Source organism: Aquirufa beregesia (assembly GCF_011090385.1).
GTDB classification, from domain to species: domain Bacteria; phylum Bacteroidota; class Bacteroidia; order Cytophagales; family Spirosomataceae; genus Aquirufa; species Aquirufa beregesia.
In genome coordinates, this window is the sequence record NZ_SEWW01000005.1 from 88,275 (window position 1) to 145,945 (window position 57,671).

Here is a 57,671-nt window from a genome sequence, read left to right on the forward strand (position 1 = left end):
ATACTATAGCTAGTGACTGTTCCTGTAACCGTTGGGGTTAAACTTGTTATGCCCGTACCAACAGAATAAACGTTGGGAGTCGTATAGCTTAAAGCACTAGGAGCCGCTGCATTAACTGTAATTCTCACCACGGCTGTTGTACTACCTGTGACATTGGTAGCAGTAACGGTATAATCTGTAGCTGGGCTAGTTACGGTAGGTGTACCACTGATCACCCCTGTAGTCGTATTGAAGGACAAACCAGTTGGTAATGGAGTCGAAATACTATAGCTAGTGACTGTTCCTGTAACCGTTGGGGTTAAACTTGTTATGCCCGTACCAACAGAATAAACGTTGGGAGTCGTATAGCTTAAAGCACTAGGAGCCGCTGCATTAACTGTAATTCTCAACACTGCGGTGGTATTTCCAAAACCATTGGTAGCTGTAACAGTATAATCCGTAGCAGCACTGGTTGCAGTAGGAGTGCCACTGATTACCCCAGTAGTGGTATTGATGCTTAAACCTGTTGGAAGTGCAGGCAATATGGAATATGAATCCACACTTCCTGTCACTGTAGGATTTAAAGCTGTAATTGTTGTTCCAACAGTATATACATTAGGAGTATTATAACTTAATCCACTTGGTGCAACGGCGTTCACGGTGATATTAATCACCGCCGTTGTACTTCCTGTACCGTTAGTAGCCGTAATGGTATAATTGGTAGCTGCGCTAACTACAGTCGGTGTACCACTAATCACCCCGGTAGTTGTATTGAATGATAAACCTGTTGGTAGTGGAGTAGATATACTATAGCTAGTAACAGTTCCTGTTACGGTAGGTGATACGTTTGTTATTACCGAGTTAACACTATATACTTTGGGAGTAGGGTAACTCAAGCCAGAAGGAGCGGCGTCATTGTCGACAATAGAAACAACTGTCGTATTCGTTACGATAGCAGCATTAACAGCATCTGCTAATACGATATTGAATGTTTCGGTACTTTCACCTGTTAAGTCATCTAAAACAGGGACAGTAATGGTTTTTGATGATTCGCCAATAGCATATGTCAAAGTTCCTGTCGTATTGGTATAATCAGTTCCATTGGTTGCCGTACCTCCAGAAGTGGTGTAATTAACTGTGGTAACTACAGTTGCGGCAGCACTTAAGGTAACAGTAGCTACTGCATTGACACCCCCAATAGCTTCAGTAACACTAAGTGTTGATGTAATATTAAGTTTAGGTTGTGCATTCAAATAGTCATTTAAACTCGTCAACATTTGAGATACCGTGGCAGCATTACCTGTTATGATGCCTCCAGACATGTTAAGTATTTGGCCGTTCAACGTTAAACCAATGGTTTTCGTAGCAGTAATAGTGTAACTTCCAGAATTGGTAACGATGGATTCACTAGTACCAGTGGCTGGATAAAATACCATGGTTCTAATGGTACTACCATTTGTTTCACGCCAGTTCATAAAACCTGCAATAGAGTGATACACGTTGTTTTTGTCATAAAAGGTGACAAAACCAGGTAAGTCGTTTCCTTGAGTTCCTTGTAGTTCAAAAACCGAAGTTGACGAGTTTTGACCAAAAGATAAACGTGTGATTCCGCTGGTGGAGACGGCAAAAGCATTGTTCGCTTTATTATTTCCATTTTGATCACCAATGAATCCTTCATTGAAGGAAACCGACACATAGCCAGCTAAGGCTGGTGTAGCAGCTGAAAGGGTGAAAATTAACGTAGCTAAAAAGAGAAGCTTCCCGAGGAAGGAGCGCTTTTTAGTTGCCTTATAGGTTAGGTAACATTTTTGCATACAATATAATTTTAATGACTATTTGCTTAAAGAAATAGTGAGGTTAGAGAATTAACCTAAAGCCATGTGGAATATCATGGACTGTAAAACATTCAAGAAGTCTAATGAAAAAATGGCCCAAAATGAGCTAACAGACAGAAAAGTCCAGCACAGAGTTCTCTTCAAAAGTTTAGAACAATGGAGTAATTATCGTTTATTAGAACAAGGAGTAACCTAATTTAATCAAAAGAATTCCTGCTTTAGGTTTTCTTCGATGTGAAATAAGGATTATTTGTTGCCAAATTAAAATTGTAACACGTGAATGATGTTCTTGATTTCTAATGGAGGACAAAAAAAGTGCGAATGCGTTATTTAGGGGCAAGGTCTGAAATTAGCATGAATTGAGGTCTTTTTCGAATAGCTTTTAAAAATGCACTTGATACTATTAGTCCATTGAAAACAAGCAAAGTTAAGTGTGTGTAAACATTAGTTTAATTTAAATAATTCTTTACACACATCTTGATTGTTTGTTAAATTGCTGATTATCAGCTATTTGAATATATTTTTATTTTAAATATCATACTATCTTGTTAAGATAAGTTTACAAATCGGGATTAATCATGTTTCGACTTTCGGCCATTCTTGTAAACAACCGTTCATCCTATTTTATCTCAAAATAATGGAAATTTAACTTGGAAAATTAGAATATTACCTATATTGCTAGCTGTTCAAATATTATAAACCTATTTTATCACAACCATGAAAGTAAACTTCACTCAACAAAAATTGAGGGGGTGGTTATTTTCTTTGTGGCTATTTGCGGCTTGCAGTCCAGTTTTGTTGGCTCAAAATCAAGTAGTTACAGGAAAAATCAGCTCCAAGCAAGATGGTTCAGGAATCCCTGGAGCCAGTGTCAGCCTTAAAGGTACTTCCCGAGGAAGTAGTTCAAATGAAGCTGGAAATTATTCCATAGAGGTTTCTGGTCCCAATGCCGTATTGGTCTTTTCTTCAGTAGGTTACGAGCCATTGGAGATTCGCGTAGGAAATCAGAAGAAAATCGATGTTAATTTATCGCCTAGTACTTCCATGTTAAATGAAGTGGTGGTCACGGCCCTAGGTATACGTCGAGAAGAAAAATCCCTAGGTTATTCTGTTGCCAAAGTAGATGGTAAAGAAATGAATCGGGTGGCACAGGAAAATGTATTAAATGCTATGGCTGGAAAAATGGCTGGTGTTACCATCAGTTCTACTGGTGGAACAGGTTCTTCTGTGAGCATGGTTATTCGGGGAGCGAATTCATTAAGTACCGATAATCAGCCCTTGTTTGTTATTGATGGTGTTCCTCTAGCGAATACCTTAAATAATATTAGTCAGGTGGGAAATGATAACCGGGCTGACTTTGGAAACTCCATATCAGGATTGAATCCAGAGGATATAGAGAATGTTTCGGTTTTGAAAGGCCCCAGTGCTGCTGCATTGTATGGTTCTAGAGCGGGTAATGGTGTGGTTTTAATTACGACCAAATCTGGTTCTAAGTCAAAGAAAATGACGGTGAACATTACTTCCAATACTGTTTTTGATAATCCGTATAAGTTTTTGAAATGGCAAACCAAATTTGGACCAGGTCAGTTTTCGGCCATTCCTGTTTCCATAACTGGTAATCCGCTGTCCAATGCCTTTGGTAAATTAATTCAAGAAGAAGTGGGTGCCACTTACGGTGCTGAATTAGATAAAGGTTATTCCGAAGTACAATGGAACAGTCCATTAGATGCCAATGGAAAGAAAATAGCCATGCCACTGATTTCACATAAAGACAATGTGGCCAAATTTGTTCAAACGGGTATTACGACTACCAATGGTATTTCTATTGCCAATAGTAATGACCAATTTAATTATCGCTTGTCATATTCTAACATGCAGAATCGAGGTATTATTCCTAATTCTGATTTGTTTAGAAATACCTTGAACTTAAATACCTCCATCAAAGTCAATAAGAAATTGACCTTAAGTAATAATTTGGATGTGAGTCGATCGTCTTCTAATAACCGTCCTGCGGGTAACCGAGGAACGAATCCACTGGAATGGGCTTATAACGTTTCTCCTCATATAGATATTCTGGAGTTGAAAAATTATTGGATGCCGGGTCAAGAGGGCTTACAACAAAGAACCCAGTATAATACGGTCTACAATAATCCATATTTCTTAGCCTATGAGGTGAATAACGGTTTTGTGCGTGATCGTTTGTTTGGAAACATTCGTTTGGATTATCAAATCACCCCAGAAATCAGTTTGATGGGACGCTATGCTTTAGATACCTATACTGAGCAACGTGAAATGAAAATTGCCAATAGTTATACCAATGACCCTAGAGGAGCCTATGGAAATATCAATTTGGCGAACTTTGAAAGCAACGCTGATTTCTTAGCTACTTACAAAAAAGATATCAAAGACTTTAGCTTATCTTTTTCTCTAGGTGGAAATGCTCGTTATCAGCGTGGTTCTAATATCACCAATGCCAGTAAAAGTGGAACGGGCTTAATTGTACCTGGTGCCTTCAATGTTCAAAACATCGCACCAGCCAATTTGGATTATTATAGCACTTGGTTCCAACGCGCCATTTATAGTGGATATGGTTTAGCCAATATCGGTTATAAAGATATGATCTTCTTGGATGTAACGGCACGTAACGACTGGTCTAGTACTTTGCCAGCAGCTAACCGTTCTTATTTCTACCCATCGGCATCAGTCAGTGTATTATTTAATGAAATATTCAATATGCCCAATCAAGTGGATTTATTTAAATTGCGTGGTGGGGTAGCACAGGTTGGTAATGATGCCAATCCGTATCAATTATTAGGAACTTTAGGAAATGCAGGTACTTGGGATGGTATTCCTCGTTTAAGTACTCCGGGAACTTTATTAATTTCTGATTTGAAACCCGAGATTGTTACTTCGTATGAAACAGGTTTTGATTTGAGTTTATACCGAAATCGATTACGTTTATCAGGAACATATTACCAAGTTGAGAATAGAAATCAAATTTTAAGTACCAAATTACCTCCCTCATCAGGTTATTCCTTGAAAAATGTAAACGCAGGTTTATTGGTTAGTAAAGGAGTAGAGTTAACCATGGGTTTCACCCCAGTTAAATCTTCTAATTGGAATTGGGATGTTAATTTAAACTGGACTCGTAATAGAACTCGGATTGTGGAATTGTCCGATGACCTTCCTTACTATACCTTATGGCAAGATGCCAAAGGTGGAGCATGGACGTATGTAGGAGAGGAAATTGGAGATATTTATGATGCGCAAATCGTTACGGTAAAAGATAAAGCCTCCCCTTATTTTGGCTATCCAATTTTGGATAACACAGGGAAATGGCAGTCGGTTGATGCCATCAATACCCGAAATAAGGTAGGAAACTTCAACCCTGACTTCATTTTGGGCATGCAGACTTCCATTTCTTACAAGCGTTTAAGTTTAAATATGTCATTTGATTGGCGTAGCGGAGGGCAATTCGTTTCTCAAACTTACCGTTATGGCGAAGAGAATGGACGTTCTCAGTTGTTTTTAGATAAATTAATTAATCCCAATGGATTGACTGGAGATGCTCTGAAGAGTTATCTAGTAGCTAACCAAGAGAACTTAATTAAAATTACAGGTAATTATTTCCCATTGGTGGGTGGACCTACGCCAGAATATGGTCCTTATGGATTTAAATATGGTCCTTATAACTTCCCTCATGGAGGTGTATTTATTCCTGGAGTGATTGCTACAGGATATGATACCTCGGGTAATCCAACGGGATACAAGGAAAACTTAGGTAATGCAGGAACGACAACCTTGCCATTTGCCGGTTCTACGGCTTGGTCATTTACTCGGGCTTTCTTATATGATGCGGACTATGTGAAATTGCGTGAAATTTCCATAGGAATCGATTTGCCACAACAATGGCTAAAGAAAATTGGCGTTCAAAATGCTAATTTCTCCGTGTACAGTCGCAATATCATCCTGTGGACAAAAGCGAAAATTAACATTGACCCTGAGACAGCCTTCCAGCAAGAAGCGGGTGTTCAGGGTGGAGGTACTCAATTCAAACAAGGGATTGAGCGCTACAACGTAACCCCTTGGGTTATTCCTGTTGGTTTCAAATTAGGTTTAACTTTTTAATGAAATTTAGACAGCAAAAGATCATGAAAAATACTTCATATAAAATAATGGCATTGGTGCTAGTCCTTTCAGGGAGTTTTTACTCTTGCAAGGATTTAACCGTGTTGAATCAAAATCCCAATGGGATTAATCCGGAGACAGCTAATCCTAATTTAGTGATGTCTACGGTGTTAACAGAAACGGGTAAGGCATTCGTTAACTTAGGCTATCAAGACATAGCTGGCGTGATGCAACATACGCAAAAGGATGGTTGGTCTGGTGGCCACAATACCTATGAGTGGGGAGGAAGCCAATCTTGGGCTTCTTATTACGATATATTACGTAATAATCAATACGTGTATAACCGCGCTGTTACCTTGAATTTGGAATTACATCAAGGTATTGCATTGGTAACCAAATCCATGATGTTTGGTTTAATCACCGACTTATGGGGGGATGCACCTTACACAGCTGCACTCAAAGGGGCAGCAGGTGGTGCCACCAATACTTTCCCAGCCTATGATACCCAAGAAACTATTTACACGGGTATTTTAGCGGATTTAGAAACTGCCAATAATTTATTGTCGAAAGCTTCTTATCCAAGTACACCTGGTGCGGCCGACGTGTTTTATCAAGGTAATGCGACTAAGTGGAGAAAGTTAGCGAATTCATTGGCTTTGCGTTATTACATGCGCATTTCATCCAAGAAGCCAGATGTAGCTAAAGCTGGGATTGAGAAAATATTAGCTAATGCTGCTCAATATCCCATCATTACAGCTATAGCTGATGATGCCGCGATGCCATTTGCGGGTAATAGTGATAGCGATTCATGGCCTTCTAATGCGGTGTATGATGCCAGTGCTTCCAATTATCGTAGGATTAAGTTGGCTGCCACTTTTGTTAATAAGTTATTGGATTTGAAGGATCCTCGGATTGGTATTTGGGCCAATAAGGTTCAGATTCCATTAGTCGTGGATGCTAGTTTACCCAAAGGAACGGATAAAATAGAAGGAGGAAAACGCTATTTATCCCCTGATAAAGTAGTGGGAAGAGATGTGAATACGCATCCTGAATACGTAGGTTTACCGACGGGTATCATTGGTGGAGCCTCCTATAATTTGAGCCCTACAGCCGAGCAAGGTGCCAATAATCCGCACGTTTCTTGGGTCAATGATATTTACCGTCAAGCCAAAGGACCCTTATTGAAGTCAAGAATGATGTCGGCGGCTGAAATACGTTTTATCTTAGCGGAAGCTGCTTTGAAAGGCTGGGCAGTCGGTGGTACAGCCAAAGCTCATTATGAAGCAGGTGTGAAAGCCTCCTTAGATACGTGGGGAGTAGGTGGAACTTATGCGACATATATCGCTAATCCAGGTGTGGTTTTTGATGGAACATTGAGTCAGATCATCGAACAAAAATGGATTTCTAGTTGGACTGCTGCTCAAGAAGCTTGGTTTGATTACCGTAGAACAGGTTTCCCTGTTTTAACGGCCGGTCCTGCTGCCATCCGTAAAGTATTACCTGTGCGTTTTTACTACATGTTGGATGAAAGAAATCTGAATAAAGTAAATACAGAAGCGGCTATGAGTAAGTTGGAAACAACGACCTATTCAGAAGCGGATGGCAAAAATAGTCCTTGGTCTAAGCCATGGGTATCCCAAGGCACGGGAAAACCTTGGTAAACGAAATATTCACCTTTAACCAGATTAAAAACATGCATCAAAATATCAAAAAAGTATTTTTAAGTATAAGTGCTATTTGCCTATTGGCTTTTACGGGACTTGCCCAAAAAGTAAGCCCTGAAACGGCCTTGAAAAGTTATATGGCGAATGGGGATAAATCCTACCAATGGGAATTAAAGGACTCCGTTTCTTTAGGAACTTCCAAAGCCTACCATGTGCTTTTAACTTCTCAAAAGTGGCAAAACATCACCTGGAAACACCAGTTGACCATCATTATTCCAGCCAAAGTAAATTATGAAGGAGCTATGCTTTTCATCACGGGTGGTAGTAATAAAGATGAGCAGCCCAACTGGAGTAAAGATGATAAAATGTGGACATTTTTATCCATGGTAGCGGCTAAAAATCATGCCATTGTGGCCCTCATTAAGCAAGTACCCAATCAACCTTTGTATGGGGGTAAAACAGAAGATGAGTTGATTTCTTATACCTTACATCAATTTAGAGAAACAGGAGATCATTCTTGGCCACTGTTATTTCCTATGGTGAAATCTGCAGTAAGAGGGATGGATGCTATTCAGGAGTTTGCTAGCAAGAAGGCGAATATTCAAATTAAGGATTTTGTGATTTCAGGTGCCTCTAAGCGTGGTTGGACTACATGGTTGTCTAGTGCCATTGGAGATTCACGTGTGAAGGCTATTGGGCCCATGGTGATCGATATGCTGAATATGCCGGCGACATTGAATTACCAGAAGGACACTTATGGTGAGTATAGTGATCAAATAGAAGATTATGTCAAATTGGGTATTCCGCAAGGGACAGGTACTCCGGTTGGGAAGGCCATCAATGCGATGATAGATCCCTATTCGTATCGGGCCAATATGACAATCCCTAAAATCATATTTATGGGAACCAATGATCCGTATTGGACAGCTGATGCTATCAAGCATTATTTTGATCAAATTCCGGGTAAGAACTTAATTCACTATGTACCTAATGCAGGTCATGATTTGGCTGGAGGAAAACAGGCGATTGAGGCTTTAAGTGCTTTCTTTGGTTTAACTCTTCAGAACAAAGATTATCCTGTACCTACTTGGAATGTCGTGAAAGGAAAAGAGGGATTTGAATTAACGGTTACTGCTAATCCTACTGATTTAGAAGATGCGGCCATTTGGGGGACAACTTCCGCTGACCGTGATTTTAGAAATAATTTATGGTTGACTAGGCGTGTGAAACCTGTAGGAAATACGGCTAAATACGTGATTCCTTACGTGAAAAAGGGATATCAAGCTTTTTATATGGATTTGAAATATAAGGATCCTAATGGGGGTAGCTATACCATCAGTACCCGAATTTTTACGACTGATACAGATAAAGTATTGTAATTTGATTTCTTGCAAAAACACCCGATAGGCTCTGTCGGGTGTTTTTTTACGCCTATTTTTTTAATTCATATACATAGTCAAGCGGGAGTTCATTCCCCATTCTAGATTCAGACATTTTGCCATAAACTTCTATAGAATAGGGGTCCACCAAAGTTCCATTGCTTTCTAACAGTATGGTCTTAGCCATGGGTTTTAGTTTGGAGAATTGACGCGGCGAATCAAATTCAACGTTGATGATACCTTTTAAATCAATGGCATAAATTCCTGGCTTATTGGTGGTAAAGAGTACTTCTTCCATCTTAAATGGAGGAGGATTGCTCATTCGATTTTCTTTATAATAGGTCACATAAAACCCTTCATTCGCCAAAGATTGATGGATTAATGCCAATAGAAAATGCCGGATGGAGCCTTGGAAGGCATATTTTCTATTCTTCTCCCATTGGGTCTTTTCTTTGTTAGAAATGGGGTTTAATGCTTCAAAATACCCACTGGATTTAAAATTTAATTGCTTAGGAGCTTTTTCAAAACCTACCAAGAATCCGTGGTAGAGATAGCCTAGTTCTTTGTTCTCTATCAAAAGAGGTTCTTTAGCGCTTGCTTTTAATGTTTTCGTGCTTGGGTCATACTCAAAATCAATCGCCTCTCGATTCAGGATTTTTACTAAATCTCGATCGATGGCCCTACCTAAAAACTCATTTTCAAATTGTCGGATTTGCCTTTCCCAAACACGGTCTCTTTGGCCTTGTACTTTAATTTCTACTAAATCAGTGATGTTTTCCAACATCTCAAAGTGCAGATTCTTGACATCCTGTTGAATGGAAATGGGCACAGAAAGCGGCTGATACCCCACCATGGAAATGAGAAATTGATAATTTCCTGATGGAACGTTTTTCAACATGAAATTTCCCTTGTCGTCAGCTTGCGTACCAAAGGAAGTGCCATTTAAATACACGTGAGCAAAGGAAACTCCTTCCTTTTTTTGCTTATCCGAAATGATGCCTGATAGGGTAAATGTGTGCTGGGCTAAGCTATTCAAAAAGCTGAGAATCAAAAGTAGGGATAGACAATACAGCTTGGTTAATGATTTCATATATTTGGTTAGGCCATGACAGCATGTTCGTCAAATTTACTAAATATTTGACATGACAAAACCTATGAAAACAAGATGAAAAAAGGATTCCTTATTTATTGGCTATTTGTAGCCCAAATTGCTTTGGCACAAGATTTTAGTCGATTGCTTCCAGCCGCTCAAGGGCATCCGCGTTTATTGTTTTTAAAAGCAGATGAGGCAATCATTCATCGAAATATTCAACAAGATACGCTGTGGGCTAATTTGCATCAGCAAATAGTGAAAGAAGCCGATGTATTACTGTTGAAAGAGCCTTTGGTCCGTAAACAAATTGGTCGGAGACTCTTAGGTGTTTCCCGAGAAATGCTGCGCAGAACTTTGTTTTGGTCCTATGCTTACCGTATGACCCAACAACCAAAATACGCTCAAAGGGCAGAAAAAGAGCTCTTGCAAATTTGTCAATTTACGGATTGGAATCCCTCTCATTTTTTGGATGTGGCTGAAATGACTACTGCCGTGGCCATTGGCTATGATTGGTTATTTGAGGCATTATCTCCTGAGTCTAAGAAAATGATCCAAGCGGCCATACTTTCCAAAGGGATAGAGCCTTCTTATGACGAGCGCTACACCAGTTGGCTAAAAGCCAGCCATAACTGGAATCAGGTTTGTAATGTGGGAATGAGTTTAGGGATATTGGCCATTCAGGAAGATTACCCTGAAAAAGCCAAGGAATTGATGCAGCGGGCACAAAAATCCATTGTTTTAGCCATGAAGGATTATGGTCCAGATGGTGCTTATCCGGAAGGATATGCCTATTGGGGTTATGGGACCTCATTTCAAGTTTTATACAATGATGCCATCGAAAAGGCTTATGGTTCCAGTTTTGGATTAAATGAATTACCGGGTTTTTATGCCAGTGCCAATTATATGTTGCACATGGCCGGACCATCGAGAAAGAATTTTAATTATTCAGATTCTGGAGATGGGATGGGGTTTCATCCTGCTATGTTTTGGTTTGCCAACAAGACTCAAAACGCTAGTTTATTGTATACGGAGATAAATACCTTGAAAAGTGCTAAAAATTTGGTTTCAGACCGTCTTTTGCCACTGGTGATGGTTTGGGGGAAAGGGGAGTCTTTGGTCAAGCAATCCATGCCTGAAAACTTAACCTATTTGGGTGGCGGTCCCAATCCTGTTGCCATGATGCGCTCCTCATGGACAGATCCGAATGCCTTGTATGTGGGAGTTAAGGGAGGTTCTCCATCGGTGAATCATGGCCACATGGACATTGGTTCATTTGTTTTTGATGCCTTAGGAGAGCGCTGGGCAATGGATTTTGGCATGCAAGATTATAATTCCTTAGAATCTAAAGGAGTGGCTATTTGGGGGAAGGAACAAAACTCCCAGCGATGGGATGTTTTCCGTTACCATAATAAATCCCATAATACGCTGACATTGAATAATCAATTGCAAGCAGTGAAAGGGAAGGCGGAGATTCAATGGAAGCAAGAGTCCAACAAAAGAACTGAGGTTAATCTAGATTTAAGCTCTCTCTATCCCGATCAAGCCAAAGGAGTTTCTCGACAAGTAGCTCTGGTAAACAAGCGTGTGGTAGAAATTAGTGATCAAATTCAACTAGGGAAACAGGGAGGAGAATTAGTCTGGACTATGTTAACGGCCGCCGAATTTCATGCAGACGGACCAGGGAAAGCCTATTTAACACAAAAGGGCAAGCGCTTAAACCTGCAATTGAAAGGTATGAAAGGGGAATGGATTTCTTGGTCTTCGGAACCCAATCACGATTATGATGCTCCCAATCTGGGAACCCGATTTGTAGGCTTTAAAGTAGCTACAAAGGAGAACCAAAAGCTCAAATATCAAGTGATATTAGTACCAGTTCATTAGTTTTTCGTACCACTAGGATACACTTGATCTAACCAGATACCCATTTTTAAGAAAACACTGAATAGGCTTTTGCGCATTTCATGTGTTTCATTCGGGTAGAGTTCTAGCTGGGTTTTAACGCCCAATTGGCTAAGTTTTGCGTAGAGGTTTTTGGCTTGTTGCACGTGTACTACTTCATCGTTTTCTCCATGAAAAATGATGGTGGGAACCGCACTGGCGGCATTCACCCTAAGTAAGGGACTTGATTCTTTGGCTAGAGTAGCATTAGGGTCGGCCACACCCAAGAAATTGGTGATGGTTTTATCCGCCTCTAGGTTTTTCCCTCGTACCATGGGGTCAGTGAAGTCGGTCGGTCCAACGATATCAATAACCGTTTTAATTTCCTTGTTAGTATCAGCCGTATAGGCATACATTAAGGCCAAATATGCCCCAGCACTGGCACCTAACAGACCGAATTCCCCTTTCTTGTAACCAAGACTATCTGCTTTTGAATTCAGGAATTGTAAGGCGTGCTGAATGTCATCTATTTGAACAGGATATCGGTTTTGGTCATTCTTGACTAGTCGATAATTGATGGATGCCACCGCATAGCCCTTTTTGCCAGCCAATAACTGAATCAATGGTTTGGGTAATTGATTTTTACTCCCTTTGGTCCAATAGCCTCCATGAATGAATACCAGCATTTGGGTATTTGGATTCGGTGTATTGGGTAAAAATATATCCAATAAATTCCTTTCCTCTGGTGCATTTCCATAGGCTACATTCAATACCGACCTATAAGTAGTAGAATCCGCCCCAGTTCTCCCCAATGAAGGAAAAGATAGAAATAAGAATACTGGTAAAAGGTAAACACCACAGGCAAAAACAACGCTTTTTTTCATACAGAGAGACCATTTACAATTTACCATTCACAACTTACCATTACTGACCTTCCCCTCATCCATAATTTATAAATTATAATTTACAATTCTCTTACAGGTTTTTCTTCTTCAATTCTGCCACTGCATAATTCGCTGCTCGAGCGGTTAGGGCCATGTAAGTTAAAGAAGGATTCTGGGTAGAATTGGATGTCATGCTGGCTCCATCCGTTACAAATACATTTTTACAATGATGTAATTGATTCCACTTGTTCAACTGGGAGGTTTTAGGATCATTTCCCATGATAACACCGCCCATTTCATGAATATCTAAGCCAGGATTCCAGGTCTTTTTCGGATTGGCTTTGATGTTTTTAAAGCCTGCCAAGGTCAGCATTTCCGCCATTTGATCTTGATAATCTTGTTCCATTTTACGGTCATTATCATCGAAATCTACGTTCAATCGAGCCAAAGGCACACCCCAGTCGTCCTTTTTGCTAGCATCTAATTTGACATAGTTGGAATGTTTCGGGATGGTTTCACCCATGAAATGGGAGCCTACCTGCCAATTGCCATATTTCTTTTGGAATAAATGATCTTTCAATTCCTGACCGATACCTTCTTGGTTGCTGATGATGGGTCTACGAGCGCTGAAGCCCGCGGCATAGCCCCTCAAGAAGTCGGTTTCTTGTTTGAAAACATTACGGAAACGGGGTATATAACTGCCATTCGGACGAATACCTTCTGTTTTGCTTTCAAGCATTCCTTCATATTCGGCCGACACACCGGTATGGAAGTTATGGAAGTGAATATAATGACCCATCAAACCATTGTCATTACCTAATCCATTCGGGAAACGGTGCGACTTAGAGTTTAACAGAATCAAGTTAGTATTGATGGTAGCGGCATTTAAGAAGATGATTTTGGCATAAAAATGTATTTCTTCTTTTGTTTTGCTGTCAATCACCTTCACTCCAGCCGCTTTGCCAGATTTTTCATCGTAAATAATGGAATGAACAACGGAGTTCGGTCTTAATGTTAAATTACCCGTATTTTGTGCCCAAGGTAGGGTAGAGGCATTACTTGAAAAATAACCTCCATAAGGACATCCCCTTTGGCATAAGTCACGTTGCTGACATTGGGCTCGACCTTGCTTGAAGTGGATAGGTTGAGGGTCTGTCAGGTGAGCGCATCGACCGATGATGACAGGTCGACTGCCTTTGTAGTGTTTTTTCATTTCGGAAGAAAAATGCTTTTCTACACACGATTGCTCATGCGGGCGCAAGAATTCACCGTCAGGTAATTGCTCTAAACCATCTTTATTTCCACTGACTCCTGCAAATATTTCCACATGGCTATACCAGGGAGCTAAATCTTGGTACGTGATTGGCCAGTGATTATCAAATCCATCACGAGCTGGGCCTTCAAAGTCATATTTAGACCAGCGCTGTGTACCTCGTGCCCAAAGAAGGGACTTTCCTCCTACTTGATAGCCACGTATCCAGTCAAAGGGTTTCTCTTGAATGTAAGGGTGTTCTTTGTCTTTGACAAAAAATTGGGATGAATCTTCGTTGAATGCATAGCATTTGGTAGCGATGGGATTAGCATCTTTCATTTCTTTACTCAAAGCACCCAAGTGGTCAAATTCCCAGGGTTCTTTCAGGGTAGTGGGATAATCCACAATGTGTTTCACATCCCGACCACGCTCTAGCACCAATGTTTTTAAACCATTGTCGCACAGTTCTTTGGCAGCCCAGCCACCACTAATACCAGAACCTACCACGATGGCATCAAAGGTTCTTTGTTTTTTTGAATCTATATTAAAATTAGACATGTCTTGAGAGTATAAAGCTTATTGAACAGGAACGCAGCCATGGTAAAAACCAGGGGCCATGGTATAATTTCTATGTTGGGTTAGGAAATATTCCGAGCTCAGGTACGAGGCAATAGTTAAGCCTTTCAGGCGTTTGAAAAATTGATTTTCCTCAGGCTGAGTAGAATTTTGTAAGCTCGTTAATAGGCTGATTTGTTCTTGACTGCTTAATAGAGGGAAAGCTTTTTGGTAGTTTTTATTTGCCCAGGAAGCTAGCTTTTGTAATCCATTTTGAAAGGCTTGTTGATCCTCTTGGCTCATACAATCTTTCACCATCCGTTCGATGTACAGGTGAGCTCCGATGGTCTTAGCGCCAGGACTGTCTGTTTCTGGAATGATGGCATTCACGATGGCACCTAGTAATTCCGAGTTAGGCCCTTGGAAAGCAGGAAGGGATTGTTTGTTCCACTGGTATGCCCAGTTGGGTAAAGCGGTGGTACCTAAGACCAAACTTAGGTTTTTTAATGCGCTTCTTCTGTTCATGTTATAATAGGTAGAGTAAAGAAAATAGCTGTTTCTTTTTTGTCGAAAAGAGTAAACAAAAATATTGAAATATTATGCAATTGTCAACCTGACTTATCGGCTTATAGGGCTGCGTGTTTCCCTGCTATAAAACCTGTAGTCCAGGCTGCTTGGAAATTAAATCCTCCCGTAATGCCGTCGATATCCATGATTTCCCCTGCAAAAAACAATCCAGGTACTTGTTTGCTCTCCATGCTTTGAACCTGAATTTCTGTTAAGTCAATACCTCCAGCTGTTACAAATTCTTCTTTAAAAGTGGTTTTACCCTGCACTTGGTAGCGGTCATTTAATAGGGTGTTGACTAGTTTATTGATTTGTTTAGGGTTGACTTCATTCCAGCGCGAGGTGGCTAGAATCTCGTTTTTTGAGAGTAGGAAGATCCACAGTCGAGCTGGAATAGGAAAAGGACACTGATTGGAAATCATCTTTCCACCGTGGACTTTTCGTGTATTTTCTAATTTGTCTCGTAGTTCGGATTCTTTGGTTTCATCTAACCAATTGATTAAAATGGAGAATTGATAATTTACTTCAGCCAATATTCGTGCGCCCCAAGCGGATAATTGTAAAATGGCGGGTCCACTCATTCCCCAGTGCGTTATGAGTAGAGGTCCTTTACCTAATAATTTTTGGCCTTCAATTCTTACTGTGGCTTTTTCCACGACCAATCCCATAAATTCCTTGATGGGTTCTTCGGGCATGTTAAACGTAAAGAGAGAGGGTACGGGAGGGATGACAGGGTGACCTAGCGTTTCAAGCCAATGCATACCACTTAATTTGGGTTGGCCACCTGTGGTAACAATTACTCGATTAGTGGAAATCGTTTTATCCTTAGTTTTTAAAATAAAATCACCCGTTTCTTGAATTTCTATGGATTCAATTCCATGATGTAACAATAATTCTATGTCGAGCTTTTTGGCTTCTCTCAAGAAACAATCAATGATGCTTTGGGAAGTATTGGATAGAGGAAAGACACAACCATCAGGATAGGTTTTAAGCGCTACATTTCGCTGCTCAAACCATTCCATGGTAGATGAAGCATCAAACTGTTCAAAGGCTTTTTTGAGGAATTTCTCACCCCTAGGATAATGTTCGGCTAATTTTCTATTGTTGAATTCGGCATGGCATACATTGCACCGGCCACCTCCCGATATTTTTACTTTAGCTAAAACATGGGATGTTTTTTCAAGGATTTGAACTTGGGCAAGAGGATTATGATTTTTAGCGGCTATTGCGGCAAAAAAACCCGCTGCCCCACCTCCAATAACACTGATACGTAAATCCTTTGACATTATTTTTTACCTAAAAATCCCCTAACCTCTAATAACCAACTAACTAACCAACTAACTAACCACTTATCACTACCCCCTAATCCCTAAAATTCCAAGTGCTTAATCTTGTCATTTTTTAGTAATTGACTTGCAATCAGGTGATGGGCTTTCTCAGAACCTTGAACTGTTAAGTTGAAGGTAAAATCCTTGCCAGATTTTATTTTCTGAGAATAAAGAATTTTCATTTTGAGCTTTTTAAATAAAGCTTCCACATGCTTGTAGTCAAAGGAATCGGTATACTCGAATTTCAACGTATATACACGTACGTGATTTAGTTTGCTAATGAGATTTTGTACCAAAATAAAGGCACTTAGTATCAATATCACAATGGCAGAGGTAACGCAAGCCAATAATTCAAAACCCGCACCAATGGTCATGCCTATGGCAGAAACGACCCATATAGTGGTAGCCGTGGTGATACCCGTTACTCGATCTTTTTCTCTAAATATGACTCCAGCGCCCAGAAAGCCAATTCCTGTTAGGACATTGGCGGCGATTCTATCCTGACTTCCTAATCCAATTTTATAGGATAGTAATGTGAAGATACAAGAACCTACACAAACCAAAATCATAGTTCTTAATCCAGCAGATTTGGAACGATACTCTCTTTCTATGCCAATGACCGCTCCAATGAGGATGGATAAGAGAATGCGTTCTAAGTCAATATACATCAGAAAATAGATTTTGATTTATCAACGGAATTTAACTCAATTTGTTGGATTATTAGCCATTTAAGATAAGCCAAAGGATTATTCGAACTTGGGAATATTGACAAGGGATATTTGATCTGGATCTTCTTGTGCAATATGTTTAAACATAAAATATCTTCCTTCTTTGAGCGTATTCGTTGTTTTTCCTAAGTAATAGCATGAGTACTCATTTTCAAATAATTTATTAAACGGTTTGATTTTTATAGTATCAAATTGATAAAATTTCAGCAATATTGCATCTATATTCTACTCTCATAAAATTAATTGATTAAATTTTCAGCTTATGAAGCAAGATTACGATACCCACACCCGATATTACCATTTACATCATTTTATTATATTGCCTCTTGCCTTTTTTTTACTTATTTGGACGGTTGTAATAACCTTGGAAGATATTGTAAATGATTGGCTGTATTTATTGGTAGGAGTCTTATTTGTTTTGATTTCATTTATTGCTCGGATATATGCCAATAAGAATCAAGACAGAATTATTCGTTTGGAGATGCGTCTACGTTATTATCAATTAACCCAATTACCTTTTACCCCCAAGGAGAATTTATTAAGTATCAGACAAATTGTTGCCCTTCGTTTTGCGAGTGATGATGAATTGTTGGCTTTGATTGATAAAGCGATAATTAAAAACTTAAAGCCTAAGGAAATAAAGAAGTCTATCCATGATTGGCAAGGTGATTTTATGCGGGTTTAAATCTTTATTGAAAAATAGCTCAGGGTTTAAACCCTGAGCTGTTTTATTTTAATCGTAATTCACTCCATTTTATCATTTACTTTTTCTGTTCGGAGAGGAAGGTGATTAAAGACGCAAACTCTTCATAAGAAAGCTCATTGGTTAGGCCATCGGGCATCATGGATGTTTCCATTTCTTTTCTTGATCGGATATCAGCCGTTCTGATGCTGGTTATTTGACCTGTTATGTCTCTCATCACGATTCGATCTGGGGATTCTGCTGTGACGAAACCCATATGTTCTTTTTTATCTTTGGTCGTCACTAATACCGTTACGAAACCTTGTGAAATAGAGGCATTCGGCTTCAGGATGGATTCTGCTATTTGTTCACGACTCATGATAGCGCCAATCTGCCCCATGAAAGGTCCTTTCAACGTCTCTCCACTTTTTAAACTATGGCAAACCACGCAACCTTGCTTGGTAAAGAGCGCTCTACCCGTAGCAGGATTACCTTTGATTTGAGCCATAGCCAACATCACATCTTCAATGGAGGCATTCCCAATTTGACCTTTTTTATTTCGGATCGTGGCCAAGTCGATTTTCGGTTCATCTTTTGCCAGATTATTGGAAGCCGTTCCTAGTTCGGCTATTTCCATTTGATTTTTTTCATTCAAATCAACGAAATAGGTTTTGTCAGCCTCCTTGGCTTGTTGGAACTCGGCTAATATAAATTCCTTGATGATAGAACTAGACTCCCAATCCACTGTTTTATAATAGGGACCATGACCATTGGGCTTTGTGCTCCACCAGTATTCTCCTTCGTAATTTGCTTCCTTTTTGTACAGTCGGGCTAGATTAGCTAACAATTGCTTTTTGAAAGTTGGATTGTTGGATTTCTTATAAGCAGCCATTAAACCTTGGACAGCCGCTGGTTGATGCATATAACGCAATGCCCACAGGGCTATGGTCGAATTTGGACCTGAGATAGCCTTCACACAAGCGTTCACCGCATTCAATTTTACCAATGCTTGAACGGCTACGTGTGCAGGAATGATGGCAGAATTGGGTGTCGCATGTGGACCTTCTTGATCTTTAGGTGGAGCAACAAATGAATTTGGAACCTTTACTTGTAATAATGCTGGAATAGCTTCTGTTTTTCCTAATCTTCCTAAAGCGATAGCCGCACTAACTCGAACTCGTGGAGAGGCATCTTTCAATGCCAATAGGAACGGTTGAACGGGAATCAATTTGTTTTTCGTTTTTCTATCTGCCAAAGCTCTAATGGCCAATTCTTTGACCTCTTTATCCGCTAAAAGTGTAAGTAATTGTAAAATCCCGTGCTCATTAGTAGCTTGAGCATACGTAAATATACCTGCTGAGCGAGCATATAAAGGAGCTTTTTTATCGGCGGCCAATTTCCAAGCGATGGAAGCTGTAGCTTTCAAATCCCTGGTTAATAATTCTTGCTGAGCGTTTAAACGAGCCACGGCACTATTGGATTGTAATAGTTTGGCTAATTCATCGATCGATAATTGACCAACTTGTGGAAAAGCCTGATAGGTCCAGCCTTTTGGAACAGCCCTAACCACAAATCCTTTATTGGGGTTTCCCGAATAGCCAGCTCCATCCCAAGCGGCCAGATACAAACGACCAGAGCCATCCACGTCGAGGTCCGTGATTTGTTTTAATTTAATGAATGTTTCATCCTTTTGCGTATAACTAGCACCGTCAGGTGTCACCCGATGAATATACAAAATGCTATTTCCCCAATCCGCCATCATGGGCACTTGGTTGTATTTAGCTGGCCAAGTAGGTTCATCCATAAACAAAGAACCTGTACCAGAACCGCCACCTACATCGACTAGAGCAGGAAGAATCTCTTCCGTAAAATGCTTAAATAGTAAAGGGTAACCGTATTCGCCTGATTGTATGTGATGGCTAAAACGAATATTCCAACCCGCTCCATCATTGGTATTATCCCGAGTGAAAATATTCATGTAAGGGTCAATGGCCACATCGTAGATGTTTCTAGTACCATGTGTGTATACTTCCATTTCGGTACCATCAGGTCTTACACGAACAATACCTCCACCTAACATGGTGATCTTCTTTCCACTTCTGTCCGTGGCAAGATGAAAACCAAAGTCGCCCGCTGCAATGTAGATCCATCCATCAATACCCATTCTGATGCCGTTGGTGGCATGGTCAGTACCTCTGCTTTGTAAAAACTTGGGAGAGCTGATATGTTGGATTAAGGGACTTGAGGGACCATCAGCGATGCCGTCTTTATTTTTATCTTCAAAAACGACCAAATCCATACCCGTAGCTTTCTTGGTTTCTGGGGAAAAGACGGTATGAAGTACATACAATTTGTCCCCTAATGAAATAATACCCCGGGGATTATCGACCATGGCAAACTTACTTTGCTGATCAACACGGCCATCATTATTGGTGTCAGTTAATTTTAAAATGTATCCTTTTCCAGGCGTTTTACCGAGGGAGCCAATTTGGTCAATACCAACATATACTTCTCCTGTAGCTGCTACGGCTATACAAGCAGGACTTGGGGTAATGTCAGCTGAGGCAAAATTACTTACTTGGATATCTTGACTGGGCCAAGCCGATGCATTAGATAAGGTATCGACGAAGACCAAAGATTTTGTATTTTTTTCAGAGAAAAAGGGTTGAAGAAACTGATATCCCCCAAAAAGTAAAAATGAGTAAATCAAACTGAGAGATAATTTTAACATATTGGATAGGTTGAGTGTTTTTGTATTATGGTTGGCAAAAATAAGATTTTTCCTCATAAATCATTCGAGTCTTTATAGGGGCTTACAAGTATTTATTATTCGGTAATGGATGAGTCTTTTTCTGAATATTAGAAGGCTGTTTATTTTTTTGAGCCTTAATTTCTTTGGAACGCTAATTACTATATGACTGGAATGATAATTTTTTGTTCAATTATTTCCTAGAGAAACGTGAAATGTATAGACTATTTAAAATGAATGATTTAGCGGTGTAAATGCTATTTAAATCAGATTGAGCCCTCTTTTTTTGTTTTATGAGTATCGAAAATATTGTTAAAAATATTAGGCTGATTCAAAAATCAAATTACCTTTGTGTTTACCATTCTATAATAAAGTTTGAGCTGTTCTATAATTTGTATTTCTCCTGCAATTTCTAGTGAGAAGCGACAGAAAATAAACCTGATGTCCCTCTCGGCCTTGGAGCGTATTTTATCTCAGCCATTCTAACTGTCAAACCGAAATAATTGAATTAGAAAATGTTAATATACATAGTCGCTTTCAAACTCATTATTTCATTGGTATTGGCCGTGTTTAATTTTCGTGTCAACAAAAATACCATATATCTAACGGGTTTTTTAGTGGCCATCGCCTTGTCGGGCCTTTTGCATTATTTTGCTTTCATGGGTGATAATGAGTCTTTAATGGCGGTATTCAATTACCACATTACACCTACTTATTACTTGTTTGGTCCATTTTTGTTTTTTTATGTCAGAGGAACCTTAACTGACCGCAATAAACTGTCTCAAAAAGATTATTTACATTTCATACCTGCGGTTTTTTCATTTTTGTCCATATTTCCTTTTTATTTCAAGAACTGGGATTATAAGTTGGTAGTAGCCCGCAAGATCATTGATAATCCAGAAGTGCTCAAAGTGTGGAATGAAGGGGTGCTTTATCCAAGCTATTTCAATGTGATTGGCCGTCCATTGTTTTTTATGATTTACTTGATAGCGACGATTTCCTTATTTCTTCGTTATAACCGTAGTTTGGCAAAATATACCCCTGTATCTGCTCAAAAAACCTTGATTAAACGCTGGTTAGTTTGGTTGATTTCTTTGTCAACCTTAGCCTGTGCTAGTTATTTTACAGGAGCCATCATGTTCATTTTTTCCGATGTAGTAAATAAGGAATTAGTGAATTCTTCTCCTCTCGGTTATTTGACAGGCATTTTTTTCTTGACTATCCCTTTGTTAATTCTAGCATTTCCTCCTATTCTGTATGGTATTCCGATTCACAAAAAGGTTAGGAGAAAGAACTTTGAACACAAGGTAGATGCTAGTGATGTCTATTCTTTTGTGGGGAAGTCGGATGATCCATTCCAACAAGACGCTAAATATATTTTAGATCATATCCATGAAGATAAATGGTATCTGGATCCTGATTTTAATGTGGATTTTTTGGCCTTAAAATTAGATATCCCGAAACACCATATTTATTATTGCTTCAATTACATCATCAAATCCAAGTTTACCAAATTACGTGCTCAATTACGCATCTCACATGCTAAGGCACTTTTGGAAGAACAAAAATCACAGAATTTAAGTCAAGAAGACATGGAGGCTATCGCTTTGGCTTCAGGTTTTGGGACATTGTACCGTTTCATTAGCGCATTTCAAGAAGAAGAGGGAACAACTCCGATGGAATACGTGAAAAAATTGTAAATGATGAATGGTACATTATAAATGGGCAAAGAACTTCGGCCTTGTTGACTAAATAAGGTCGTAGATTTTCTGCATATTTCCCCAAGTTTTGAAAAATAATCATACTAATCTTATTGGAAAGGGATAGAATATTATGAATTTTCTATTAGCTTGATTCTTTCATTTACAATTTACCATTCACCACCAACCATTTATAATATATAACTTATAATTCATCATTTTTTATGCGCTATCGTCGTCTAGGCAAAACGAATTTAGAAGTATCTATTTTAGGCTTTGGGGCCTCCCCATTAGGAAATGTTTTCGAGGAATGTGATGAGAAAGAAGGAATTTCCGCTGTTCATTATGCCATTGATCATGGGGTGAATTTTGTGGATGTGGCTCCTTTTTATGGAATTACTTTAGCTGAGACTCGTTTAGGCAAGGCCTTAAAAGGTAAAAGAAAGGAGGTCTATTTGGCTACCAAGGCTGGTCGTTATGATCTGAAAGAATTTGATTTTTCCTATCAAAGAATTTTGTCCAGCATCGATGAATCCTTACGAAGACTTCAAACGGATTATGTGGATTTATATCAATTGCATGATATAGAATTTGGCTCCAAAGAACAAGTTTTAAACGAAGCGATTCCAGCCATACAAGCAGTGAAAAAATCTGGTAAAGCCAGGTTTGTGGGTATTACGGGACTGCCAGTCAATTATTTGGCTGCCATAGCCTGTGAAGTAGAAATAGATACGGTACTTTCTTGGGCTCACTTTAATTTATTGCAGGATGAAATTAATGCGGAATTAGTTCCTTTGTCCAAGGAATTGGATTTTGGATTAATGAATGCCGCTCCCTTGATGCAAAGAATACTATCTGATGCGGCATTGCCCGTTTGGCACAATGCACCAGAAGAAGTCAAAGCTTTGCAACCTCGCTTATTGGCTGTTTGTCAGGCATACAATGTACGCCTCAGTGATGTCGCTTTACGTTTTGCAATGGATCATCCCGACATAGCGACTACGATAGTGGGTATGTGTGACATGAAAACCATTCAAGAAAATGTGGCTGCGGTGGATTTTATCATCCCCGATGGTTTATTACAAGAGTTAGAAGAAATTATAGCTCCAGTTAAAAACCGCATGTGGTTTGAAGGAAGACCCGAAAATAATATAGCTAGAAAGCAAAAACCTATCAAAAAATGAAAGCATTATTTTTAACCGAAGTCGGAAAAACCGAAATCAGGGATATAGAAAAACCCATTCCTGCAACAGGAGAAGTTTTACTTCGAATCGGTATGGTGGGTTTTTGTGGGGGTGATTTAAATGGATTTAAAGGGCTATTTGAATTACAGGAGTATCCCAATGTATTAGGTCATGAGGTAGGTGCGACCATTGAAGAAATAGGAGAGGGTGTTCCTTCCGATTGGCAAATTGGCCAGCGAGTTACCATATATCCATATTTAAATTGTGGCAAATGTGTGTCTTGTCGGAAAGGCCGTAAAAATGCTTGCCAAGACAACAAAACCATGGGTGTAAGAAGACCGGGTGCTATGACCCGTTACATGACTATACCTTGGCAAGATGTATATCTTTCCAATTCCTTATCCTTGAAAGAATTAGCCTTGGTGGAACCATTGACAGTCGGTTTTCATGCGGCGGCCAGAGGGCGAGTTCGTGATTCGGATACTGTAGCCGTGATTGGATGTGGTATTGTGGGCATGGGAGCCATAGCTTCTGCAGTTCATCGCGGGGCACAAGTGATAGCGGTTGATTTAGATGATTCCAAACTATCCATCGCCCGGAAAATAGGCGTGCAACATACCATCAATACCAGTCAGGGAGATTTGCACGAGGCTTTACAGCGGATTACTCAAGGAGATGGTCCAGATGTCATCATAGAGGCCGTGGGTAGTCATATTACTTACCGTGCTGCTGTAGAAGAAGTTGCTTACACGGGTCGAGTGGTGTGTATTGGTTATGCCAAAAAGCCTGTGGAATTTAATACAGGTGTGTTTGTGAGGAAAGAAATAGAAATCTTAGGCTCCAGAAATTGCACCGATGAATTTCCAGAAGTAATAGCCTACTTGGAATCTGGTGATTTTCCCGTAGAAGAAGTGATTAGTCGAGTTGTACCTATCGAGGAGGCGGGTCAGGCCTTAGCTGATTGGGCTCAAAATGCGCAAGGTATTGTGAAAATTATGGTGAATTTTGGAGAATAAGCTATGATACAATCTTGTGTAACCATTGCCTTAGTGCCACAAATCAAGTCAGGCCCCTGGATTTTTTGGGAAGACTTAGAAAGCAGTATGGCCCAAGCCGCTAGCTTGGGATTTGATGCCATTGAACTTTTTACGGCAGAGGCTAGCAGTATTGATACGAGTCATTTGGAGAAATTATTGGCGCAATATTCCCTTAAATTAGCGGCAGTAGGAAGTGGTGCAGGAAAAGTCATCCAGGGTTTAACCTTAACAGATCCTAATCATGTCATTCGTTCTCAAGCCATATCATTCATTCAATCCATGATGGACTTTGGTGCGCATTTTGGGGCAGTGACCATCATTGGTTCCATGCAGGGAAATGCCATGCCAGATCGCAGAGAGGAATCACTGACTCATTTGCAAGAGGCCTTGGAATACCTAGGTGCACATGCAGAACAACTGGGTGTGCCTTTGATCTATGAACCCTTAAACCGATATGAAACGAATCTGTTTAATACCCTTGGGGCTGGTCGAACCTTTTTAGAGGGACTTTCCACCCGACATATCCAATTGCTGGCAGATTTGTTTCACATGAACATAGAAGAGGTGGATATTGCCCAAAGTATACGGGAAAATGGCTCTTGGATAGGACATGTGCATTTAGCAGATTCTAACCGTAGACCCATGGGGATGGGGCATACTTCAATGAAAGAAATAGCGGAAGCTTTGATTCAAGTGGATTACCAAGGCGCTATTTCGGCCGAAGCCTTTCCTTGGCCCAATCCTTTGGGAGCTGCCAAGCAGACCATGTTAGCTTTTAATCAGCATTTTGAAAAGTAAAATAGATACCCATGCAGCGATTTTGTTTAGCATTAGACCTAGTAGATGATCCTGAGTTAATTCAGGAATATGAACAATACCATGCGCCAGGGAGTGCTTGGCCAGAAGTCACGCAGCATGACATCGATGCGGGAGTTACCAATATTGAAATTTTTCGCACAGGTAATCGGATGTTCATGATTTTAGAAACGGATGATGCCTTTACTTTTGAGAAAAAAGGGGCCTTTGATGCTACCAATCCCAAAATTGCGGCTTGGGAGGAACTGATGTGGAAGTTTCAACAACCGCTACCATGGGCCAAGCCTGGACAGAAATGGATCTTGATGGATCGCATATTTAAATCATAAAAAAATCCCGAATTAATTTCGGGATTTTAGGACAGTTATTTATGCTGGTGGTGCTCTGCCATCATATAATGTTCTTTCAGTAAATCTGTACCAAAATCACCCCGGAAATCACGCCATACCGTATGAATGTGGTTGGCATTATCTTGGGTATTATCAAATTCAACCAAAAAGGACTTCCCTTGAATGCGGTAATAATGTGCTTTTTTACGTTCGGTATTTCCTGCCCAAGCAAATTTGACCGAATTGAAATCTTCATTCGCAATATGTTTTAAGCGCATCTCAGCAATTTTAGGTGGCATGGCTGATAGATAGTGCATGATCAATTGGTTCAAACCAGCCTTTTGTTGGCTATTCATTTCTTTGACCGAAATCCCTTCATCTGGTAATGGACCTACATGTACAGAATTGGTGGTTACCACTTCGTTGAAAGTCGTGAGGTTAAATATGGCTTTGGCTTTTTGTTTATCTGACATGGAGTTAATCAAATCCAATGCCATATCTTCTTCTTCCTTCATTAAGCGTGTTCCTTTTCTTTCTCCGCTTTCTGCCTCCGCTGGATATACGCCAAAGAAAAATGGGGCATAAGCAAGCTTATCGTCCACAACGGTGAAATTTAGTGCAATGTGGTGACCTCCAAATTTCCATCCCCAGACTTTATCTTTGCTAGGGTCCCCATAAAATGCTACAAATTGATTCTCTGGAATACGACTCGGATTTTTGGGCTGAATTTCTTTCAAATAATATTCGAAATCCATGATGTCACGCGTTTTCTTAAAGCCCTTCTCACTTAAATATACTTGCATGAAATCATAGAGCAATTGTTTTTGGTTGGCATCCATATCCTTCACCACGGTGCCATGTCTAGCGACCATAGTAGGGGGCAAAAAGTGCCAATTAAATCGAGTAACGGCATCAAAGGAATATGAGGCTCTGCTTTTTTGAGCGTCGCTGAGGGATTGGATGAAAGCCATGGCTTTCTGCACGCCCGGGCTGTCGGATTGCGCTTGACTCACCAAGGGCAAGGCCCCAAGGAATAAACAGCTAATGAATAAAATAAAGGTTCTTTGCATGTAAATGGTTGATATAGGTTGTATTCAATTTTATTTTAAAGCTACTTTTTTGCCTGATTTTACCGCTTCAAAAATCGCTTCTATGATTTTCATATCTTTCAATCCCTCTTCTCCATCTACCGGTATCTTGGGAGTTTTGCCATCATGTAAAATAGCTGCAAATTCATCCATTTGTATGGTTTGATGGGTTACATGAGGGTAGCTTAATTCCCCTTTATTGGTCTTGGCTTTGATGGGCCCATAACCCGTAGAGGGCATCATTTCAGCAAATCCTTTGGTACCATTGAGGTAAAATTTATCCAAATTGTTGAGGGCATACGTGGAAAGACATGAGGCTACGGCTCCACTCGGGAAGCCCATTTGGAATAGAATGGTTTCGTCTACCCCTTCTTTGAATTTCTCTGGATCAGTTTTGGTTTCTTGGGCAGTCACCCAAATAGGCTCTTCGCCCAGCATATAGCGAGCCCCGTTGATGGAATATATCCCGATGTCCATCATCGAGCCTCCTCCCGCCAATTGTTTATTCAAGCGCCACTGTTTGGGATCCCCAATGATAAAACCAGATAATCCTTGAAAGAATAAGATTTTACCAAATTCACCCGCTTCTCTTTTCTTGATAATTTCTAGGGTATTGGGTTCAAAGTGCATGCGGTAACCTACCAATAATTTCACCCCTGCTTTTTTACAGGCATCTATCATGCGTTGAGCATCCTTCACATTCGTGGCCATGGGTTTCTCGCTGATCACATGCTTACCTAAATTGGCTACTTTGATGGCAAATTCAGGATGGCGAAGATTGGGGGTCATAATATACACCGCATCAATGTCTGGGTTATTTTTAATCTTTTCTAACTCTTCATACGAAAAGCGATGACTCTTTGGAACGCTGTATTTTTCTCCCCATTGGTCTAATTTGCTGGGTGTACCACTGATTAAAGCGGTAATTTTGGCTCTTTTACAGTTTTGCATAGCTTTGGCCACAATATTGGCATATCCACCTAAACCTAATAAGGCCACTTTTAAGATGGGGCCATCTTCTATGGAATGGAGATTTTCTTGGACCGTTTCAGCTTGAGAAAAAAATGGCATGGCTATCAAAGGAGCGGAGACCATTTGAATGAAATTTCGACGAGAACTCATGGGTTGTTCAAAATTTAAATAGGTGATTATTAATGCCTTAAAACTAAAGAAATAAAAGATAAAAAGAATGCAATTTTAATTTATCCTTTGTTAATGGGCTTTCTAGGCAATTAGCGCTATTTTTGTTTTGATTATATAGCTAAACCTTATTTAAAAAAATGAAAGTTACCTATTTATTAGGCTTATTCTTGTGCCTATTCGTATCATCTATGCAAGCTCAAAAGAGCAGCGATTATTTCAAGAAAATTCAAAAGTCTTATGTGAATACCCAAGCGCCTTTGGTGATGATAGCAGCGCATCGAGGAGCACATTTGGAGGAACCTGAAAATTCATTGGCAGCTTTGAAAAAAACGATTGAACTCGGGGTAGACATCATGGAATTGGATGTGCGCTTTACCAAAGATCGACAAATGGTATTGATGCATGATAAAAAAGTGGATAGAACCAGTAATGCCAAAGGTTTGGTGTCGGATTTTACTTTTGAGGAAATAAGAAAATTGCGTTTGAAACATCATGATCAAGTGACCAATGAGCAAATCCCAACGCTGGAAGAGGCCTTTCAATTGGCGAAAGGTAAGGTATTGATTGATTTGGATATCAAGGATGATGCCACCTTGGACTCCATTATCGTCTTGGTGAATCGGATGAAAATGGAGAAGAATTGTTTCTTCTTTGTGTATGAACCAGAGGAGGTAGTGATGTTGCAAAAGAAGAATAAAAACTTCCAAATCATGATTCGGACGGAAAATGAGGAAGCAGTGAAAAAATTAGTGGCCTCGGGTGCCAAGCCCCAAGCCGTCCATATTGATCCAAGTCATTATAGCCCCGAAGTGGTGAAGGCCATTAAGCAAATTCCTGCTCGAGTTTGGATTAATGCCCTAGGAACAGTGGATTTTAAGGCAGCTCAACAGCCAGCAGCATTTGAGGAAGTTTTGAAATATGGAGCCAATATGATTCAAACGGATCAGCCAACTAAATTGAAGGAATATTTGAAAAGTCAAGGAAAGTATCGGTAGTTATTAGGGATTAGTTACATGGTTACTGAAAAAGAGGTAATATTCTCAATTTGAAAATATGGAGGGAAACCAAAATCTGTAGTTTAAAATTCATAACTTAATTTCAGGACAAGACACTAATACCTAATAACGATCATTTACTATTTTTCTATGGAAATGCGGCCAGGATTATCTGATTCAGAAGTAGCTCAGCGATTATCTCGGTATGGGTTTAATGAATTGCCTGGTGGGGATAAAAAAAACATTTGGGTGATTGTGGTGGAAGTTATCCGCGAACCGATGTTTATTTTGCTGATTTCTAGTAGTTTACTGTATATGTTATTGGGGGATTATCGGGAAGGCTTGATGTTATTGAGTTTTATTTTGGTCATCATTTTCATTACTTTTTACCAATATCAAAAGACAGAAAGGGCTTTAGAGAAACTCAAGAATCTTTCTTCTCCCAGAGCCAAAGTTATTCGGAATCAACAAGTTGTTCGAATTCCAGGTAGGGAAGTGGTGCCAGGGGATATACTTTCTTTGGCAGAGGGTGACCGTGTGCCTGCGGATGCTCGTTTGCTGGAAATCAATCATGTATTTGTTGATGAATCCATGCTCACGGGGGAATCCATTGCTGTGCAGAAAATGCTGAATGCTTCGGAAGAAATTGGCATGGTTTTTAGTGGTACGATGCTGGTTCAAGGGCGTGCTTTGGCGGAGGTCACGGAAACAGGTGTTTATACCCAATTAGGTAAAATTGGAACCAGTTTAAGCAACTTACATACAGAAGAGACCCGCTTACAGGTAGAAATGAAGAAATTAATTCGTTCCTTACTCTGGATAGGAGTGGGTATCAGTTTAGCCGTCTTTTTGGCTTTTTATCTCACACGAGGGGGATTAGTGAAGTCGATTCTCAATGCATTATCTACCTCCATTGCCATTTTACCCGAAGAATTCCCTGTCGTTTTTACCGTTTTTTTGGCGATAGGGGCTTGGCGATTATCTAAAATACACGTGTTAACCCGTAATCCTTCAGCCATAGAAACCCTGGGTTCTACCACGGTTTTATGTAGTGATAAAACAGGTACGATTACCCAAAACAGGATGCAGATCATGCAGCTTTATAGTCAAGGTCAGCTGGTGGATGAAGCAGATTTTAAACAAGAGAAAGCTAAGCTTGAGCCCTTGATTCATGCTGCCGAACTAGCCTCCCATGCCTCATCCCTGGATCCAATGGAGTTGGCTATTTTTCAAACTAGACATAGTTTAGGTGTGGAGGTTTCTCCCAGTTTGTCCCTGGTACATGAATATCCACTGAGTACTGATTTATTAGCCATGACTCAGGTATATCAAATGGACAACGGAATTCAAGTAGGATATTCCAAAGGAGCTCCTGAGGCGATATTGAACTTATGTCGGTTAAGTGCCGATGAGCGGGCCTTATTGGGAGAAGTTTTAGAAAAAATGGCTTCCATGGCGCTTCGAGTTATTGCGGTAGGCAAAACGGATGATTTAGTGGGTGATTTTCCTGTGAATCAAAGGGATATGAAGTATCAATTTTTGGGTCTCATAGGTTTACAGGACCCCATTCGTCCAGAAGTGCCTTTGGCTATACAAGAATGTTTTCATGCTGGAATCACAGTTAAAATGATTACTGGAGATTATCCAAAAACAGCGACTAGTATTGCCAAGCAGATTGGACTAAGGAATGCAGATCATGTGCTTTCGGGTGAAGAATTGCTCCAATTAAGTGATGAGGCATTAAAAAACTGTATTGGAGAATATTCCGTATTTGCGCGGATTAAGCCTGAGCAGAAATTACGCATAGTAAATGCTTTGAAACAAAACAATGAGGTGGTTGCCATGACTGGCGATGGTGTTAATGATGCACCAGCTTTAAAGGCAGCGCATATTGGGATAGCCATGGGAAACAAAGGTACGGATGTCGCGAGAGAAGCCTCATCTTTGGTTTTATTGGATGACAATTTTGCCTCCATTGTAGCTGCCATTCGATCGGGTAGAAGGATTTTTGATAACCTACAAAAGGCCATGTCTTACATCATTTCCATCCACATTCCCATCATCGGTTTAACCTTATTGCCGGCTATGTTTGAATTCATGCCTTTGCTATTATTGCCCTTGCATATTGTATTTTTAGAAATGATCATAGATCCCATTTGTTCGGTTGCCTTTGAATCTGAAGTAGAGGAAAGAGCCATCATGTCTAGGCCTCCTCGGGATGTTCGGACTACATTTTTTGGGTTTAAGCTATTATTTAGGTCAATTGTACGAGGATTATTATTGCTCAGTACGGTTTTGGTGGTCTTCTGGTTTTCTTGGAAAGAAGGGCATAGCGATAATGAAATTAGAGCCATTAGTTTCTCCGCCTTGATTATCGGGAATATCTTTTTTATTTATTCCAGTTTGTCCAATACTCGAAGTTTTATCCATGTCTTCATCGAGCGAAACGCCATGGCATTGTTCGTGTCAATAACGGCTATTTTAGTTCTATTGGCGATTGTGTATGTACCTTACCTTCAAAGCCTATTTAGCTTTGAATTTCCAGGATTTGGACATTTTCGATTAGTGCTATTGTCCTCTATTAGTCTTTTGGTTGTGCTGGAGTTGGTCAAATGGGGGAGAAATAAATTATAAATGCCTGAATGTGCCTTGTCCTGAAATAGATTGACTTTGGGTTTATTAATAACTCTTTGTAAATATAATTTAAGCTGAATATAAAAATCAACGGGCTTTTTTATTTTTAAAGCTAAATGTGGACTGTATTCTAGAATTTTTAATGTTCAAAGTTTTCTGTTTTATCCATTGAATTGAAATGTCAAATGGTGCTGTATAACTGTCAAATGCAGTATTGTGTCCTAATGTTGAAAATAAAGTATATTCAAAAAGTTTGCCTTGAACTTTTAATGTGTTTAATTGCTCTATGCACAACTTTACAGGAATTTGTATATCCTTCTCACCAAAAAGCCAAAGTCCAGGAATTGAAAGAGTATTCAGCGAAATTTTAGGGTCTGTCGCCACGAATTGATACTTGTCTGGGTCATTTTTAGTATGTTCACGAGCATCTGCATCTGTATGATTCCCCCAAAAATCATTATTTCCGTTAGTATAAAATTGAAATCTGAGTTGTTCTAGAGTAGTAATCGTAGGGCAACTAAATAAAACCATAAATTCAATTTGGGGATTTTTGCTTGCCGTCAATGGAATTATCCATCCTGCTTGACTGAAGCCAATTAATCCAATGGGTATTTTTTTTTCTTTCAAATATGTCCGAAATGTATTGACCGCGGCATTTGCATCTTTAGACAATAAATTAAGATTGGTCGTGTCAATATTATTCGTACCAACAGATGGTCCTACGTACACTCCACCCGATTCTCCAACTCCACGTTTGTCATATGTCAACACAGCTATGCCTTCATTTGCAAGACGTTTTGCGAACCCCATTTCTCTTTTTACTGGGTCAGATCCGTGAACAATGACAACTGCTGCAAATGGATTTTTAGGCTTTAAAATTGAGCCAGTAAGATTGATGCCCTGACTTTCAAACTTTACATCTTGAATTGTAAAGTTAGTTGACTGACAAAAAATCATTTTTGGTAAAAGTATTAATGATAACCCAATTAATAAGTTAGAAAAAAGCTTATTATTCATTTTAGTTTATATAAGGAAAATTGTTTTGAGTGGTCTTTTTTAGCATGGGCACCAACGGTTTTAGGCTTGGTGATGTGGCGGATTTATAGCACAAAAGTTCAATAGAATTAATGCCGTTGAACTTTGCACAAATGTTTCATAGAAGTACTTCAGCCGCTTTATTGCCAAACGTCTGTTAGCACCAGTTTTATTTGTCGTCATATAGGATTTCTCTTGATTGTTTTTCAAATTCTTTCCTGAGTTCGTCAAGGTCTTTTTTATAAGTGTCCCCAAGTGAATTTGGAATAAATTCATTTACTTCAGTCAATGTTTTCTGCTTGGATTGTGCCTGTCTAATAATGTCAATATAGCTGTTGTAGGTTGAAAGTAAATATTTGATAAATAAATCTCTTGTCTTGCTACTTAAATTATCGTCAAGTAAAATGCTGCGTTTCTCTATGAAAATTAATGCGTCTTTTAGTGGCTTAGAGTCAAAAGTCAAAACGTCCAATTTTGTCTGTTGTGCATGTTCAACTTGTTCCCCTAAGTCGAAACGTATATAGTATTCTGTTTCAACTAATTTTTCCCAAATTTCTTGAAGTGTTTTCAATAAAGTGTCGTAACGCTCTTTCCTTATTGTGATTAAAGTCTTTTGAAATTCCTCAATTCTATTAAACCTCTTATCAATACGCTTTTGTATGAAGTAAGTCGCTAATCCAACAATAAATGTTGATGTCAAAAAGTTAGTAATTATGTCTTGGTAGTCTATAGTCATTGTTGTCTTTTAAAATGGGCGCTAACTTGGTTTATACCCGCTTCGGTTATACCGACTCTGTCAGGCGGCTTTAAGAAGCATGTAGTTTCGGATATTGATTTTAGTAATTATTCTATTTTAATAAATCTTCAAATGGATTTACAGATTTTTACTAACTTTAAATTACAACCAGTCTTTGTTTACTATTTATACCAATTAAGACAAATACCTAATAACAAACCACTTACCATTTAAATGACAGCTAGTTCCTTTCCCACCTTTGTAAAAGCAGCAATGGCTTTGTCTAAATGAGATTTATCATGGGCAGCGGAAAGTTGAACGCGAATTCTCGCTTTTCCTTGAGCTACTACAGGGTAGAAGAAACCAACAACATAAATACCTTCTTCCAACATGCGTGCAGCGAAAGTCTGAGCAATTTTGGCGTCGTATAACATGACAGGTACGATTGGATGGAAGCCCGGTTTGATATCAAATCCTGCGGCAGTCATTTGTTCCCGAAAATAGGCGGTATTTTCCGCTAATTTATCCCGTAAGGCCGTCGATTCAGTTAATAAATCCAAGACTTCTATGGATGCAGCCGTAATAGCAGGAGCTAAGGTATTGGAAAACAAATAGGGTCTTGAACGTTGACGTAGTAATTCGATAATCTCTTTTCTGCCCGAAGTAAAACCTCCTGAAGCGCCGCCTAAGGCCTTTCCTAATGTGCCAGTAATGATATCAATTCGGCCCATGACATTAAAATGTTCATGAGTTCCTCTACCTGTTTGACCAATAAATCCGCTGGCATGGCATTCATCAATCATGACCAAGGCTTGGTATTTATCCGCTAAATCACAAATTTTATCCAAAGGTGCTACGGATCCATCCATGGAAAATGCTCCATCACTGACAATGATGCGGTGACGACATCCTTGCGCTGCGATTAATTGTTTTTCCAAATCTTCCATGTCAATATTCTTATAGCGAAAGCGTTGAGCTTTGCATAAGCGTACCCCATCAATGATAGAAGCATGGTTAAGTTCATCGGAAATAATAGCGTCCTCTGCTGAAAATAGAGGTTCGAAAACACCGCCATTGGCATCAAAAGCCGCGGCATATAAAATGGTATCTTCTGTTCCTAAAAATTCGGAAATCTTATGTTCTAATGTTTTATGAATATCCTGTGTACCACAGATAAAACGAACCGAGGACAAGCCAAATCCATGGGAATCAATCCCTTTTTTAGCCGCTTCTATGACCCTTGGATGAGAGGATAGTCCCAAATAATTGTTGGCACAAAAATTGATTACCTCTTGTCCTGTATTTAATTGAATGTCAGCTCCTTGTGGACTAGTAATGATGCGTTCTTGTTTGAATAATCCAGCATCCTTGATGGATTGCAGTTCTTCTTGTAGAGGTCCTTGTAATGTTTGGTACATAATCGTTGATGAATTATTTTCTGAGGTTATTAATCATATCTTGGGTTAATTTGCTTAGGTCAAATTCGGGTTTCCAGCCCCAATCTGCTTGGGCAAATTGATCGTTGATGGAGGCAGGCCAAGAATCAGCGATAGCTTGTCGTGGGTCATGCGAGGCATATTTTAACTGAAAATCAGGAATATGCTTTTTGATTTCATCGGCTAACACCTCAGGAGTAAAACTTAAACCCGCAAAATTATAACTGGAGCGTATATGGATCTTATTCGCTGGAGCATCCATCAATTCAATGGTTCCCCGAATGGCATCTTCCATATACATCATGGGTAGTTCCGTTCCTTCAGATAAGAAGGAAGAATAGGACCCTTTTTTTAGAGCTTCATGAAAGATATGAATGGCATAATCCGTAGTGCCGCCTCCAGGTGCCGCTTTCCAAGAAATTAAACCCGGATAGCGAATACTTCGTACATCCAACTGATACTTTTGGTGGTAGTATTCGCACCAGCGTTCACCGGCTAATTTACTAATACCATATACCGTATTGGGGTCCATGGTGCAGTATTGAGGTGTTTGCTGCTTAGGGGAATTCGGGCCAAATACCGCAATAGAACTTGGCCAATAGACTTTAGCTGTTTTGTAGGCTAAAGAAAAATCCAATACATTCAATAAGCCGTTCATGTTGAGGTCCCAGGCCAATTTAGGATTTTGTTCCCCTGTGGCTGAAAGTAATGCGGCTAATAAATAGACTTGGGTCGGCTGGTATTTTTGATAAATATCCTTAAGCATGTCTTTGTCTAGCACATTGACAAATTCAAAAGGTCCAGCATGTAAGGTTTCGTAATCTGGTCTGCGGATATCACAGGCCACAACATTATCGTTATGGTAAGCTTTTCGTAAGGAGTTGACAAGTTCGGTGCCAATTTGACCATTGGAACCCAGAACTAATATTTTTTCTGGCATATGCTTGCTGATGAGTAGATAGGCAAAGGTAGAAAAAATGTTAGTCCATTATACCTATTCTGGATGGGAAAAATCAGGAAAAGGTAAAAGGTGAATGAATGTCTGAAAAGAAATTATTCACCTGATACTTCAAGCAAATAGATCAATAGCTGGTCTTATTTTTTTTCTCTTTTTTAGCGTCCTTTTTTTCCTTAGGAGTCTTGGTCGCTTCTTTTTTCTCTGTTTTTTTGGAATTCATTCCCTTAGCCATGTCATAAAAGGTTAGATGGGTTCATATTTCTTGCAAGGACGTAAAAATATTTTTGAAAGCCAAGGTTAACAGTCTTGTTCCTATGGACTATTCAGAATATTGGCTAATTTTAGATTAAATTCTAAACCTTAATCAAACATCATGTTACATGCTATTTTATTGTTCACCGGGCTCTTTGGTGGACTCCATGCTCACTTTTTTGAATATTCCCTTCATTCAAACAAGCCTAAAAATGGTTTTCAGGCTAATCGTCCAATCCGTATTCAACAAAATGCCCAAGGGACTTATCATTTAAGTGCTGCCAAAGGTAAAGCCATAGGTCCAGATATTAAATTCATGCCGGAATACCAGGCTTTTGGTTGGTTTACTTCTAAAGACCGGGTGGAATGGGAAGTGGAAATACAGAAAGCTGGAGATTATCAGGTGGACATCATCTATTCCGTGGATAATGCGGAGGCTGGGAAGGAATTTATTTTGACTAGCTCTACATCTCAATTAGTGGGAAAGGTGCTTCCAAGTGGAAACTGGGAAACATATCGAACATTAAAAGCAGGGAAGATCCACTTACCAGCAGGTATACAGAAATTGGTGTTTAAATCCAAGACCCAATTTAAGGCGGGTGGAGCTATATTGGATTTAAGGGATATAGTCTTGAAATAAATGCTTTTGAAAAGACAAAAAAAACTGGCAAATGATAGCTGCCTGTTTTAATTGGGGCTTAAAATTAGTGAATATCTACCAACCATTTTCACGACAATTTTAATTGGAACTATGTCAAATGTATATCCGATTGGAGCTATTTCATTTTTATTTCCATGTCGGAAATTTGATTTGTTCTTTAAATTTGCCAAATTATTTGAGTAGAAGGAGCTATGAGTGCTTCTTTTCTTTCTAACCTATTGACATCAGACAATGAAAAAGTTTATTATCCTCTTTGCTTTAGTATTATTCCAAAGTTCTTTTGCGCCCAAAGAAACGACTTGGGTGGCCATTGGTGACTCGATTACCTATTTAAATGAACATCCAGATGAAACGGGAAATCGGATTACGAAGGGATATATGACAGGAGTGGTGGAGCATTTACCTCAGTTTCATTATGTCAATAAAGGATACAATGGCTGGACGGCTGTAAAAATTGCCACAGATATAGAGAAGCTGAATATTCCAGTAGCTGATGTGTACTCCATTTTTTTAGGAACGAATGATTGGTGGGGCTCTAAGCCATTGGGAGCTTTGTCGGACTATGAAAATAATACAGGCGTAAGCACCGTTAATGGGGCATTTCGGGTGATTGTGAATAAGTTAAGAAGCCTAAATCCTCAGGCTAAAATAGTCTTGATTACACCGATGCAGCGGGTGGATTTTGTCTATATCAATAATTTCAAGAACAATGCCTTTGGTTCTTATAAAGAAAAAAATGGCCAGAAATTAGAACAGTTTGCCGATGCGATTGTAGCGATGGCTAAGTTTGAAGGTATTCCCGTGGTGGATTTATACCACAAGAAAGGGATGGATCATGCTCATTTGGTGCGTTTTAAATACCTAAAAGATCCGACTACTGGAAACTATAAGAAGTTTACTTACCCTGATTTTGTGGATGTGCCATTTAATCCAGCTACCGATGAATATCCTTATCCAGTGGAGGCTTCTCAAGTGACTTACGATGGCTTGCATCCAGCGGATAAGGGATATGAAATGATTACCAAAGAATTGGTTAAGGTTTTTAAAAAGTGGTAAGCTAATTCGTTAAAAAGCATTTGTCGGTTTCCTGACATTCCGATTTTAATTCATGGAATTGCTGATCTTTTACAGCAGTTTTGAGCAGTTCTCTTTTTTCTAAGGAGAGTTTTCTGATGATTTTTCCTTTGCAAAATCGACGAAGCTGTACTTCATTTTCTAAAATGATGCCAGGTACCGCGGTGAGCTTTCCTTCAGAATCTTTAGCTGCCATGGTGAAATAACAGGAATTGGTATGTCGCACTATCCCATCCGTAGGTTTGAAAGACTCCACGCGCATGCCAACAATCATTGTCGTTTTGCCCACATAAATGATGGAAGCTTTGATCGTGACTAATTCACCTACCTCTACCGCTTGTTTGAACTCGACACCTTCTACGGCTACAGTAACGCAATATTGCCCACTGTGTTTAGAAGCACATATAAAGGCGACTTTATCCATCAAGGAAAGCAAGATGCCACCGTGGATTTTCCCACCAAAATTGGCATAGGAAGGGATCATGAGTTCAGTATAAATGGTTTCTGAATCCAATACACTTTTCTGTAATTGATTAGGCATGTTATAGCTGGTTAACTGTGGTTTGTATCAAGGAGGATAAATGAGGTTGGTGAAGTTTGACTACTTCCCCCACTATAATAATGGCAGGGTTACTAATTCCTGCATTTTCTACTTTAAATTGAATATCTCGGGTGGTGCCAATCACCATTTTTTCATCGGGGCGAGTACCATTTTGAATGATGGCAACGGGCGTTTTGCTTTTACCGCATTGTTGGAATATGTCCATTATAGCCTCTAATTTACTCATGGCCATGAGTATAATGACCGTGGCGGATGATTGAGCAGCCCAGAAAATATCTTGAGAAATTTCCCCATTGGCGGTGGTGCCTGTGGTGACCCAAAAGCTTTCATTGATACCCCGACAAGTTAATGGGATTCTTTGGGAAGCAGGTACCGCCAAGGCACTTGAAATGCCGGGAATAATGTCGACTTCCATACCAGCAGATTCAGCTGCTTCTATTTCTTCTTGAGCTCTACCAAAAACAAAGGGATCACCCCCTTTTAAGCGAACAATGCGTGAATACTGGTGAGAAAGTTCGATGATTCGGCCATTGATTTCTTGCTGAGACAAGGCATGACAGCCAAATATTTTTCCAACAAATTCCACATGGCATCCCTTGTTGGCATAGGACAATAAAGCTGGATTGGCCAATGCATCATAGAGAATAACATCCGCTTCTTGTAGAATTCTAACCGCTTTGAGGGTTACTAATTCAGGATCGCCGGGTCCAGCACCGACCAGAAATAATCGTTTAGTAGGCATGCTTGGTTTTGGGTATGTTCTTTGTTAAGTACAATTTATAAAGAGGAATATAATGTTCTTAATTATATATTTACTCACAAATCTAAGTAGGTGAGTTTAATTTTCATCTTTTTATTGTATATATTTTGTAAAATGATTAAAAATAAGTTTGAAAATAGATTCAAAATAAGGCAAAAACCGAAAAATCAACAAAAACAGGTTAAATATTTTCCAATAATACTTGTTTTGTATTTTTTGATGGACAATATTTGCAACAGATTAAAAGCATTTATATAATAACGATTGTCCTTTTTTAGCATTTTAAGGAAATTTCAAAATGTTCCAAAATAAAATAGCCGCTCAACTCACTATTTTATTTCTCATCAACAATGATTAATACTTGTCAAGATTAAATTGGAATAATTCAATTTATCTGAATCAAATTTTATTACCACATTGTAAAATCAAGCATCATGAAAATTATCATCATTGGCAATGGAATGGTTGGCTATAAGTTTTGCGAAAAGCTGATAGCAAAAAATCCACAGGACATAGAACTCGTCGTATTTGGAGAGGAAATTAGACCTGCCTATGACCGGGTTCACCTCAGTGAATTTTTCTCTGGAAAGACTGCCAAGGATTTAGAAATGGCTCCAGCTTCTTGGTATGAAGACCATGGGGTCAAACTTCATATAGGAGATCCCGTCATGCATGTAGATTGTCAAAATAGGACGGTTACATCCCATGCTGGAATTACGGAATCCTATGATTACCTAGTTTTTGCAACAGGTTCATCGGCATTTGTTCCGCCCATTCCGGGTGTTGAAAAAGATGGGGTATTTATCTACCGAACCATTGAAGATTTAGAAATGATGCGTGATTGGGCTCCAAAAGCTAAAAAAGGAGCGGTGATTGGAGGGGGGCTTTTAGGTTTAGAAGCGGCCAAGGCCATGATCGATTTGGGAGTTACAGACACCCACGTAATTGAATTTGCTCCTCGCTTAATGCCGAGACAAATAGATGAGACAGGATCCGCCATTTTACAAGCTAAGTTAGAATCCATTGGCTTACATATTTTGACTTCAACCAATACCCTAGAAATTACAGGTTCAGATAAGATTAGCGGGATGCGCTTTCAGAATGACCAGCTCTTGGATGTGGACATGTTGGTGATATCTGCCGGGATTAAACCTCGGGATGAATTGGCCAAAAGTGCTGGTTTAGCCATAGGGGCAAGAGGGGGTATTTTGGTGGATTCGCAGATGCTAACTTCTGATCCTCATATTTTGGCCATCGGTGAATGTGCTCTTTATGAAGGAATGATTTATGGTTTAGTTGCTCCAGGCTATGAAATGGCTGAAGTGGCCATCGCTACTTTATTGGGTTCGGATAAACAGTTTACCGGATTTGACATGAGTACCAAATTGAAATTGATTGGTATCGATGTGGCAAGTTTTGGAGATCCTTTTTCCTCCGATGCGGAGGTTAGAAGTATCGTGTTAGAAGATCGAAATAAAGGAATATACAAACGTGTCAATATCAGTGCTGATGGAAAGATGCTACTAGGAGGTATTTTAATTGGTGATGCGGAACAATACAATATGTTACTGCAAACCTGTAAAAATCAGGTAGTACTACCTCCTAATCCTGAAGATATCATTTTAGGTTCTCGAGGCGGCGAATCAGAAGGGGGTGCTGGTGTTCTTAGTTTACCAGATGATGCCATGATTTGTAGCTGTGAGGCAGTGAGCAAAGGAGATATTTGTTCCCATGTTATCAATGGAGCAGAAAACGTAGAGGCCATTAAAAAATGCACCAAAGCGGGAACAGGTTGTGGAGGTTGTGTTCCTATGGTCAAAGATCTTGTGAATCATACCTTGAAGTCGCAAGGTATCTACGTACGAAATGTCATTTGTGAGCATTTTGATTACTCTCGACAAGAACTATTGGATTTAGTGCATTTGCACAATTTACGTTCTTATGATGAGGTACTTTCTGCCCATGGCCATGGCGATGGTTGTGAAGTGTGTAAGCCCTTAGTCGCTTCTCTGATTGCTAGTTTGTGGAATGAGATGATTTTAGATAAGGGAAATGATACAGCCCAAGACAGCAACGATCGTTTTTTGGCCAATATTCAAAAAGGAGGCACGTATTCCGTTGTACCTCGTATTCCTGGTGGAGAAATTACCCCAGACAAGCTCATTGTCATAGGGGAAGTGGCTAAGGAATATAATCTCTATACTAAAATTACAGGTGGACAGCGCATCGATTTGTTTGGTGCTCACCTGACGGACCTACCGGCCATTTGGGAAAAACTAATCGAGGCTGGTTTTGAAAGTGGACATGCTTATGGAAAAGCCTTGCGCACGGTAAAAAGCTGTGTGGGTAGTACTTGGTGTCGATTTGGCCTACATGATTCTGTCAGCTTCGCCATTCAAATTGAAGAAAGATATCGGGGAATAAGAGCCCCACATAAAATCAAAGGTGGGGTTTCAGGCTGTATACGTGAATGTGCAGAGGCCCAAAGTAAAGACTTTGGTATCATAGCCACTGAAAAAGGATGGAACCTACATGTATGTGGAAACGGTGGTTCCAAACCCCAGCATGCGCTATTGCTAGCCAGTGATATCGATTCAGAAACTTGCATTCGCTACATCGACCGCTTCTTGATGTTTTACATTAAAACAGCTGATCCTTTGACTCGCACCGCTACCTGGTTAAATAAATTGGAAGGAGGTATCGACTACCTACGCAACGTGGTGGTGAATGATAGCCTGGGTTTAGCTGAGGAATTAGAAAGCGAAATGCAAAAATTGGTGGATAATTATGTCTGTGAGTGGAAAGCGGCAGTAGAGAATCCCGAGTTCAGAAAACGGTTCAGTCACTTTGTGAATGCGCCAGAAGAAAAAGACCCTACAATAGATTTTGAAGTTTTACGCGATCAAAAGAAGGCGAAAGCCTGGAATTAAACAGCCTAAATAGTACAATTATGGTAGAGACAATGAATAATACATGGTTCCTAGCTTGCCAAGTGCAAGATGTTCCAGAAAATGGAGGTGTTTGTGTCAAAGTAAAAGATCAGCAAATTGCCTTGTTTCATTTTGCCCGTAGAGGGGAGTGGTATGCCACTCAAAATGAATGTCCACATCGTCAACAGATGGCTCTTAGTCGGGGGATGATCGGCTCACAAGGGGAAGAACCCAAGGTGGCTTGCCCATTCCACAAGAAGACTTTTTCCCTTAAAACAGGCGCCTGTTTATCGGGAGATGTAGAAGCCATCAAGACCTATTCGGTCATGGTTAAAGATGAATCAGTGTACATTTTTTTGGAGAGCGATGAAATATAAATTACTAATTCTTTTTTTCTGGATCAGTAGTCCCATCATGGCACAATTGTCATTTTCTGGGCAACTAAGAACTCGTACCGAGTATCGGGATGGAGTTGGAACTTTACGCATGAAATCCATGGATCCTGCCTTTTTTACTTCTCAAAGAACAAGGCTGACAGCCGCTTACAAAAGTAGTCGGGTACAGTTTCAGGCTACTCTTCAAGATGTACGTGTTTGGGGACAAGATGCTTCCACCATTTCTGCCAATGACGGAAGTAAGCTGGGTGTTCATGAGGCTTGGGCTGAAATTACCCTGTTCAATAAGTCAGACAGCACCTTGGCTAAATGGGTAGATCATTTGGCTTTGAAAGTCGGTCGACAAGAACTGTTGTATGATGATTCTCGCTTATTAGGAAATCTGGATTGGTTGCAACAAGCCCGTAGGCATGATGCTATAGTCCTAAAAATGTTGCATCATGGATGGCGTGCCGACCTAGGTTTGGCATTTAATCAAAATACAGATGCCTTTCAGTACGATGGTACGTATTATACACCAGCCAATGTATTGCCTTATATCAAAGATAGTAAGGGAAATGTAGTGGCCAGTCCAACAGGGATGATACCTACAGTCAATGCCCAAGGGTATTCCAGTAAATCAGGATCCTTGGCGGTATTAAATCCTCCAAGCACCAATGCGCTGGGTCAAAACTATAAATCCTTGCAATTTTTATATGTTTCAAAAAGCTTCTCGTCCAGCAAACTGACGGGTCTAATCTTGAGTGATCAATTTGGGGCTTACACCTTAGACTCCACCCGAAATGTGGCTGGAAAAGATACAGGTTATGTGTTTGGAAGAAAGTATCATTCTTCCTTGAATCATGCTCGCTTTACCTATGGCCTAACTTTATCTACTATGCTAGAAAAGTCAAAAAAAGTCCAGTTAAATGCGGGCTTTTTTTACCAATCTGGTCACGACAAAGAGGGATTGTTGTTAGATGCATTTACATCTACACTGGCTGTAAGCATGCAGCATAAAAAAATGGCTTATACGCTGGGATGGGACTATGTCTCTGGAAATGATGCTTTTTCTAGTTCCCAATTGAATCACCGTTTTGATCCATTATATGGTACGCCTCATAAATTTTGGGGATACATGGATTATTTCTACGTAGCTACGGGATCACCTCTGGGTGGCTTATCCAATGTTTATGCCAAAGCGAAATATATCTCCCAGAATAAGCGATTTAGTACAGGGTTTGACCTGCACTATTTTGCCTTAGCCAATCAACAAAAACAACTGGATGGAAAGCCATTGGATGCCTATTTAGGGATGGAGTTAGATTGGATCAGCACCTATACCCTAAATAAATCTAGTCAGTTGGAGTTGGGCTTATGTGCTCTTTCGGCTAGTGATTCCATGGAATATGCTAAATCCTTGACACCGGGATCGAGTTTAAAAAATGCCCATTGGGCCTATTTGCAATTAAATATCCTTTTATAATCCACCTAAATATTAATCTGATGAATACGATCAAACCCCTCGAAAAATTACATGTCTTTTCATTCAAAGGCGTGCAAATGCGTACTTTTCACATTACCTGGTTGACATTTTTTGTTTGTTTCTTTGGCTGGTTTGGATTGGCTCCACTCATGCCAACCATCAAGGAAACCTTGCATTTGAGTAAATCTCAAATCGGCAATATCATCATCGCCTCTGTTTCAGGAACCATCATTGCTCGATTGTTAATAGGTCGTTTATGTGATACTTGGGGACCAAGAAAGACTTATACTGCTTTGCTTTTATTGGGTGCGATACCCGTTATGGGAGTAGGTTTGGCCAATAGTTATGAGACTTTCTTATTATTTCGCTTAGCCATTAGTATTATAGGAGCCTCGTTTGTGATTACTCAATTTCATACGTCCATCATGTTTTCACCAGCTATTAAAGGAACCGCCAATGCCGTAGCAGGAGGTTGGGGAAATTTAGGAGGGGGGATAACCAACATGGTGATGCCTATGATATTTTCAGCCATCGTAGCTTTTGGCTATGTCAAAGCAGACGCTTGGAGATATGCGATGATTTTTCCGGGAATCTTGATGTTAATCATGGCTTTCATTTATTACCGTTATACCAAAGACACGCCTTCAGGTAATTATGATGAAATAGAAAGAACAGCAGAGCAAAAAAGTAAAACAGACTATTCCGTGTTAAAGGATTGGAGAATTTGGGCACTATCCCTTGCATACGCTGTTTGTTTTGGAATGGAAATTACATTTGACAATGTGGCGGCACTTCATTTTGTACAGGAATACGGCCTAAGTCAAAGTACTGCCGGTATCTGTGCTGGGGCCTTTGGCTTCATGAATATTTTTGCTCGTGCTTTAGGAGGGATTTTTGCAGATAAAGTAGGAAAAACCTATGGCATGCGTGGCAAAGGATTATTATTAGCCACGGTGTTATTATTGGAGGGACTAGGCTTAATCATGTTTGCCAATGCGGGTAATTTAACGATGGCTATTTTATCCATGATTGGTTTTGCTCTTTTCTTAAAAATGGCCAATGGCGCCACGTATGCTATCACACCCTTTGTTAATGCCAAAAATGTAGGATTAGTGAGTGGTATTGTAGGAGCAGGTGGAAACGTAGGAGGCATGTTGTTTGGTTTCTTATTCAAGAGCGAAAATATCACTTACATGCAAGCATTTGCTTACATCGGACTAATCGTCATCGCTATTTCAGTCATCATTTTCATCACGCGTTTTTCTGAGCCTAAAAAGGCAATGGAACTTAATTTGGCATAAAATTTACCACCTACCTCATGGATAAGCACTTAAAAGCTGGATTTTCGGAGCATTTGAGTACCTGCTGTTACTGTGGGGTAGGCTGTGGTGTGTCCATACAGAAAGATCCCCTAGGCAGAATTTGGGTCGAAGGGGAACAAGGTCATCCAGTGAACCAAGGACAACTCTGTAGTAAAGGGATGAATTTACACCATACGGTAAATGATACTTCCGATAGGCTACTTTATCCAGAAGTCCGCTTTGGTAAAAGTCAACCTCGTCAACGTGTCAGCTGGGATGTAGCTTTAGAGCGTACGGCTGCCGTCTTTAGTTCATTGATCGAAAAATATGGGCCAGATTCAGTAGCTTTTTATGCCTCAGGTCAATGTTTGACGGAAGAATATTATGTGATCAATAAGCTCATCAAAGGTTTTATTGGCTCAAACAACATCGATACTAATTCTAGGCTTTGCATGAGCTCAGCGGTAGTGGGCTATAAAATGGCTTTAGGAGAAGATTCCGTGCCCGTTTCTTACGAGGATTTAGATGTAGCCGATGTGATTTTTGTGGCTGGCGCCAATCCGGCATGGTGTCATCCCATCCTATGGCGTAGGGTAGAAGCGGCCAAAGAACGTAATCCTGATTTGAAGATTATCGTTAGCGATCCACGTAAAACCCAGACTTGCTCCATCGCAGATGTCCATTTGCAGCTTAATCCTGGCACGGATATTATCTTGCATCATGCCATTGGTCGGGCACTCATCGAGATGGGAGCCATTGATTTGGCTTTTGTATCGAATCATACCGAAGGATTTGCTCATTACCAAGAGTCCGTCATGCAAAGGTCATTGGAAGAAGCTGCGGAACTTTGTGGTGTATCATTAAACGACATAATTACAACGGCATCTTACATCAAAGATGCCAAGGGTTTTATGACCATGTGGACCATGGGACTGAATCAAAGTGCGGTAGGAGTAAGTAAAAACCTCTCATTGATTAATTTAAATTTAATCACAGGTCAAATCGGTCGACCAGGCGCTGGTCCTTTATCCTTAACGGGTCAACCCAATGCCATGGGAGGAAGAGAAGTAGGAGGATTATCCAATTTACTTCCTGCCCATCGAGATTTATTGAATCCCGAACATAGGGCAGAAGTAGAGGATTTTTGGTCTGTTCCCCGTGGACGAATAGCCCCCAAACCTGGGCTTAGTGCTACCGAAATGTTTGAGGCTTTAGAATCTGGAAAACTAAAGGCTGTCTGGATTATTTGTACCAATCCATTAATCAGTATGCCCGATGTTCGTCGAGTAGAACAAGCCTTTAAAAAAGCCAAATTTGTGGTCGTGCAAGATATTTCCCATAAAGTGGAAACATTAGCCTACGCAGACGTGGTATTGCCAGCGGCCTCTTGGGCAGAGAAAGAAGGCACGATGACCAATGCCGAAAGAAGAGTCAGTTACTTGCCAAAGGTGCTGAATGCCCCCGGTGAAGCGATTCCAGACGCTGAAATTATTTGTCGTTTCGCTCAAAAAATGGGCTTTAAAGGCTTTGATTTTAAAAATTTAGCCGACATATATGCCGAACATGTGCGATTGACCCAAGGGACCAATGTGGACATGAGTGGATTGAGTCATGCACTATTGAAACAAAAAAGAACGGTGCAATGGCCCTATACCCAAGGTCAAAGTGGCCACGGTACGCCACGTTTATTTTCTGATTATCAATTTTTTACCTCCTCCCAAAAAGCGCAAATACATGCTGTTTCAGATGAAAATACCTCGGAAAAGTTAACGAAAGAATTCCCCTTTATTTTAACTACTGGAAGAATTCGAGATCAGTGGCATACCATGTCTAAAACGGGGAAAGTGAATAAGTTGAAACAACATATTCATGAATCCTACCTAGAAATTCATCCAGATGATGCCACCCAATTGGGTATACAAGATCAGTCGCTGGTGGAAATTAAAAACAATAGAGGGGTAGTGCGCGTCAAAGCCAAACTATCCCCTGACATTAAAAAAGGGGTGGTGTTTATGCCCATGCATTGGGGCAAAATGGGCAAGTGGGACTTGAACCGGGCCAATAATTTGACTAATAATTTAGTTGATCCCAAAAGCAAAGAACCGGATTTTAAATTTTCAGCGGTATCTGTTAAGCCATATAGCAAGACCCGGCAGAAGATCATCGTGGTAGGAGCCGGAGCCGGAGCATGTGGCTTTGTGAAGTCGTATCGACAATACAATACCAACGACAGCATTGACGTATTCAGCAAAGAAAACTTACCATTTTATAATCGGGTTTTACTTCCTGATTATATCAATGGCACTCTTCCTTGGGTTAACTTAGTCAAGATGTCGGAGGAAGAAGAATTGGAACATCGATTTACTTTACATCGGGGTGTTTGGATTACCTCCGTGAATCGGGAAGAAAAGCGGGTAGTGGATAATTTGGGACGAAGCCATAGCTATGATGTATTGATTCTAGCTACGGGAAGTAGGCCCGCACTTTTACGGGATATACCTTCTTTAGCAGGAGTTTTTACGATGAGAAGTCGTATGGATGCGGATCGGTTTTTAGCCCATATTGACCCTAATCAAGGTCCTGTGTTAATCGTGGGGGGAGGCTTATTGGGGATTGAATTGGCCGCTTCCTTGCAAGAAATGCAGGTAAAGGTGACTATTATTCATCGAAATTCTCGCTTTATGGACCGCCAATTAGACCCTTTGGGAAGTCAATTATTGCATGAGGAATTAGTGGATCGCGGTATTGGTATACATTATAATGATGAAATAGAACGCTTTTTAGGAGAAGATAACCTAGCAGGTGTCCGTCTGAAAAGCGGGTTGACCTTGACTTGTCAAGCCATGGTGATTGCCATCGGTACCATTCCCAATATCGAATTAGCCAAAGAAGCGGGGCTAAAAACACAAAGAGGAGTTTGCGTAGATGCTTATTTGCAAACCAGTGACCACCAGATACATGCCATTGGAGAAATTGCCGAATGTGATGGTGCCTTGTTTGGCATTACGGCTGCGGCAGAGCAACAAGCCGAAATTGTTGCCCGCTATTTATCAGGGGATATTTCAGCGCAGTATTCGGGCTCATTATTGATGAATATCTTAAAAATGCATGGTACGGATTTTTGTTCCATGGGTATCATTGAAGTACCTCAGAACCCTGCTTATGAGGAAGTGGTGTTTATTGATAAGGCCAAACGATATTATAAAAAATGTATCATCCACAATGATCGATTGGTGGGAGCCATATTGATTGGAGATAAGCGTGAGTTCCTGGAGTTTAAAAACTTGATTGAAAATAAGGTTGAGTTAAGTGAGAAGCGGTTGCAACTGCTCCGCTCAGGGGAAGCCCCAGAACCCATTATCGGCAAGTTAATTTGTAGCTGTAATGGCGTGGGAGAAGGGAATTTAGTCAAAAAGATAGATGCCGGCTGTACGGACCACCTACAATTATGTCAGTTGAGTGGTGCGGGTATGGGCTGTGGAAGTTGCCGCCCAGAAGTGAAATCGATTTTAGATCGTACCTTGAAAATGAAAAATCATGAAAGAGTTATCGGGTAAACCATCGATCTTCAAAGGTCAAAAGGGTTTAGAATATTTTGAATTTGAAGAGGATTTTGTAGAAGCCAATATGCGATGCATTCCCATGGTGGTTCGCTTTAAATTGGATCAAGTGAAAATCAAATTGAAGCTACATGAATGGGCAAAGTTTTCGGCAGCAGAGAAATTAGCTTTAGCACTCGCTCCTACCGAAAGCTTATCGGATAAAATGAGCTATAAGGATAAATTAAGGGCCTTGGTATTTCAGTATACCAAAGAGGATATGAGTGAATTGGATCCCAGTCGATTGATATTTGATTGGATGGATGGATTGGTGGTTCCTGCTAGGCTCCAAGAAAAAGCCAAGGAATTTGGTTGGAAAATCTCGGTACAACAATGGGCCCAATTGAGTCATTTGCAGCGTTACGCCTTGTTAAAATTGACCAATCCTGGACATGAGAATAAGAATTTCCCTATAGCCATGCGTGAATTTAATATCGTATGAATTATGTAAAAATAAATTTTCTGGGTGGTATCATTTCTCCGGGAGATCTCCTGGAAATACTGGACTTGCTAGACCGCTTGTACATTCGCTATGTGAGTTTTGGTTTACGTCAACAGTTGATCATTTCAGTAGAAGAAGATTTAATTCCCGCTTTACAAGCTGGATTAGAACGAAAAGGGATACGCTATGAGGTGAATTCAGAGATGTATCCCAATATCGTTAGTTCCTATCCAGCAGAAGATATCTTCATACAAGGAACCTGGCTGAGTGAAGGGGTATATCGCGACATTTTAGATGGAATAGATTTTTTTCCTCAGTTGAAAATTAATATTTCGGATTCAAATCAAAGTTTTACACCGCTTTTAACAGGAAATATCAATTGGGTTGCCTCTGTCAACGAAGCCCATTTTTGGCATTTATTCATTCGTTTTCCCAAAACCAATGTGGTCTATCCTTGGACGGAATTGGTGCACACACAAGATGTAGCTTCTTTTTCAAAATCCTTAGAAAGTTTAATTTTAAGTGACCTTACTACTTTTTATGATCAAGAAAATGCTAGTGGGGTGGAGTTAATGTCTCGCATGAATTTGAAACCATATATTTTGCGAAGAACACAAGAACAAGCGAAATTACCTGATTTCAATTTACCTTATTACGAAGGCTTAAACCGCTATAATAATCGCTATTGGCTAGGAATATATCGAAGGGAAGAAAAATTTACGGTAGCTTTTCTACGGGAAGCATGCCAACTTTGTTTGGCTACTAAAGTTGGTCAAATGGGTTCCACTCCTTGGAAGTCTTTGATTATTAAAGGTATAGAAGAAGCAGATAAAGGAGCATGGAACCTGTTGCTAGAAAAGTATCAAATCAACATGCGCCATGCGGCCAATGAACTCAATTTTCAAGTGGAAGACCACTGCCCTGAGGGATTAGCTTTAAAGCAATATTTGGTTAGGCATTTGAATGAAGAGGATACACGATCCTTTGGATTAAGTATAGGAATTAAAACAAGAAAAAAATCAGAAGTATTTGGAGGAATTGTCGTCAGAAGAAGACCCGTTTTATGGGGGCTTTTTCATGTGTATGATATTCTGTGTGCCAATGATTTTAACCCCAATCAACGAACAGGTTCCTTGTATGGATCTGGGCTCCCTAAATTTATTTTGGGAGAACAATTACGTCGGGCTATTCTAAGTTTTTATAAATTTCGTTCCTCGAAAATGAATGCATCCGTGGCACCCATAATCGTGCAGGAAGAGATTAAACTAAGTTTATGTCAATGCCCCGCCTGCCTGACCATTTATAATCCTAAATATGGGGATGAATCCCAGCAAGTACCTGCAGGGACACTTTTTGAAGATTTACCAGAGGATTATGTCTGCGAAATGTGTGAAGCGCCTAAACTCACTTTTGTAAGTATTAGCTGATTTCTTCTGGGGAATTGCAATTAAGGAAATACTTCGCATTTTCTTCAGAAACGGGTTTTATGGCCGCCTGTAGTCTGGTTAAAACAGAAATTAGACTTGTTTTTGATAATTCGTTTTTTTCTACTAATTCGAGTATTTTAGTTAAACCTTGCGCAGAATAAATGGCGCACATCGGTTCTATTTGTACTCCATTTTGGTATACCCATGCCAAAGATTCAGGATTGATTTTCTGAAATTCCATCAACTCTTTCAAACAGGAAATTTCCATGTCGGGCATATCGCAGGCCAACACCAATATATCTTCCTTTGGATAGGACAGATGGGCAGATAAAATTCCTTGGATGGGCCCAGCTGCATTTATTTCGGGTAGATCTAGGAGTATGTTTTCAGGACTTATATGTGCAGAATAGCCGGATGCTTGTACTGAATTTAAACCCACAAAGCTCCTGATTCCGCATGAATTTAATTTATTCCACGCTGATGTAGCCCATATTTCTCCTGATTTTGTTGGTAACAGACCTTTGTCTGAACCCATACGCAGGCTTTTGCCACCCGCCATCACTAATCCTATCATCGGTCGGAATGTCCCAAGGACTTTTCTGGGCAAATGATATCTCGTAACATCTGTTTTAATTCTTTGATTTCCGCAAATCCTCCATGCGTTTTTCGGTCAAATAGGAGTTTATCATTCACATACAGCGCGAATTCACCGGAGATTTCACTGGGTTTTAAGGTCACAGCATCTAGTTCTGCTTCGAAAGTACTTAACATTTCTTGGGCCACATAAGCGGCACGAAGTAGCCAATGGCATTTAGGGCAGTAGGAAATCGTTAATATGGGTTTCATGGAATTTGGAAGGTCTAAAATTGCTTCGTTAAAATTGCTAATCATTCGAATAAATTTACCTAATTTATCGAAAAATTACCCCTTCATTTAATTTTACCATACGTAAGACCTATTTCATTGATGAAACCCGTCTCCTGGCTATTCTTTCTTTTATTGATTGGTTTTACTTTTTATGCCTCAGCTCAGAGTCCTAAGGTTCTTGTAGTAACCGCACATCCAGATGATGAAACGGGTTTCTCGGTGAGTTTATTTAAAATCACACATGAATTAAAGGGAATAGTGGATATGGCTGTGATGACTGACGGGGGCGGAGGCTTTGCTGACTCTCAATTGGGAGCGATGTACTATGGCCTGAACTTAACAGATTCCTTGGTCGCTCGAACACATTTACCCTTAATAAGAAAGCAAGAGATTTTAGATGCTGCGAAAATCATGGGATTGCGAAATATCTATTTCATGGAGCAGCCAGATGATTGGTATACCCTTGACCCCAAGCCCTATATTTCAGGCAAAAACTGGGATATTCCTTTTGTTGAAAAACGATTGGATTTGATTCTAGCCGAGCGTCAATATGATTTTGTTATCACCATGTTGCCGCATGCAGGTCAGCATGGACATCATAAAACGGCTGTATTACTAGCACTTAGAGCTGTTCAGCGATTCAAAGGTCCTCATAAACCAATCATTATAGCAGGTAGTCCTTTGTCGGCCAATGCTAAACCGGTCGACTTTAGCATGCTAGAAGGTTTTCCAGAGACGAAGATTAAAGTTAATGCGCCTTCTTTTACGTTAAATCGTGCTTTTAGATTCAAGGAAAATGATAAAGTGAGTTATAAAATTGTGGCTGATTGGGTCATATCAGCCTATAAATCACAGGGAGCTATTCAAGAAAATGGCATTCACAAAACGGATTTTGAGGTGTACCGTTACTTTGATATCAATGATGCCAAAGGCATTTCCCAAGTACAAGACTTGTTTCAACAATTAGCCAATAGTGGTTTTGCAGCACCTAAGTAGCTATCAGTTCGGGTATACCACCTGGGTTCTTTTTTTCTAAAAGGCAGGGATAGATAAATATTCCATGCTTAACAATTCTCTTGGTCATCCATTCGTTAGGTATTCACCTGATTGACATGGGGAAATGATCCCAAGGTTTAATTCGGCTACCATTATCCTGTAAAATCAAGCTTTAGACTGGGAATGTGCCGTTTGTACTAATTTTTATTTATTCGAAAATTTTATGACTTACTTGTCAGTATTGTTCTTTTTCCACTAATCCAATCCATCTGAATAGACCACAATATTTTTTAAATCGTTTAAGAAAATCAACCTAACATTTTAATAGAACATACCAATATGGGAATTTGGAATTATTTTTTTGGAAGGGATAAGCCAGAGGAAAGAGCTATTCCTGATGTATCCTTACAGGAAGAGGTAAATCGGATTGACCAGCGTTTAAATCCTAGTCTAGACGTTCGGAAGCCGCATTTTGATGGGAGGTCAGAATCTACTTGGCAACGGATTTTTGATCGAATTCGGCATGATTATGAAATGGAGGGCTATCAAGATGCCTTGACCACGGCGGATAATAAGTATCGCGACGATAATATTTCCATCATCAAATTGGATTTACAAGCGGATATTCATGAAGCGGAAATTGCCATTAAGGAATATCTGAAAGAAATAGATTTTCACATCAATTCCCGTCGTAAGGCTGATCTCCACGATTTAGTAGAGGAGTTAGAATCACGACGTGATATATGCTTGGATCGATTAAAGACTATGGATGAAATAAAACTGGATGTTAGCCAAGACACAGGGACATCCACCCGCATTGTTTTAGCCTATAAGCGTGGTTTTAATAAGGGTTTGGCGGCACTTTCCATGGCTAATATCATTCATCGTAATATATAGAATAATGGAAAAGACCTTCATCCCTAAAGACCTTTGGCTTCGTTTTGGTTGCTTCCTTTCGGGTCATAATTACCAGATTTTGTCTGAATGTTCCGAGGCCAGTAAACGAGATCAAAAGAAAATCACCTCTGCCTTAGTGATTATTACGCTCATTTGGTCCATCATTGGCTACATTTTTTCCAATAAGTATCTCAATTTTGGACCTTGGCTGTCTTTGTTAGGCTCAGCTTTTATGGCTGTCTTGATTGTTCAGATTGAACGTCAGATCATTCTTTCTGCCAAATTGAATAGCTGGGCTAAGTTCTTTCGTGTCTTATTGGGCATCATTGTGGCGGTCATTGGAGCCAGTATCATTGACCAGTATTTATTTGCCAATGACATCCAGAAAATAGCCCAGCAATCCGTGGAGGCAAAGGCATTAAAAGAAAGTAACATTGCTAAAAATGTGTACCAAACGGCCATTGCCCAATTGGATAGCACTATTATGGTAGAGAAAATCAACTACCAAAAATTGCAAACCCAGGTATTGAAATTGCCAGCTACGCTAGCAGGAGGGGGAGGAGGAAAGAAATACGATTCCGCAGGGAATGTTATCAGTGAGCAACAAAGTAATCGAATCCCCAATCCTGAGATAGCTAATTTGCGCGCCTTTCAGGCATCTATAGCTTCCAAAATTAGTGTATTGGAAAATGAAAAAATTCAAAAAGGGCAGGAGTATGCGGTGGAAGTCAAGAACAAAGCCAAAGAAATTTTGAATCGTAAGCCAGGTTTTTTGGATGAGTTAAATGCCCTGATCAATTACCTATTGGAGTTTGATCCTTATCCCACGGCCTTAATCTTTTATTTGATTTGGTTTTTCTTTTTCCTCTTGATTGAATCCTTGGTGTTAATCATTAAAAGTAATCATCATGAAAATGATTATGAGAAGGTGGTCGACTACCAACAAAATATCCGTATTCGTCGATTAATGGCCTTGGAAGATAAGCGCAATGCCGCTTTAGGATCAGATTCGATGATTAGCTCTACGTCTAATTTAATCCAAAATTTACCCAAATAGATTGTCAATTCATTTAAAAAGCCTCCCAAAATATGTTAGGAGGCTTTTTTTATTTAACAAAAGTGACTTATTTCTTCGGATCTAAAGCTTTATCGATACGAGCGATTAAATCCAATACATGTAATTTACTTAATCGGTCAGCTGTTCCCGTGGAGGCCGTTTTTAAGCTGTCCTTTAAGCTTAGCAATTGGCCTCTAGCTATGGATGGTAAATCTGTTTGATTTAGATTAACCACTCTTGTTTTAAAGCCATAAGTGACACCCACTGGTATGGATCTTACTTGCGTAGTACCTGGACTCAACAAGGCAGCCACTTTATCAATGTATAGTTTTTGAAGATTTCTTCTGAAAATATCAATCGATGCTTGGCTTTTTAATTCCGAGAAAATGCCCAATCGTAAATCAGTCATTAATTCATCTACCGAGTAATTGTTTTTATTGATGGATGAGCCTTCCATCAAACGTACCATACGGTCGCCAACTAATAGATTGCTCAATGTAGCATCTTGCATGGATTTAATGGATTCTACCCCATTTTCTGGATTGATTTTGGCTAAAATATTTTGATCTAATAACCAGGTAGGAGTAGTAAATAACTGCTTATTTAAGAAAGTAACAGCATCTTTTTGAAGGTTTTTAGGAACTATTTCAAATTGATTACCTGTCATGTCATAGGTTTTAGGATTGTCATAAATACCTCCTACATTCTTGGTTACATGGCCTAAATACCTTCTGAATTGTCCCGCAACATTGGTGTATAACTCGTCTAATTCTGAATAGCTTTCTCCGTTTTCTTTAGTCCAATCAATTAAATTGGGAAGAATTCTTTGCAAGTTTTTAATACCATAAGTCGAAGCAATCATCGCATTATCACCGATGTCCTCTGTTTGGTAACGCGGGTCATAAGGACTAATTTCAGTTCCGAACCACAGTCTACGGTTCTTGTAAGCCTCCTTGGTTAATTCATGTAAGATGGACTTCTCCTCTTTTTCACTTTTGGCATCATCAAAATAGGAATAGCCCCATTTGATGGCCCATTTATCATAATCTCCAATTTTAGGAAATAAATGAGTTACACCATCTTCTGGCTGAGCCACATAATTGAAACGGGCATAATCCATGATGGAAGCTGTATGTCCATTTTTCTCTTGAAACTCTTTATCTCTCAGTTTTTCCACTGGGGTAGCAGAACTAGCTCCCATGTTGTGACGTAAACCTAAGGTGTGACCCACTTCATGAGAGGATACAAAACGGATTAATTCACCCATTAAAGCATCATCAAATTGTTTTTTTCGTGCTTTGGGATCTACGGCTCCCGTTTGAACCATATACCAATTTCTTAACAGCGACATGATATTATGGTACCAGCCAATATGACTTTCTAGGATTTCGCCCGTTCTAGGGTCATGTACATTGGGACCGTAGGCATTTTGAATATCGGCAGCGAAATAGCGAACTACGGAGAAGCGGGCATCTTCTAGACTCATGCTAGGGTCATTTTCTGGCCAATATTCTCCACGAATAGCGTTTTTCCATCCAGCATGTTCGAAAGCCGCTTGCCAATCATCTATACCCGCTTTGATGTATTTTTTCCATTTATCTGGAGTGGCAGGGTCAATGTAGTATACAATAGGTTTTGCAGGTTCAATCAGTTGACCTTTTTTCTGTTTTTCAGCATCTTCTTTCGACTTAGGTTCTAAGCGCCATCTGACAGCAAAAACCTCAGTGTCTGCTTTTTGAGATTCCTCTTCAAATACGCCATATTGATTGGCGAAAAAGCCTACACGCGCATCGAAGCTTCTTTTACGCATCGGTTTTTTCGGTAAGGCAATCATGGAAGTATTTAATTCCAATGTCAATAAACCCGCATCTAAACCAGCAGGTAAATTGGTTCCAATTCTAGGAACTGGGCTCAACGAAATCAAGGCGGGTACCGTAGAATAGGTTTTTACCGTTCTAATTTCTGTGTTGATAGGAAAGCTGCTGATTTTTTGGATAAATGATTTATCCTTTTGAAATGCCTGAATACTGAGAGTTTGTTTTCTGACAGGATCTAAAGAAAACGTTTGAATATCGGAATCAAAGGTACTGGTCATGTCGATGACATAGGATAGCTCTTTTTTACCTGTTGAATCTTTTTTAATGGCTAGAATGTCATAAATTCCAACAATCGGATTAGTGGAGGAGTTTTTAACTGCTTGGGCCAATGGTTTTCCTTCATCGGGCGACATGATGACATAGCTGATGGAACGAAGCAAGAGGTTATTATTATTGCCTTTCTCAAATTGAATCACTTGTCGATTTACTTCTTCTCCACCAAAAATTCCTCCACCGGCGGGAGTTTTGGAAAAGCGGGTGATGGTCATGATTTCCTGGTCAATGAGCGCTGCTGGTATTTCAAATAAAAATTTCTGATCCATTTTATGGACATCGATTAACCCTTTTTGAGTGACAGCGGTGCTATCCACCACTTTATTATAAGGTTTAGGTCCTTTTTTGGCATCGGCTTTAGGTGCTTCGGCACTAGGAGCTGCAGCCACAGGAGTTTTGGGCGGTTCTACTTTTTTATTGCCTTGGGCGAATGTGGATGGCATTTGACTCATCAACATAACTGCTAAGACATAAGTCAGTTGTAATTTTTTCATGTATTTTTTAGTGTGTTTATAAGGAAATATTCGTTCAACTACGGCATTCCTCAAATGGAAGTTATCAGTTAATTTAAACATGGTATTTTTACTTACCAAACCGATGGTCACTTTTCCGTTGAATATTTTGCTGTATCAGATTCAGTAGAAAGAAAAAAGCCTCTCCTAGGGAAGAGAGGCCTATAAAACACGGAAAATGATATAAATGGGATAAACTAGTAGAATCCTACCACTCCCACATGTAATCGACCACCCGTTGAAGTTTTACCATTCAAAGACGGTGTGGCAATTGTATTATTGATAATCGCATTTTTGATGACTTGGGAAGCTGCTTTATTGGTGCTTAGGGGATAATTTTTAGCCGCATAAAGGGCTACCGCAGCCGTTACATGTGGAGTAGCCATGGATGTGCCACTATAAGCAGCATATCCTACGCCGTTAGGCCCTGGAACAGTGGAAATAATATTGGCTCCAGGAGCACCCAATGTAACGGATTGTAGTCCATAATTAGACCATATGGGCATTAAACCGTCAACATCAATGGCTGAAA

At 39.8% G+C, this 57,671-nt stretch carries 45 protein-coding genes (1 of these 45 only partly in view); 25 read left to right on the forward strand and 20 right to left on the reverse strand.

Features of this window, described 5'->3' with window-relative positions; all coding sequences use genetic code 11:
• A partial coding sequence (locus tag EWU23_RS09045; protein ID WP_205753135.1) for a beta strand repeat-containing protein occupies positions 1-1,793 on the reverse strand: 1,793 nt, incomplete at its 3' end.
• A gap of 64 nt (positions 1,794-1,857) precedes the next feature.
• On the opposite strand from EWU23_RS09045, the gene EWU23_RS13985 reads away from it, so the two are divergent.
• From EWU23_RS13985 to EWU23_RS09060, 4 genes are all read left to right on the forward strand, one after another.
• Complete coding sequence (locus EWU23_RS13985; RefSeq protein ID WP_205753136.1) at positions 1,858-2,010, forward strand: hypothetical protein; 153 nt, start codon at positions 1,858-1,860, stop codon at positions 2,008-2,010.
• A gap of 521 nt (positions 2,011-2,531) precedes the next feature.
• Complete coding sequence (locus EWU23_RS09050) at positions 2,532-5,942, forward strand: SusC/RagA family TonB-linked outer membrane protein (protein WP_166231187.1); 3,411 nt, start codon at positions 2,532-2,534, stop codon at positions 5,940-5,942.
• 23 nt (positions 5,943-5,965) lie between these two features.
• Positions 5,966-7,603 (forward strand): SusD/RagB family nutrient-binding outer membrane lipoprotein, encoded by a 1,638-nt coding sequence (locus tag EWU23_RS09055; RefSeq protein ID WP_166231190.1) that lies wholly within the window; start codon positions 5,966-5,968, stop codon positions 7,601-7,603.
• 32 nt (positions 7,604-7,635) lie between these two features.
• The gene (locus EWU23_RS09060; protein WP_166231193.1) at positions 7,636-8,985 is read left to right on the forward strand and encodes a PhoPQ-activated pathogenicity-related family protein; all 1,350 of its coding nucleotides are present in this window, start codon (positions 7,636-7,638) and stop codon (positions 8,983-8,985) included.
• A 52-nt stretch (positions 8,986-9,037) separates the two neighbouring features.
• Here the strand turns inward: EWU23_RS09060 and EWU23_RS09065 are convergent, their stop codons facing one another.
• On the reverse strand, positions 9,038-10,075 hold the full coding sequence (locus EWU23_RS09065) for a carboxypeptidase-like regulatory domain-containing protein (RefSeq protein ID WP_166231196.1): 1,038 nt from the start codon (positions 10,073-10,075) through the stop codon (positions 9,038-9,040).
• Between the two features lie 75 nt (positions 10,076-10,150).
• On the opposite strand from EWU23_RS09065, the gene EWU23_RS09070 reads away from it, so the two are divergent.
• Entirely contained in the window at positions 10,151-11,959 is a 1,809-nt protein-coding gene (locus EWU23_RS09070) for a heparinase II/III domain-containing protein (protein WP_166231199.1), read from the forward strand.
• On the opposite strand, the gene EWU23_RS09075 is transcribed toward EWU23_RS09070, so the two are convergent.
• The 5 genes from EWU23_RS09075 to EWU23_RS09095 form a co-directional block, all read right to left on the reverse strand.
• Positions 11,956-12,840 carry an alpha/beta hydrolase gene (locus tag EWU23_RS09075; protein WP_166231202.1) on the reverse strand — a complete coding sequence of 295 codons (885 nt, stop codon included), beginning with the start codon at positions 12,838-12,840 and terminating at the stop codon, positions 11,956-11,958. The genes EWU23_RS09070 and EWU23_RS09075 overlap by 4 nt on opposite strands.
• Positions 12,841-12,931: 91 nt before the next feature.
• Entirely contained in the window at positions 12,932-14,650 is a 1,719-nt protein-coding gene (locus tag EWU23_RS09080) for a GMC oxidoreductase (RefSeq protein ID WP_166231205.1), read from the reverse strand.
• 18 nt (positions 14,651-14,668) lie between these two features.
• Positions 14,669-15,172 carry a gluconate 2-dehydrogenase subunit 3 family protein gene (locus EWU23_RS09085; RefSeq protein ID WP_166231209.1) on the reverse strand — a complete coding sequence of 168 codons (504 nt, stop codon included), beginning with the start codon at positions 15,170-15,172 and terminating at the stop codon, positions 14,669-14,671.
• A gap of 101 nt (positions 15,173-15,273) precedes the next feature.
• Positions 15,274-16,500 carry a BaiN/RdsA family NAD(P)/FAD-dependent oxidoreductase gene (locus EWU23_RS09090; protein ID WP_166231212.1) on the reverse strand — a complete coding sequence of 409 codons (1,227 nt, stop codon included), beginning with the start codon at positions 16,498-16,500 and terminating at the stop codon, positions 15,274-15,276.
• Positions 16,501-16,583: 83 nt separating this feature from the next.
• Positions 16,584-17,210, reverse strand: coding sequence for an MgtC/SapB family protein (locus EWU23_RS09095; RefSeq protein ID WP_166231215.1), 627 nt, complete (start codon positions 17,208-17,210; stop codon positions 16,584-16,586).
• Between the two features lie 322 nt (positions 17,211-17,532).
• On the opposite strand from EWU23_RS09095, the gene EWU23_RS09100 reads away from it, so the two are divergent.
• On the forward strand, positions 17,533-17,955 hold the full coding sequence (locus EWU23_RS09100; RefSeq protein ID WP_166231218.1) for a DUF6526 family protein: 423 nt from the start codon (positions 17,533-17,535) through the stop codon (positions 17,953-17,955).
• A 76-nt stretch (positions 17,956-18,031) separates the two neighbouring features.
• Here the strand turns inward: EWU23_RS09100 and EWU23_RS09105 are convergent, their stop codons facing one another.
• Entirely contained in the window at positions 18,032-20,683 is a 2,652-nt protein-coding gene (locus tag EWU23_RS09105; protein ID WP_166231221.1) for a DUF7133 domain-containing protein, read from the reverse strand.
• A 533-nt stretch (positions 20,684-21,216) separates the two neighbouring features.
• On the opposite strand from EWU23_RS09105, the gene EWU23_RS09110 reads away from it, so the two are divergent.
• The 5 genes from EWU23_RS09110 (at position 21,217) to EWU23_RS09130 (ending at position 25,767) form a co-directional block, all read left to right on the forward strand.
• Positions 21,217-22,401: an AraC family transcriptional regulator gene (locus EWU23_RS09110; protein ID WP_166231224.1), complete on the forward strand. Its 1,185-nt coding sequence runs from the start codon at positions 21,217-21,219 to the stop codon at positions 22,399-22,401.
• Between the two features lie 224 nt (positions 22,402-22,625).
• Positions 22,626-23,585 carry an aldo/keto reductase gene (locus EWU23_RS09115; protein WP_166231227.1) on the forward strand — a complete coding sequence of 320 codons (960 nt, stop codon included), beginning with the start codon at positions 22,626-22,628 and terminating at the stop codon, positions 23,583-23,585.
• Complete coding sequence (locus EWU23_RS09120) at positions 23,582-24,601, forward strand: zinc-binding alcohol dehydrogenase family protein (protein WP_166231230.1); 1,020 nt, start codon at positions 23,582-23,584, stop codon at positions 24,599-24,601. Before EWU23_RS09115 ends, EWU23_RS09120 begins: the two co-directional genes overlap by 4 nt.
• A 3-nt stretch (positions 24,602-24,604) precedes the next feature.
• Complete coding sequence (locus EWU23_RS09125) at positions 24,605-25,420, forward strand: sugar phosphate isomerase/epimerase family protein (protein ID WP_166231233.1); 816 nt, start codon at positions 24,605-24,607, stop codon at positions 25,418-25,420.
• 11 nt (positions 25,421-25,431) lie between these two features.
• Complete coding sequence (locus EWU23_RS09130) at positions 25,432-25,767, forward strand: L-rhamnose mutarotase (RefSeq protein WP_166231236.1); 336 nt, start codon at positions 25,432-25,434, stop codon at positions 25,765-25,767.
• Positions 25,768-25,802: 35 nt separating this feature from the next.
• Here EWU23_RS09130 and EWU23_RS09135 read toward each other — a convergent pair whose 3' ends face one another.
• Positions 25,803-26,837: a DUF3500 domain-containing protein gene (locus EWU23_RS09135; RefSeq protein WP_166231240.1), complete on the reverse strand. Its 1,035-nt coding sequence runs from the start codon at positions 26,835-26,837 to the stop codon at positions 25,803-25,805.
• Positions 26,838-26,867: 30 nt separating this feature from the next.
• Complete coding sequence (locus EWU23_RS09140; protein WP_166231243.1) at positions 26,868-27,977, reverse strand: Gfo/Idh/MocA family protein; 1,110 nt, start codon at positions 27,975-27,977, stop codon at positions 26,868-26,870.
• A 158-nt stretch (positions 27,978-28,135) separates the two neighbouring features.
• Between EWU23_RS09140 and EWU23_RS09145 the strand changes: the two genes are divergently transcribed.
• Both EWU23_RS09145 and EWU23_RS09150 read left to right on the forward strand, forming a co-directional pair.
• On the forward strand, positions 28,136-28,993 hold the full coding sequence (locus EWU23_RS09145) for a glycerophosphodiester phosphodiesterase family protein (protein WP_166231247.1): 858 nt from the start codon (positions 28,136-28,138) through the stop codon (positions 28,991-28,993).
• A gap of 150 nt (positions 28,994-29,143) precedes the next feature.
• Complete coding sequence (locus EWU23_RS09150) at positions 29,144-31,627, forward strand: cation-translocating P-type ATPase (protein ID WP_166231250.1); 2,484 nt, start codon at positions 29,144-29,146, stop codon at positions 31,625-31,627.
• Between the two features lie 87 nt (positions 31,628-31,714).
• On the opposite strand, the gene EWU23_RS09155 is transcribed toward EWU23_RS09150, so the two are convergent.
• The 4 genes from EWU23_RS09155 to EWU23_RS09170 all read right to left on the reverse strand — a co-directional run bounded on the left by EWU23_RS09155 (position 31,715) and on the right by EWU23_RS09170 (position 35,774).
• The gene (locus tag EWU23_RS09155; RefSeq protein ID WP_166231253.1) at positions 31,715-32,644 is read right to left on the reverse strand and encodes an alpha/beta hydrolase family protein; all 930 of its coding nucleotides are present in this window, start codon (positions 32,642-32,644) and stop codon (positions 31,715-31,717) included.
• 187 nt (positions 32,645-32,831) lie between these two features.
• On the reverse strand, positions 32,832-33,398 hold the full coding sequence (locus tag EWU23_RS09160; RefSeq protein WP_166231256.1) for a hypothetical protein: 567 nt from the start codon (positions 33,396-33,398) through the stop codon (positions 32,832-32,834).
• Between the two features lie 230 nt (positions 33,399-33,628).
• Complete coding sequence (kbl, locus tag EWU23_RS09165; RefSeq protein ID WP_166231258.1) at positions 33,629-34,816, reverse strand: glycine C-acetyltransferase; 1,188 nt, start codon at positions 34,814-34,816, stop codon at positions 33,629-33,631.
• 13 nt (positions 34,817-34,829) lie between these two features.
• A complete protein-coding gene (locus EWU23_RS09170; protein ID WP_166231261.1) occupies positions 34,830-35,774 on the reverse strand; it encodes an NAD-dependent epimerase/dehydratase family protein in 945 nt (314 codons plus the stop codon).
• A 391-nt stretch (positions 35,775-36,165) separates the two neighbouring features.
• Here EWU23_RS09170 and EWU23_RS09175 point away from each other — a divergent pair, with 391 nt between their 5' ends.
• Together EWU23_RS09175 and EWU23_RS09180 are read left to right on the forward strand one after the other, a co-directional pair.
• The gene (locus EWU23_RS09175) at positions 36,166-36,684 is read left to right on the forward strand and encodes a carbohydrate-binding protein (protein WP_166231265.1); all 519 of its coding nucleotides are present in this window, start codon (positions 36,166-36,168) and stop codon (positions 36,682-36,684) included.
• 252 nt (positions 36,685-36,936) lie between these two features.
• Positions 36,937-37,761 carry an SGNH/GDSL hydrolase family protein gene (locus tag EWU23_RS09180; protein WP_166231268.1) on the forward strand — a complete coding sequence of 275 codons (825 nt, stop codon included), beginning with the start codon at positions 36,937-36,939 and terminating at the stop codon, positions 37,759-37,761.
• A gap of 1 nt (position 37,762) precedes the next feature.
• On the opposite strand, the gene EWU23_RS09185 is transcribed toward EWU23_RS09180, so the two are convergent.
• Positions 37,763-38,320: an acyl-CoA thioesterase gene (locus EWU23_RS09185; protein WP_166231271.1), complete on the reverse strand. Its 558-nt coding sequence runs from the start codon at positions 38,318-38,320 to the stop codon at positions 37,763-37,765.
• Between the two features lies 1 nt (position 38,321).
• Positions 38,322-39,083 (reverse strand): uroporphyrinogen-III C-methyltransferase, encoded by a 762-nt coding sequence (gene cobA / locus EWU23_RS09190; protein ID WP_166231274.1) that lies wholly within the window; start codon positions 39,081-39,083, stop codon positions 38,322-38,324.
• A 452-nt stretch (positions 39,084-39,535) separates the two neighbouring features.
• Between cobA and nirB the strand changes: the two genes are divergently transcribed.
• The 7 genes from nirB to EWU23_RS09225 are packed head-to-tail and all read left to right on the forward strand — an operon-like array spanning position 39,536 to position 50,660.
• A complete protein-coding gene (gene nirB / locus EWU23_RS09195; protein ID WP_166231277.1) occupies positions 39,536-42,031 on the forward strand; it encodes a nitrite reductase large subunit NirB in 2,496 nt (831 codons plus the stop codon).
• 20 nt (positions 42,032-42,051) lie between these two features.
• Positions 42,052-42,408, forward strand: a complete 357-nt coding sequence (gene nirD, locus EWU23_RS09200) for a nitrite reductase small subunit NirD (RefSeq protein ID WP_166231280.1) — start codon at positions 42,052-42,054, stop codon at positions 42,406-42,408.
• Positions 42,398-43,891, forward strand: a complete 1,494-nt coding sequence (locus EWU23_RS09205; RefSeq protein ID WP_205753137.1) for an alginate export family protein — start codon at positions 42,398-42,400, stop codon at positions 43,889-43,891. The genes nirD and EWU23_RS09205 overlap by 11 nt, the downstream gene beginning before the upstream one ends.
• Positions 43,892-43,911: 20 nt before the next feature.
• On the forward strand, positions 43,912-45,192 hold the full coding sequence (locus EWU23_RS09210; RefSeq protein ID WP_166231286.1) for a NarK family nitrate/nitrite MFS transporter: 1,281 nt from the start codon (positions 43,912-43,914) through the stop codon (positions 45,190-45,192).
• A 17-nt stretch (positions 45,193-45,209) separates the two neighbouring features.
• The gene (locus EWU23_RS09215; protein WP_166231289.1) at positions 45,210-48,749 is read left to right on the forward strand and encodes a nitrate reductase; all 3,540 of its coding nucleotides are present in this window, start codon (positions 45,210-45,212) and stop codon (positions 48,747-48,749) included.
• On the forward strand, positions 48,730-49,233 hold the full coding sequence (locus EWU23_RS09220) for a nitrate reductase associated protein (protein WP_166231292.1): 504 nt from the start codon (positions 48,730-48,732) through the stop codon (positions 49,231-49,233). Before EWU23_RS09215 ends, EWU23_RS09220 begins: the two co-directional genes overlap by 20 nt.
• Entirely contained in the window at positions 49,230-50,660 is a 1,431-nt protein-coding gene (locus tag EWU23_RS09225) for a rubredoxin (RefSeq protein WP_166231295.1), read from the forward strand. The genes EWU23_RS09220 and EWU23_RS09225 overlap by 4 nt, the downstream gene beginning before the upstream one ends.
• Here EWU23_RS09225 and EWU23_RS09230 read toward each other — a convergent pair.
• Both EWU23_RS09230 and EWU23_RS09235 read right to left on the reverse strand, forming a co-directional pair.
• Positions 50,653-51,267: a molybdenum cofactor guanylyltransferase gene (locus EWU23_RS09230; RefSeq protein WP_205753138.1), complete on the reverse strand. Its 615-nt coding sequence runs from the start codon at positions 51,265-51,267 to the stop codon at positions 50,653-50,655. The genes EWU23_RS09225 and EWU23_RS09230 overlap by 8 nt on opposite strands.
• Positions 51,231-51,506 (reverse strand): SelT/SelW/SelH family protein, encoded by a 276-nt coding sequence (locus EWU23_RS09235; RefSeq protein ID WP_166231301.1) that lies wholly within the window; start codon positions 51,504-51,506, stop codon positions 51,231-51,233. The genes EWU23_RS09230 and EWU23_RS09235 overlap by 37 nt, the downstream gene beginning before the upstream one ends.
• A 120-nt stretch (positions 51,507-51,626) precedes the next feature.
• On the opposite strand from EWU23_RS09235, the gene EWU23_RS09240 reads away from it, so the two are divergent.
• The 3 genes from EWU23_RS09240 (at position 51,627) to EWU23_RS09250 (ending at position 54,477) form a co-directional block, all read left to right on the forward strand.
• Complete coding sequence (locus tag EWU23_RS09240) at positions 51,627-52,523, forward strand: PIG-L family deacetylase (RefSeq protein WP_166231304.1); 897 nt, start codon at positions 51,627-51,629, stop codon at positions 52,521-52,523.
• A 339-nt stretch (positions 52,524-52,862) separates the two neighbouring features.
• The gene (locus EWU23_RS09245; RefSeq protein ID WP_166231307.1) at positions 52,863-53,420 is read left to right on the forward strand and encodes a hypothetical protein; all 558 of its coding nucleotides are present in this window, start codon (positions 52,863-52,865) and stop codon (positions 53,418-53,420) included.
• 4 nt (positions 53,421-53,424) lie between these two features.
• The gene (locus EWU23_RS09250; RefSeq protein ID WP_166231310.1) at positions 53,425-54,477 is read left to right on the forward strand and encodes a DUF4407 domain-containing protein; all 1,053 of its coding nucleotides are present in this window, start codon (positions 53,425-53,427) and stop codon (positions 54,475-54,477) included.
• Between the two features lie 67 nt (positions 54,478-54,544).
• Here EWU23_RS09250 and EWU23_RS09255 read toward each other — a convergent pair whose 3' ends face one another.
• On the reverse strand, positions 54,545-57,121 hold the full coding sequence (locus EWU23_RS09255; protein ID WP_166231313.1) for a zinc-dependent metalloprotease: 2,577 nt from the start codon (positions 57,119-57,121) through the stop codon (positions 54,545-54,547).
• 215 nt (positions 57,122-57,336) lie between these two features.
• Positions 57,337-57,671, reverse strand: the end of a protein-coding gene (locus tag EWU23_RS09260; protein WP_166231316.1) for a S8 family peptidase. The gene runs 1,063 nt beyond the window's last position; only the last 335 of its 1,398 coding nucleotides appear in the window; its start codon lies beyond the right edge, outside the window; its stop codon occupies positions 57,337-57,339.

What these genes read in the sequence shown, in the direction of transcription:
- EWU23_RS09050 (WP_166231187.1), top strand. Translation starts at nt 2,532, where the DNA reads ATGAAAGTAAACTTCACTCAACAAAAATTGAGGGGGTGGTTATTTTCT.
- EWU23_RS09225 (WP_166231295.1), top strand. Translation starts at nt 49,230, where the DNA reads ATGAATTATGTAAAAATAAATTTTCTGGGTGGTATCATTTCTCCGGGA.
- EWU23_RS13985 (WP_205753136.1), top strand. Translation starts at nt 1,858, where the DNA reads ATGTGGAATATCATGGACTGTAAAACATTCAAGAAGTCTAATGAAAAA.
- EWU23_RS09110 (WP_166231224.1), top strand. Translation starts at nt 21,217, where the DNA reads ATGTTAATATACATAGTCGCTTTCAAACTCATTATTTCATTGGTATTG.
- EWU23_RS09240 (WP_166231304.1), top strand. Translation starts at nt 51,627, where the DNA reads ATGAAACCCGTCTCCTGGCTATTCTTTCTTTTATTGATTGGTTTTACT.
- EWU23_RS09250 (WP_166231310.1), top strand. Translation starts at nt 53,425, where the DNA reads ATGGAAAAGACCTTCATCCCTAAAGACCTTTGGCTTCGTTTTGGTTGC.
- EWU23_RS09070 (WP_166231199.1), top strand. Translation starts at nt 10,151, where the DNA reads ATGAAAAAAGGATTCCTTATTTATTGGCTATTTGTAGCCCAAATTGCT.
- EWU23_RS09100 (WP_166231218.1), top strand. Translation starts at nt 17,533, where the DNA reads ATGAAGCAAGATTACGATACCCACACCCGATATTACCATTTACATCAT.
- EWU23_RS09075 (WP_166231202.1), bottom strand. Translation starts at nt 12,840, where the DNA reads ATGAAAAAAAGCGTTGTTTTTGCCTGTGGTGTTTACCTTTTACCAGTA.
- kbl (WP_166231258.1), bottom strand. Translation starts at nt 34,816, where the DNA reads ATGTACCAAACATTACAAGGACCTCTACAAGAAGAACTGCAATCCATC.
- EWU23_RS09105 (WP_166231221.1), bottom strand. Translation starts at nt 20,683, where the DNA reads ATGTTAAAATTATCTCTCAGTTTGATTTACTCATTTTTACTTTTTGGG.
- EWU23_RS09130 (WP_166231236.1), top strand. Translation starts at nt 25,432, where the DNA reads ATGCAGCGATTTTGTTTAGCATTAGACCTAGTAGATGATCCTGAGTTA.
- EWU23_RS09065 (WP_166231196.1), bottom strand. Translation starts at nt 10,075, where the DNA reads ATGAAATCATTAACCAAGCTGTATTGTCTATCCCTACTTTTGATTCTC.
- EWU23_RS09135 (WP_166231240.1), bottom strand. Translation starts at nt 26,837, where the DNA reads ATGCAAAGAACCTTTATTTTATTCATTAGCTGTTTATTCCTTGGGGCC.
- EWU23_RS09140 (WP_166231243.1), bottom strand. Translation starts at nt 27,977, where the DNA reads ATGAGTTCTCGTCGAAATTTCATTCAAATGGTCTCCGCTCCTTTGATA.
- EWU23_RS09205 (WP_205753137.1), top strand. Translation starts at nt 42,398, where the DNA reads ATGAAATATAAATTACTAATTCTTTTTTTCTGGATCAGTAGTCCCATC.
- EWU23_RS09170 (WP_166231261.1), bottom strand. Translation starts at nt 35,774, where the DNA reads ATGCCAGAAAAAATATTAGTTCTGGGTTCCAATGGTCAAATTGGCACC.
- EWU23_RS09235 (WP_166231301.1), bottom strand. Translation starts at nt 51,506, where the DNA reads ATGAAACCCATATTAACGATTTCCTACTGCCCTAAATGCCATTGGCTA.
- EWU23_RS09175 (WP_166231265.1), top strand. Translation starts at nt 36,166, where the DNA reads ATGTTACATGCTATTTTATTGTTCACCGGGCTCTTTGGTGGACTCCAT.
- EWU23_RS09120 (WP_166231230.1), top strand. Translation starts at nt 23,582, where the DNA reads ATGAAAGCATTATTTTTAACCGAAGTCGGAAAAACCGAAATCAGGGAT.
- EWU23_RS09095 (WP_166231215.1), bottom strand. Translation starts at nt 17,210, where the DNA reads ATGTATATTGACTTAGAACGCATTCTCTTATCCATCCTCATTGGAGCG.
- EWU23_RS09080 (WP_166231205.1), bottom strand. Translation starts at nt 14,650, where the DNA reads ATGTCTAATTTTAATATAGATTCAAAAAAACAAAGAACCTTTGATGCC.
- EWU23_RS09220 (WP_166231292.1), top strand. Translation starts at nt 48,730, where the DNA reads ATGAAAGAGTTATCGGGTAAACCATCGATCTTCAAAGGTCAAAAGGGT.
- EWU23_RS09180 (WP_166231268.1), top strand. Translation starts at nt 36,937, where the DNA reads ATGAAAAAGTTTATTATCCTCTTTGCTTTAGTATTATTCCAAAGTTCT.
- EWU23_RS09255 (WP_166231313.1), bottom strand. Translation starts at nt 57,121, where the DNA reads ATGAAAAAATTACAACTGACTTATGTCTTAGCAGTTATGTTGATGAGT.
- EWU23_RS09245 (WP_166231307.1), top strand. Translation starts at nt 52,863, where the DNA reads ATGGGAATTTGGAATTATTTTTTTGGAAGGGATAAGCCAGAGGAAAGA.
- EWU23_RS09090 (WP_166231212.1), bottom strand. Translation starts at nt 16,500, where the DNA reads ATGTCAAAGGATTTACGTATCAGTGTTATTGGAGGTGGGGCAGCGGGT.
- EWU23_RS09060 (WP_166231193.1), top strand. Translation starts at nt 7,636, where the DNA reads ATGCATCAAAATATCAAAAAAGTATTTTTAAGTATAAGTGCTATTTGC.
- EWU23_RS09150 (WP_166231250.1), top strand. Translation starts at nt 29,144, where the DNA reads ATGGAAATGCGGCCAGGATTATCTGATTCAGAAGTAGCTCAGCGATTA.
- nirB (WP_166231277.1), top strand. Translation starts at nt 39,536, where the DNA reads ATGAAAATTATCATCATTGGCAATGGAATGGTTGGCTATAAGTTTTGC.
- EWU23_RS09085 (WP_166231209.1), bottom strand. Translation starts at nt 15,172, where the DNA reads ATGAACAGAAGAAGCGCATTAAAAAACCTAAGTTTGGTCTTAGGTACC.
- EWU23_RS09145 (WP_166231247.1), top strand. Translation starts at nt 28,136, where the DNA reads ATGAAAGTTACCTATTTATTAGGCTTATTCTTGTGCCTATTCGTATCA.
- EWU23_RS09125 (WP_166231233.1), top strand. Translation starts at nt 24,605, where the DNA reads ATGATACAATCTTGTGTAACCATTGCCTTAGTGCCACAAATCAAGTCA.
- EWU23_RS09055 (WP_166231190.1), top strand. Translation starts at nt 5,966, where the DNA reads ATGAAAAATACTTCATATAAAATAATGGCATTGGTGCTAGTCCTTTCA.
- EWU23_RS09115 (WP_166231227.1), top strand. Translation starts at nt 22,626, where the DNA reads ATGCGCTATCGTCGTCTAGGCAAAACGAATTTAGAAGTATCTATTTTA.
- EWU23_RS09185 (WP_166231271.1), bottom strand. Translation starts at nt 38,320, where the DNA reads ATGCCTAATCAATTACAGAAAAGTGTATTGGATTCAGAAACCATTTAT.
- EWU23_RS09210 (WP_166231286.1), top strand. Translation starts at nt 43,912, where the DNA reads ATGAATACGATCAAACCCCTCGAAAAATTACATGTCTTTTCATTCAAA.
- EWU23_RS09160 (WP_166231256.1), bottom strand. Translation starts at nt 33,398, where the DNA reads ATGACTATAGACTACCAAGACATAATTACTAACTTTTTGACATCAACA.
- EWU23_RS09155 (WP_166231253.1), bottom strand. Translation starts at nt 32,644, where the DNA reads ATGAATAATAAGCTTTTTTCTAACTTATTAATTGGGTTATCATTAATA.
- nirD (WP_166231280.1), top strand. Translation starts at nt 42,052, where the DNA reads ATGGTAGAGACAATGAATAATACATGGTTCCTAGCTTGCCAAGTGCAA.
- EWU23_RS09215 (WP_166231289.1), top strand. Translation starts at nt 45,210, where the DNA reads ATGGATAAGCACTTAAAAGCTGGATTTTCGGAGCATTTGAGTACCTGC.
- cobA (WP_166231274.1), bottom strand. Translation starts at nt 39,083, where the DNA reads ATGCCTACTAAACGATTATTTCTGGTCGGTGCTGGACCCGGCGATCCT.